Annotated in this window: 61 protein-coding genes, 1 tRNA gene and 1 pseudogene (2 of these 63 only partly in view); 15 read left to right on the top strand and 48 right to left on the bottom strand. The window is 61.6% G+C overall.

What is annotated here, in order from left to right; translation table 11 throughout:
• From tsf to NKH83_RS20810, 5 genes are all read right to left on the bottom strand, one after another.
• Nucleotides 1–872, bottom strand: partial view of a translation elongation factor Ts gene (tsf, locus tag NKH83_RS20830; protein WP_352807079.1) — the 5' portion only. 52 nt of this gene lie to the left of the window's left edge; 872 of the gene's 924 nt are visible here — the first part of the coding sequence; it begins with the start codon at nt 870–872; the stop codon falls past the left edge of the window.
• A gap of 119 nt (nt 873–991) precedes the next feature.
• Complete coding sequence (gene rpsB, locus NKH83_RS20825) at nt 992–1,789, bottom strand: 30S ribosomal protein S2 (protein WP_254817316.1); 798 nt, start codon at nt 1,787–1,789, stop codon at nt 992–994.
• A gap of 204 nt (nt 1,790–1,993) precedes the next feature.
• On the bottom strand, nt 1,994–2,272 hold the full coding sequence (locus tag NKH83_RS20820; RefSeq protein ID WP_352807076.1) for a DUF4031 domain-containing protein: 279 nt from the start codon (nt 2,270–2,272) through the stop codon (nt 1,994–1,996).
• 43 nt (nt 2,273–2,315) lie between these two features.
• On the bottom strand, nt 2,316–3,614 hold the full coding sequence (locus NKH83_RS20815) for a lysophospholipid acyltransferase family protein (protein ID WP_352807073.1): 1,299 nt from the start codon (nt 3,612–3,614) through the stop codon (nt 2,316–2,318).
• Between the two features lie 134 nt (nt 3,615–3,748).
• Nucleotides 3,749–4,576, bottom strand: a complete 828-nt coding sequence (locus NKH83_RS20810; RefSeq protein ID WP_352807070.1) for a cell envelope integrity EipB family protein — start codon at nt 4,574–4,576, stop codon at nt 3,749–3,751.
• Between the two features lie 138 nt (nt 4,577–4,714).
• Between NKH83_RS20810 and NKH83_RS20805 the strand changes: the two genes are divergently transcribed.
• The 4 genes from NKH83_RS20805 to NKH83_RS20790 all read left to right on the top strand — a co-directional run bounded on the left by NKH83_RS20805 (nt 4,715) and on the right by NKH83_RS20790 (nt 7,728).
• On the top strand, nt 4,715–5,179 hold the full coding sequence (locus tag NKH83_RS20805; protein ID WP_254817319.1) for a RidA family protein: 465 nt from the start codon (nt 4,715–4,717) through the stop codon (nt 5,177–5,179).
• A gap of 14 nt (nt 5,180–5,193) precedes the next feature.
• Complete coding sequence (locus NKH83_RS20800; RefSeq protein ID WP_352807068.1) at nt 5,194–5,922, top strand: glycerophosphodiester phosphodiesterase; 729 nt, start codon at nt 5,194–5,196, stop codon at nt 5,920–5,922.
• A 40-nt stretch (nt 5,923–5,962) separates the two neighbouring features.
• Nucleotides 5,963–7,177, top strand: coding sequence for a GNAT family N-acetyltransferase (locus NKH83_RS20795; RefSeq protein WP_352807065.1), 1,215 nt, complete (start codon nt 5,963–5,965; stop codon nt 7,175–7,177).
• Nucleotides 7,178–7,296: 119 nt separating this feature from the next.
• Complete coding sequence (locus tag NKH83_RS20790) at nt 7,297–7,728, top strand: HIT family protein (protein ID WP_352645637.1); 432 nt, start codon at nt 7,297–7,299, stop codon at nt 7,726–7,728.
• Between the two features lie 86 nt (nt 7,729–7,814).
• Here NKH83_RS20790 and clpA read toward each other — a convergent pair whose 3' ends face one another.
• The 3 genes from clpA to NKH83_RS20775 all read right to left on the bottom strand — a co-directional run bounded on the left by clpA (nt 7,815) and on the right by NKH83_RS20775 (nt 11,220).
• Complete coding sequence (gene clpA, locus NKH83_RS20785) at nt 7,815–10,283, bottom strand: ATP-dependent Clp protease ATP-binding subunit ClpA (protein WP_023674922.1); 2,469 nt, start codon at nt 10,281–10,283, stop codon at nt 7,815–7,817.
• 6 nt (nt 10,284–10,289) lie between these two features.
• On the bottom strand, nt 10,290–10,616 hold the full coding sequence (gene clpS / locus NKH83_RS20780) for an ATP-dependent Clp protease adapter ClpS (RefSeq protein WP_023717744.1): 327 nt from the start codon (nt 10,614–10,616) through the stop codon (nt 10,290–10,292).
• Nucleotides 10,617–10,890: 274 nt separating this feature from the next.
• Nucleotides 10,891–11,220, bottom strand: coding sequence for a phasin family protein (locus tag NKH83_RS20775; protein WP_352645635.1), 330 nt, complete (start codon nt 11,218–11,220; stop codon nt 10,891–10,893).
• Nucleotides 11,221–11,520: 300 nt separating this feature from the next.
• Between NKH83_RS20775 and NKH83_RS20770 the strand changes: the two genes are divergently transcribed.
• A complete protein-coding gene (locus tag NKH83_RS20770) occupies nt 11,521–12,909 on the top strand; it encodes an SPOR domain-containing protein (RefSeq protein ID WP_352645634.1) in 1,389 nt (462 codons plus the stop codon).
• Nucleotides 12,910–12,957: 48 nt separating this feature from the next.
• Here NKH83_RS20770 and NKH83_RS20765 read toward each other — a convergent pair whose 3' ends face one another.
• From NKH83_RS20765 to NKH83_RS20750, 4 genes are all read right to left on the bottom strand, one after another.
• Nucleotides 12,958–13,656, bottom strand: a complete 699-nt coding sequence (locus NKH83_RS20765) for a DnaJ domain-containing protein (protein ID WP_254817325.1) — start codon at nt 13,654–13,656, stop codon at nt 12,958–12,960.
• Complete coding sequence (locus NKH83_RS20760) at nt 13,656–14,387, bottom strand: vWA domain-containing protein (protein ID WP_352508477.1); 732 nt, start codon at nt 14,385–14,387, stop codon at nt 13,656–13,658. The genes NKH83_RS20765 and NKH83_RS20760 overlap by 1 nt, the downstream gene beginning before the upstream one ends.
• Nucleotides 14,388–14,509: 122 nt before the next feature.
• A complete protein-coding gene (locus tag NKH83_RS20755; protein WP_254817327.1) occupies nt 14,510–14,947 on the bottom strand; it encodes a DUF1489 family protein in 438 nt (145 codons plus the stop codon).
• An 85-nt stretch (nt 14,948–15,032) separates the two neighbouring features.
• A complete protein-coding gene (locus NKH83_RS20750; RefSeq protein ID WP_254817328.1) occupies nt 15,033–16,436 on the bottom strand; it encodes an L-serine ammonia-lyase in 1,404 nt (467 codons plus the stop codon).
• A 170-nt stretch (nt 16,437–16,606) separates the two neighbouring features.
• On the opposite strand from NKH83_RS20750, the gene NKH83_RS20745 reads away from it, so the two are divergent.
• Nucleotides 16,607–17,350 (top strand): DUF599 domain-containing protein, encoded by a 744-nt coding sequence (locus NKH83_RS20745; protein ID WP_352807059.1) that lies wholly within the window; start codon nt 16,607–16,609, stop codon nt 17,348–17,350.
• Here the strand turns inward: NKH83_RS20745 and NKH83_RS20740 are convergent.
• The 6 genes from NKH83_RS20740 to NKH83_RS20715 form a co-directional block, all read right to left on the bottom strand.
• Complete coding sequence (locus NKH83_RS20740) at nt 17,299–18,093, bottom strand: YdcF family protein (RefSeq protein ID WP_352807056.1); 795 nt, start codon at nt 18,091–18,093, stop codon at nt 17,299–17,301. The genes NKH83_RS20745 and NKH83_RS20740 overlap by 52 nt on opposite strands.
• Before the next feature lie 28 nt (nt 18,094–18,121).
• Complete coding sequence (locus tag NKH83_RS20735; protein WP_352807053.1) at nt 18,122–19,687, bottom strand: amidase; 1,566 nt, start codon at nt 19,685–19,687, stop codon at nt 18,122–18,124.
• The gene (locus tag NKH83_RS20730; protein WP_352807051.1) at nt 19,687–20,145 is read right to left on the bottom strand and encodes a GNAT family N-acetyltransferase; all 459 of its coding nucleotides are present in this window, start codon (nt 20,143–20,145) and stop codon (nt 19,687–19,689) included. Before NKH83_RS20730 ends, NKH83_RS20735 begins: the two co-directional genes overlap by 1 nt.
• Nucleotides 20,146–20,152: 7 nt before the next feature.
• Nucleotides 20,153–20,440: an Asp-tRNA(Asn)/Glu-tRNA(Gln) amidotransferase subunit GatC gene (gene gatC / locus NKH83_RS20725; protein WP_352807109.1), complete on the bottom strand. Its 288-nt coding sequence runs from the start codon at nt 20,438–20,440 to the stop codon at nt 20,153–20,155.
• Nucleotides 20,441–20,516: 76 nt separating this feature from the next.
• Nucleotides 20,517–20,933 carry a hypothetical protein gene (locus tag NKH83_RS20720; RefSeq protein WP_352807049.1) on the bottom strand — a complete coding sequence of 139 codons (417 nt, stop codon included), beginning with the start codon at nt 20,931–20,933 and terminating at the stop codon, nt 20,517–20,519.
• Nucleotides 20,934–20,956: 23 nt separating this feature from the next.
• The gene (locus NKH83_RS20715; protein WP_352807046.1) at nt 20,957–21,664 is read right to left on the bottom strand and encodes a metal-dependent hydrolase; all 708 of its coding nucleotides are present in this window, start codon (nt 21,662–21,664) and stop codon (nt 20,957–20,959) included.
• 116 nt (nt 21,665–21,780) lie between these two features.
• Here NKH83_RS20715 and ruvX point away from each other — a divergent pair, with 116 nt between their 5' ends.
• Nucleotides 21,781–22,266 (top strand): Holliday junction resolvase RuvX, encoded by a 486-nt coding sequence (ruvX, locus tag NKH83_RS20710; RefSeq protein ID WP_352478941.1) that lies wholly within the window; start codon nt 21,781–21,783, stop codon nt 22,264–22,266.
• Here ruvX and NKH83_RS20705 read toward each other — a convergent pair.
• The 3 genes from NKH83_RS20705 to NKH83_RS20695 form a co-directional block, all read right to left on the bottom strand.
• Nucleotides 22,233–22,544, bottom strand: a complete 312-nt coding sequence (locus tag NKH83_RS20705) for a DUF6105 family protein (RefSeq protein WP_352478942.1) — start codon at nt 22,542–22,544, stop codon at nt 22,233–22,235. The two genes, ruvX and NKH83_RS20705, sit on opposite strands and share 34 nt — an antisense overlap.
• Nucleotides 22,544–23,098 carry a hypothetical protein gene (locus NKH83_RS20700; protein ID WP_352807042.1) on the bottom strand — a complete coding sequence of 185 codons (555 nt, stop codon included), beginning with the start codon at nt 23,096–23,098 and terminating at the stop codon, nt 22,544–22,546. The genes NKH83_RS20705 and NKH83_RS20700 overlap by 1 nt, the downstream gene beginning before the upstream one ends.
• Nucleotides 23,099–23,257: 159 nt before the next feature.
• The gene (locus NKH83_RS20695) at nt 23,258–24,886 is read right to left on the bottom strand and encodes a DNA alkylation response protein (protein WP_352807039.1); all 1,629 of its coding nucleotides are present in this window, start codon (nt 24,884–24,886) and stop codon (nt 23,258–23,260) included.
• 155 nt (nt 24,887–25,041) lie between these two features.
• On the opposite strand from NKH83_RS20695, the gene NKH83_RS20690 reads away from it, so the two are divergent.
• Genes NKH83_RS20690 through NKH83_RS20670 form a run of 5 tightly spaced genes read left to right on the top strand, consistent with a single transcriptional unit; the run spans nt 25,042 to nt 29,413 of the window.
• Nucleotides 25,042–26,007 (top strand): aspartate carbamoyltransferase catalytic subunit, encoded by a 966-nt coding sequence (locus NKH83_RS20690; protein ID WP_352807036.1) that lies wholly within the window; start codon nt 25,042–25,044, stop codon nt 26,005–26,007.
• On the top strand, nt 26,004–27,290 hold the full coding sequence (locus tag NKH83_RS20685; protein WP_352807033.1) for a dihydroorotase: 1,287 nt from the start codon (nt 26,004–26,006) through the stop codon (nt 27,288–27,290). Before NKH83_RS20690 ends, NKH83_RS20685 begins: the two co-directional genes overlap by 4 nt.
• 57 nt (nt 27,291–27,347) lie before the next feature.
• Nucleotides 27,348–27,935, top strand: coding sequence for a glycerol-3-phosphate 1-O-acyltransferase PlsY (gene plsY, locus NKH83_RS20680; RefSeq protein WP_254817341.1), 588 nt, complete (start codon nt 27,348–27,350; stop codon nt 27,933–27,935).
• Complete coding sequence (gene dprA / locus NKH83_RS20675) at nt 27,932–29,056, top strand: DNA-processing protein DprA (RefSeq protein WP_352807029.1); 1,125 nt, start codon at nt 27,932–27,934, stop codon at nt 29,054–29,056. Before plsY ends, dprA begins: the two co-directional genes overlap by 4 nt.
• 45 nt (nt 29,057–29,101) lie before the next feature.
• A complete protein-coding gene (locus NKH83_RS20670; RefSeq protein ID WP_352807026.1) occupies nt 29,102–29,413 on the top strand; it encodes a hypothetical protein in 312 nt (103 codons plus the stop codon).
• 535 nt (nt 29,414–29,948) lie between these two features.
• Here the strand turns inward: NKH83_RS20670 and NKH83_RS20665 are convergent.
• From NKH83_RS20665 to NKH83_RS20650, 4 genes are all read right to left on the bottom strand, one after another.
• Nucleotides 29,949–30,194 (bottom strand): hypothetical protein, encoded by a 246-nt coding sequence (locus NKH83_RS20665; protein WP_352508454.1) that lies wholly within the window; start codon nt 30,192–30,194, stop codon nt 29,949–29,951.
• A gap of 118 nt (nt 30,195–30,312) precedes the next feature.
• Complete coding sequence (locus tag NKH83_RS20660) at nt 30,313–30,624, bottom strand: hypothetical protein (RefSeq protein WP_352508453.1); 312 nt, start codon at nt 30,622–30,624, stop codon at nt 30,313–30,315.
• Nucleotides 30,625–30,786: 162 nt separating this feature from the next.
• Nucleotides 30,787–31,221: a hypothetical protein gene (locus NKH83_RS20655; RefSeq protein ID WP_352807021.1), complete on the bottom strand. Its 435-nt coding sequence runs from the start codon at nt 31,219–31,221 to the stop codon at nt 30,787–30,789.
• Between the two features lie 138 nt (nt 31,222–31,359).
• A tRNA-Lys gene (locus NKH83_RS20650) sits at nt 31,360–31,435 on the bottom strand.
• 308 nt (nt 31,436–31,743) lie between these two features.
• Between NKH83_RS20650 and NKH83_RS20645 the strand changes: the two genes are divergently transcribed.
• Entirely contained in the window at nt 31,744–32,223 is a 480-nt protein-coding gene (locus NKH83_RS20645) for a BA14K family protein (protein ID WP_352807018.1), read from the top strand.
• 75 nt (nt 32,224–32,298) lie between these two features.
• Here the strand turns inward: NKH83_RS20645 and glpK are convergent, their stop codons facing one another.
• From glpK to NKH83_RS20570, 15 genes are all read right to left on the bottom strand, one after another.
• On the bottom strand, nt 32,299–33,792 hold the full coding sequence (gene glpK / locus NKH83_RS20640) for a glycerol kinase GlpK (RefSeq protein ID WP_352807015.1): 1,494 nt from the start codon (nt 33,790–33,792) through the stop codon (nt 32,299–32,301).
• A 145-nt stretch (nt 33,793–33,937) separates the two neighbouring features.
• A complete protein-coding gene (locus NKH83_RS20635) occupies nt 33,938–35,665 on the bottom strand; it encodes an ABC transporter substrate-binding protein (protein ID WP_254817346.1) in 1,728 nt (575 codons plus the stop codon).
• 78 nt (nt 35,666–35,743) lie between these two features.
• The gene (locus tag NKH83_RS20630; RefSeq protein WP_031193610.1) at nt 35,744–36,010 is read right to left on the bottom strand and encodes a DUF2160 domain-containing protein; all 267 of its coding nucleotides are present in this window, start codon (nt 36,008–36,010) and stop codon (nt 35,744–35,746) included.
• Nucleotides 36,011–36,183: 173 nt separating this feature from the next.
• Entirely contained in the window at nt 36,184–37,098 is a 915-nt protein-coding gene (locus NKH83_RS20625) for a carbohydrate ABC transporter permease (protein WP_352478954.1), read from the bottom strand.
• Nucleotide 37,099: 1 nt separating this feature from the next.
• A complete protein-coding gene (locus NKH83_RS20620; protein ID WP_023674893.1) occupies nt 37,100–37,966 on the bottom strand; it encodes a carbohydrate ABC transporter permease in 867 nt (288 codons plus the stop codon).
• Nucleotide 37,967: 1 nt separating this feature from the next.
• Nucleotides 37,968–39,035 (bottom strand): ABC transporter ATP-binding protein, encoded by a 1,068-nt coding sequence (locus NKH83_RS20615; protein WP_254817349.1) that lies wholly within the window; start codon nt 39,033–39,035, stop codon nt 37,968–37,970.
• Nucleotides 39,036–39,044: 9 nt separating this feature from the next.
• On the bottom strand, nt 39,045–40,124 hold the full coding sequence (locus NKH83_RS20610; protein WP_254817350.1) for an ABC transporter ATP-binding protein: 1,080 nt from the start codon (nt 40,122–40,124) through the stop codon (nt 39,045–39,047).
• Nucleotides 40,125–40,163: 39 nt separating this feature from the next.
• Entirely contained in the window at nt 40,164–41,690 is a 1,527-nt protein-coding gene (gene glpD, locus NKH83_RS20605) for a glycerol-3-phosphate dehydrogenase (protein ID WP_352807009.1), read from the bottom strand.
• 125 nt (nt 41,691–41,815) lie between these two features.
• Nucleotides 41,816–42,583: a DeoR/GlpR family DNA-binding transcription regulator gene (locus tag NKH83_RS20600; protein ID WP_352478957.1), complete on the bottom strand. Its 768-nt coding sequence runs from the start codon at nt 42,581–42,583 to the stop codon at nt 41,816–41,818.
• 109 nt (nt 42,584–42,692) lie between these two features.
• On the bottom strand, nt 42,693–44,105 hold the full coding sequence (locus NKH83_RS20595) for a pyridoxal phosphate-dependent decarboxylase family protein (RefSeq protein ID WP_352478958.1): 1,413 nt from the start codon (nt 44,103–44,105) through the stop codon (nt 42,693–42,695).
• 58 nt (nt 44,106–44,163) lie between these two features.
• Complete coding sequence (locus NKH83_RS20590) at nt 44,164–44,895, bottom strand: proteasome-type protease (protein WP_254817354.1); 732 nt, start codon at nt 44,893–44,895, stop codon at nt 44,164–44,166.
• 31 nt (nt 44,896–44,926) lie between these two features.
• The gene (locus NKH83_RS20585) at nt 44,927–45,721 is read right to left on the bottom strand and encodes a transglutaminase family protein (protein ID WP_352478959.1); all 795 of its coding nucleotides are present in this window, start codon (nt 45,719–45,721) and stop codon (nt 44,927–44,929) included.
• A 61-nt stretch (nt 45,722–45,782) separates the two neighbouring features.
• Entirely contained in the window at nt 45,783–46,724 is a 942-nt protein-coding gene (locus NKH83_RS20580) for an alpha-E domain-containing protein (RefSeq protein WP_352807003.1), read from the bottom strand.
• Nucleotides 46,725–46,901: 177 nt separating this feature from the next.
• Nucleotides 46,902–48,314, bottom strand: a complete 1,413-nt coding sequence (locus tag NKH83_RS20575) for a circularly permuted type 2 ATP-grasp protein (RefSeq protein ID WP_352478961.1) — start codon at nt 48,312–48,314, stop codon at nt 46,902–46,904.
• Nucleotides 48,315–48,486: 172 nt separating this feature from the next.
• Nucleotides 48,487–48,723, bottom strand: a complete 237-nt coding sequence (locus NKH83_RS20570) for an Lrp/AsnC ligand binding domain-containing protein (RefSeq protein WP_023674883.1) — start codon at nt 48,721–48,723, stop codon at nt 48,487–48,489.
• A gap of 236 nt (nt 48,724–48,959) precedes the next feature.
• Between NKH83_RS20570 and NKH83_RS20565 the strand changes: the two are divergent.
• A pseudogene (locus NKH83_RS20565) lies at nt 48,960–49,380 on the top strand (DUF4864 domain-containing protein).
• Between the two features lie 8 nt (nt 49,381–49,388).
• Here NKH83_RS20565 and tgt read toward each other — a convergent pair.
• The 7 genes from tgt to coaD form a co-directional block, all read right to left on the bottom strand.
• Nucleotides 49,389–50,519 carry a tRNA guanosine(34) transglycosylase Tgt gene (gene tgt, locus NKH83_RS20560; RefSeq protein WP_352478962.1) on the bottom strand — a complete coding sequence of 377 codons (1,131 nt, stop codon included), beginning with the start codon at nt 50,517–50,519 and terminating at the stop codon, nt 49,389–49,391.
• Nucleotides 50,520–50,527: 8 nt separating this feature from the next.
• Nucleotides 50,528–50,797, bottom strand: a complete 270-nt coding sequence (locus tag NKH83_RS20555; protein ID WP_352478963.1) for a hypothetical protein — start codon at nt 50,795–50,797, stop codon at nt 50,528–50,530.
• Nucleotides 50,787–51,872, bottom strand: a complete 1,086-nt coding sequence (gene queA, locus NKH83_RS20550; RefSeq protein WP_352478964.1) for a tRNA preQ1(34) S-adenosylmethionine ribosyltransferase-isomerase QueA — start codon at nt 51,870–51,872, stop codon at nt 50,787–50,789. The genes NKH83_RS20555 and queA overlap by 11 nt, the downstream gene beginning before the upstream one ends.
• A gap of 12 nt (nt 51,873–51,884) precedes the next feature.
• Nucleotides 51,885–52,283, bottom strand: a complete 399-nt coding sequence (locus NKH83_RS20545) for a hypothetical protein (protein WP_352478965.1) — start codon at nt 52,281–52,283, stop codon at nt 51,885–51,887.
• Nucleotides 52,280–52,792: a peptidylprolyl isomerase gene (locus tag NKH83_RS20540; protein WP_254817363.1), complete on the bottom strand. Its 513-nt coding sequence runs from the start codon at nt 52,790–52,792 to the stop codon at nt 52,280–52,282. Before NKH83_RS20540 ends, NKH83_RS20545 begins: the two co-directional genes overlap by 4 nt.
• Nucleotides 52,793–52,820: 28 nt before the next feature.
• A complete protein-coding gene (locus tag NKH83_RS20535) occupies nt 52,821–53,411 on the bottom strand; it encodes a peptidylprolyl isomerase (RefSeq protein WP_352478966.1) in 591 nt (196 codons plus the stop codon).
• 75 nt (nt 53,412–53,486) lie between these two features.
• Nucleotides 53,487–53,987, bottom strand: coding sequence for a pantetheine-phosphate adenylyltransferase (gene coaD / locus NKH83_RS20530; protein ID WP_352478967.1), 501 nt, complete (start codon nt 53,985–53,987; stop codon nt 53,487–53,489).
• Between the two features lie 196 nt (nt 53,988–54,183).
• Between coaD and NKH83_RS20525 the strand changes: the two genes are divergently transcribed.
• A complete protein-coding gene (locus NKH83_RS20525) occupies nt 54,184–54,336 on the top strand; it encodes a hypothetical protein (protein WP_352478968.1) in 153 nt (50 codons plus the stop codon).
• Between the two features lie 54 nt (nt 54,337–54,390).
• Here NKH83_RS20525 and gyrA read toward each other — a convergent pair whose 3' ends face one another.
• On the bottom strand, nt 54,391–55,172 hold the end of the coding sequence (gyrA, locus tag NKH83_RS20520) for a DNA gyrase subunit A (RefSeq protein WP_352806995.1). 2,026 nt of this gene lie beyond the right edge of the window; 782 of the gene's 2,808 nt are visible here — the last part of the coding sequence; its start codon lies beyond the right edge, outside the window; its stop codon occupies nt 54,391–54,393.

Here is a 55,172-nt window from a genome sequence, read left to right as displayed (position 1 = left end):
TCGATGCCCTCACCGAGCGCGAAGCGCAGATAGGCAGCGATTTTGGCTGGCGCGCCGATCTCGCTTTCGGCATCCTTAAGCGCCTTCTCGACGGTGATGTCGGGATTGAGCACGAAAGCCTGCTTGAGCAGCACGACCTCTTCGTAGAACTTGCGCAAACGGCCCTCGACCATCTTCTCGATAATCGCTTCCGGCTTGCCGGACTGGCGTGCCTGGTCGGCGAAGATCGCCTTCTCGCGCTCCACCGCGGCCGGATCGAGCTCTTCGGAGGTCAAGGCCATCGGATTGGTGGCAGCGACATGCATGGCAACCTGACGGGCGAAGGCGTTCGCGGCATGCGCGTTGCCTGTCGTCTCGATGGCCACCAGCACGCCGAGCTTGCCAAGGCCGTCGGCGACCGCATTGTGAACGTAGGTTGCGACAGCGCCGTGCTCGACGGTGAGCTTGGCCGAGCGGCGGAAGCCCAGATTCTCGCCGATGGTGCCGACGGCGTCCTTGATGGTCTCGGCGACCGACTTGCCCGAGCCCGGATAGGGACCAGCGGCAACGGCCTCGGTCTTGCCGCCATAGGCAAGCGCGACCTTCGCGACATTGGCGACGATCTCCTGGAACGCAGCATTGCGGGCAACGAAGTCCGTCTCGGAATTGACCTCGACGATCGCTGCCTCGCGGACGCCCGAATCGACGCCGATCAGGCCTTCGGCAGCGGTACGGCCGGCCTTCTTGTCGGCCTTGGAGATACCCTTCTTGCGCAGCCAGTCGATGGCTTCTTCCATGTTGCCGTTGGTCTCGTTCAACGCCGCCTTGCAGTCCATCATGCCCGCGCCGGTCAAGTCGCGGAGTTCTTTGACCTGTGCAGCCGAAATGCTCATTGTCGCCTCTTTGTCTAAATGCACTGACGCACCATCGATTTTCGATGATGCGCCTGGTGCCGGTAGCGCTTACCGCGCCAACATATTGGAAAGATGAAGGCCGTAGCCGGCCTTCGCTACTATGCTTCCGGGGTCTGGGCTGCCGGGCTCTCGGCGGCCGGGGTCTGCTCAAGCGCCGGCTCGACCGGAGCCTCGACCGATGCGCCGATATCGACACCGAGCGCGCCCTGCTGACGGGCGATGCCGTCGATAGCTGCCTTGGCGATCAGATCGCAATACAGCTGGATCGCGCGGGCCGCGTCGTCATTGCCGGGGATCGGGAAGTCGATCTTGTCCGGGTCGCAGTTGGAATCGATGATGGCAACGACCGGGATGCCGAGACGCTTGGCCTCGAGAATGGCGATCGCTTCCTTGTTGGTGTCGATCACGAACATCAAATCGGGCGTCGAACCCATATCCTTGATGCCGCCCAGCGCCTTGTCGAGCTTTTCACGCTCGCGATCGAGGTTGAGGCGCTCCTTCTTGGTTAGGCCCTGAGCCTCGCCGGCCAACATCTCGTCGAGCTTGCGCAGGCGCTGGATGGAATTCGAGATCGTCTTCCAGTTGGTCAGCATGCCGCCGAGCCAGCGCGAATTGACATAGTACTGGGCCGAGCGCTGCGCGGCATCGGCGACAATGTCGGAGGCCTGGCGCTTGGTGCCGACGAACAGCACGCGGCCGCCCTTGGCAACAGTGTCGGAAACCTGCTTCAGCGCCTGGTGCAGCAGAGGCACCGTCTGCGAGAGGTCGATGATGTGGATGTTGTTGCGGGCGCCGTAGATATAGGGCGCCATTTTCGGGTTCCAGCGGTGGGTCTGGTGGCCGAAGTGAATGCCAGCTTCCAATAGCTGGCGCATGCTGAAATCAGGCAGAGCCATTCTTATTTCCTTTCCGGTTAGCCTCCACGGACACAGGCATTTTTGGACTTTGTCCTCAAACGCCACCGGAGGTTTCAGCCGGATTTCTCCCGGGCAGACACCAAAGTCCGTGTGTGGAATGAGCGCGCATATAGAGGGGAAGCACGACAAACGCAAGCGCTGTGGCGTCTTGCGGCTCAGCGTGCGGCGATCAGCGCACCGGTGTCATTGTCGCATCTTCCCCTTCGGCACCCGCACACGCCGGAAAACAGCGACGATCTCCTCGCGGCTGCATTCGATGGCGCCTAACCGCACCGCGCGGTCACGCTCCAGCCCGGTTATGTCATAATGCGGCGCCGATGTCTTGGGCGGCCCTTGATAGGACGAGCGCTTGACGCCGAGCTGCGCGGCGAAGCGATGCAGCTCGTCAGTATCGTCTGCCAGCAGATGACACCAGCGGTGGCCGACCCATTTCCAGATCGCCGCATCGACATAGACCGCCATGAGGTTTGCCGCACTCCTTCATCTTGCGCCGACCAGCACGCCGCTAACGATGATAGAAGGGATTGGCATAGAAAATGAAGGCGCCGCCGGCCTCGAGTTGCGTCATCGTCCTGGTGACGGTCTCTTGCATCCGGTCGTGCAGTTCGGCGAGTGCCTCCTCGACGGAGCCTTGATAGGCGTGCAAGCCTAGCGGCTCCGGTACCCGAACATAGGCGCGGCGTGGGCCTGCCGGCTGCGGCACGAAACGGTTGATCGTATCGCGCAGCGTACCATTGCAATAGTCGTTGCGGATCCGCTTCAAATGTTCGGCGATCTCCTCCTGCGTGATGCGCGGATTGGTTGAGGCCCACGGCCCGACACGCTGCAGGCGCTGGATCGTATCTGCCAGCGTTCGGACCTGCGCCTGGTTTTCGGTGCCATCCGTGTTTTCCCGCAGCCGGCGCCGCGACCGGCGCAAAAGCTCGGCAGTGTCGAGCGTGTCGGCGTCGACCGAGACAAGTTCAGCAAGGCGACGGCCGAGTTCCGCGAGCAGGTCCTTTTGACGTGCGTCATACGAAACCCGCTCATCTGACCGCAGGCCATACGCAGCCTCATCGCGCGACAGCAACGTCGCATAGATATGATGGATGCGCTCCGGCAGCGTATTGCCGGCACGGCGTTCGATCTTCAGGCTTTGCTCGACATAGGCGCATTCCTTTGCCAGCGCTGCCTCGACATTCCCCGTGAAAACGAGCTTCCAGATCACGGGCGCGATCCAAACCTTGAAATCCGGATCCATCAGGCGGCCGCGCTTCAGCGCCTCGAACCCCATCTCGACCGCCCCCGGCAGCAGCGGAGCAATGATGTTGGCATGCCAGCCGACACCGCCTTCGGGATGCAGGAGCACGCCGTGCCCCTTCAGCGCCCAGGCCACCGAATGTTCCTTGGCGGCCGCGCTGTTGCGCGGGATTTGCGCGATCAGATTGTTGGCCAACCAGAATTTCTGCATCAGCCGGCCAAGCCCGTTGACGACGCCGTGCGTGGCCCAGGATGCCGTCAGCGGGCTTACCCGCGAGACGACCTCCTTGTCGATCATCCAGTCGGTAAAGAATTCGGGATGGTTGGGCGTGATGAACGTCGCCTTGCCCGCACCGCAACAAGCCTTCAGCCTTTGCCGGTCATCCTCTGGAAAATAGATGTGGCGGACATTGGCGACGCCGCGCAAACCGGCCAGACAGTTGAACGGCAACAGGTCGCGAAAGCCTGGAATGCCGTGCAGCATGACAATTCGGTTGACGAACGTCATGGCCTTGATCAGCGTCGCATTGGGCCGCGGCGCCACAAAAACGTCGATCCTGCTCAACCTGCTCCCCCACGGCGCTTACCGTCGTTAGACGATGATGGGCAATTGCGGCATGCTCAAGTCGATACGACACGCCCGCAAGATCAAGCGCTACTATCCCGGATAGCGGCCGGCGGCTTGTCGTTGGTTCCAGCCTATTTCGACGGGCAGGTCTTTGGCTGATCGAACAGCGACAGATTGACCAGTTTGCCGGTCATCGAGAACTCGCCATAGTCCATGACGAGATCGCGCGTGATGCCGTTCTTGTGCAGCTTGAAGCTGATCCGGTATTCCGGCACCTCCTCGCCGCCTTTGTCGGCATCATCGAAATAGGCGATGTCGACCGGCCAGTATTTGTCGGTGGCGAGCTTGGCCAGCGCCGGCGCTTCCGGATCGGCGTTGTCGGCATCGGCTTGCTTGCCGACGACGACGGTGGTGGTCACCACCTTGTTGGCATCCTCAGAGCCGTCGAACAGGTTGGTTTCGTAGAAGCGCTCACCCTTTTCCGCCTTGCCGATCATTTCGACCATTTGCTGGGTCGGGAACTGGGTCGGCGCGAGTTCCAGGCTGTTCTTCTCGGGCTTGTCGATATCGACCTTGAGACCGTTGGCCTCCTTCGTTGCGGTACCCTTGACCTCCTTGTCGAGGTTCTGGTCGACAAAGGATTTGTTCACGAAGGAGAAGGTCTTGCCCTCGGCGTCCTCGAAGGTGGTCATCTGCTGGTCGGTCAGCCTGGTGTTGTCGCTGGTTACGATCTGGGTCACCAAACGGAACTTTACCGTATAGCCCTCGCAAGGCGAGCCGTTGAACTCGTAGACCATGCGGCCGGTGATGCCGGTGATGCCGGAGCGGTCGGAGGCTTTGTCGAGTGAAATGTCGTAAACCGCGCGATGCGCCTGCAGCGCCGGCACCGCAAAAGCGGGAGCCGCCCAGGAAGCCGCTGTCAAGAGAACGGCGTTGAATACGAGGCGCGTTGCGCGCATGGGGTGCTCCGATCATCGCGGCTAATGGCAGGCCGCATGGAAAGATGGTCCAGCTTAAAAAAAGTCGTGGCGGAAGCGAGGCAAAAATAGCAATTTCGGCCCGGCCTGCGCGGCACCTTCAAGCAATAGGGAAATAGCATGAGCGAAACAATCGAAAAGCGGCTAAGCGATCTCGGCGTGTCGCTGCCGGCCGCCGCCGCGCCCGCCGCCAATTACGTGCCCTATTGCAGGACCGGCAATCTGCTGTTCACCGCCGGGCAGTTGCCGCTCAAGGACGGCAAGCTCCAGGCGAGCGGACTGCTTGGCAGCGATGTCGACACCGCGACCGGCAAGGAAGCCGCAAAATACTGTGCGATCAACATATTGGCGCAAGCCCAGGCAGCACTTGGCGATCTCGAGAAAATCCGTCGCTTGGTGAAGATCACCGTCTTCGTCGCCTCGGCACCGGACTTTGTCGAACAGCATCTGGTTGCCAACGGCGCCTCGGATTTTCTCGCCGCGGTGCTCGGCGATCGCGGCACGCACGCTCGCTCCGCCGTCGGCACCGCCTCCCTGCCGCTTAATGCCGCAGTGGAAATCGAAGCGATCTTCGAAGTCGAATGACCGGGACTGCAACCATGACCGATCTTTCCTGGCTGACCGCCCGGCCCGTTGCCCATCGCGGCCTCCACGACATGAACAAGACGCGCTGGGAGAACACCCTTTCCGCCTTCGCCGCGGCGGCCGAGCGCGGCTACGCGATCGAATGCGACGTGCACCTGTCTTCCGACGGCGTCCCCGTCATCATCCACGATGGCGATCTGCGGCGGCTGACCGGCGAAAACGGCTTCGTCTGGCAGCGTACGGCTGCCGAGATCACCGCGCTGAAGGTCGGCGGCACCGCTGACCATCTGCCGACGCTGCAGCAGGCGCTTGATCTGGTCGACGGCCGTGTGCCGATGGTTGTCGAGCTGAAAGGAGCTGCCGGGCACGACGAAGGCCTGGTCAAAAGCGTCGGCAAGATGCTCAAGCAATACAACGGCAAGGCTGCGATCATGTCGTTCGACCATTGGCTGATCCGTGAGTTCCCGAAATATGCTCCCGGCATACCCGGCGGGTTGACCGCCTACGGCAACGACAACCACCTGATCGAGGCGCATTTCGCCATGCTGGCGCATGACATCGCCTTCACCTCCTACGCCGCCGGCGACCTGCCGAACCGGTTCGTCTCCTTCGTGCGAGAAAAACTCGGCATGCCGGTGATCACCTGGACCGTGCACGACCAGCCTGCCGTCGACCTGACCTTCAAATATGCCGACCAGATGACGTTCGAAGGATTCGAGCCAGATCTGGTGCGGCTTGCTTGAGCGGGCTTGTATGGGTCAGCAGCGAGCTTAAGTAAGCCTCATGGATCAAGGGGACGACTGCGAAAGACAAACGGCGAACGCGGAGCTGTCGATCCGCATCGCCGCGGGCATCGGGGCCTTTACCAGCGCTGAATGGGACAGCCTCGGCGGCACTACACAAGACGATGCAGAAAACGGCTACAACCCACTAGTTTCATTTGCTTTTTTGAGCGCGCTGGAAGATTCCGGCTGCGCTGTTCGGCGCACCGGCTGGCAAGGCCATCACCTGAGGCTGGAAACCGCCCGAGGCAAGCTGCTCGGGGCGGTCCCCTGCTATCTGAAGTCGCACAGCCAGGGCGAATATGTATTCGACCATGGCTGGTCGGACGCATTCGAACGCGCCGGCGGGCGCTACTACCCGAAGCTGCAATGCGCGGTGCCGTTCACGCCCGTCACCGGCCCTCGCCTGCTGGTCGGCAAGGGCGAGGACAGTCCCACCGTCAAGGCCGGTCTTGCGGCCGGCCTGAAGGCGGTGACGGATAAGCTCGGCGTGTCTTCCGCCCATGTCACCTTCGCGCCGGAGGACGATGTCCAGATATTGGCGGCGGCCGGTTTCCTGCATCGCACCGACCAGCAGTTTCACTTCTTCAACGAAGGTTTTTCGAGCTATGACGATTTTCTCGCGACGTTAGCGTCGCGCAAGCGCAAGGCAATGAAGAAAGAGCGGCGCGAGGCGCTCGCCGACGGCATCTCGATCGACTGGCTGACCGGCAAGGATCTGACCGAAAAGGCCTGGGACGACTTTTTCGCGTTCTACATGGATACCGGCAGCAGGAAGTGGGGCCGGCCTTACCTCAACCGCGATTTCTTCTCCCTAATCGGCGAGCGCATGGCCGACGACATCCTGCTGGTCATGGCCAAACGCAACGGACGCTACATAGCGGGCGCCATCAACTTCATCGGCTCAGACGCGCTCTACGGCCGCAACTGGGGCTGCATCGAGGACCACCCATTCCTGCATTTCGAAGTCTGCTACCATCAGGCAATCGATTTCGCCATCTCGCGCAAGCTGAAGGTGGTTGAAGCTGGTGCTCAGGGCGAGCACAAGCTGGCGCGCGGCTACCGGCCCGTGACGATGCATTCGGCGCACTATATCGCCCATCCAGGTCTGCGCAATGCAGTGGCCGACTACCTCCAGCGCGAGCGGCGCGAAGTCGAGCGGATGAGCGAATATCTGGAAGAGCACACCCCGTTCCGCAAGGACATGGCGGAGTAGGGTAGCGAGCCCAATCGCTCAGCCGTGCGAGCCCGCATGGCCGATGTCGATCGATCATCTTGCCCGCCCGGAACAGCTTCGCTACACGAGACAGCGAGCCAAGAACCGGAGCGCGCGCCATGGCCGAAGCAACCTACGACAGCAGCAACATCTTCGCCAAAATCCTGCGCGGAGAAATCCCTTCGCACCGCGTCTACGAGGATGAAGCGGTCATTGTCTTCATGGATGTGATGCCGCAAGGACAGGGTCACACGCTGGTGGTGCCGAAAGCGCCGTCGCGCAACCTGCTTGACGCGGATCCGGCGATGCTTGGCCCGCTCTTCGCTCACGTCCAGAAAGTTGCGCGGGCCGTAAAGAAGGCCTTCGATGCAGATGGCGTCACGGTTATGCAGTTCAACGAACCAGCTTCGGGGCAGACTGTCTTTCACCTTCACGTCCATGTCATTCCGCGCTTCGAGGGGATTCCCCTGAAACCGCACAGCGGACAGATGGAAAAGCCTGAAGTCCTGGCCCAGAACGCCGGCAAGATACGGATGGCGCTGGCAAGCTGAACCGGCGCAAACCGCTCCGGCGGGCCTTAACCGGAGGGTGTCACAAAAAAAGCCCCGTTTCCGGGGCTTTTTTACTGGCTGGTTCGTCAGTTCTTACGCGGCAGTTGCGGCACGAGACTGCGCTTGCCGCCGTCCTTACCTTTCGGTTCCGGCTTCTGCGCCACCGCCTTTTTCGCGGCGGGCTTCTTTGCCACCGCCTTCTTGGCCTTCGGCACGTCGTCCGGCTCTTCCTTCTTCGGCTTCACCGGCGCCTCGTCGGCGAGCGATTCGAGCTTCAGGCCGGTCTCGCCGGTTTCCTTCTTCTCGACGGTGACACGCACCGTGCCGCCCTTCTTGAGCTTGCCGAACAGCACCTCGTCGGCCAGCGGCTTCTTGATGTGCTCCTGGATGACACGGCCAAGCGGCCGGGCGCCCATGCGCTCGTCATAGCCCTTGTCGGCCAGCCATGCGATTGCATCCTGCGACAAATCGAAGGTCACGCCACGCTCGGAAAGCTGCGCTTCCAGCTGCATGACGAACTTTTGCACCACCTGATGGATGACCGGCACCGGCAGCGAGCCGAACGGAATGATCGCATCGAGACGATTGCGGAACTCCGGCGTGAACAGCCGGTTGATCGCCTCGACATCGTCGCCTTCGCGCTTGGTCGAACCGAAACCGATCGCCGCGCGCTGCGCATCGGATGCGCCCGCATTGGTGGTCATGATCAGGATGACATTGCGGAAGTCGATCTGCTTGCCGTTATGGTCGGTCAGCTTGCCGTGGTCCATGACCTGCAACAGGATGTTGAACAGGTCCGGATGCGCCTTCTCGACTTCGTCCAGCAACAGCACGCAATGCGGATGCTGGTCGACGCCGTCGGTCAGAAGGCCGCCCTGGTCGAAGCCGACATAGCCGGGAGGCGCGCCGATCAACCGCGAAACGGTGTGGCGTTCCATATATTCCGACATGTCGAAGCGGATCAGCTCCACGCCGAGCGAGGCGGCGAGCTGCTTGGCCACTTCCGTCTTGCCGACACCGGTCGGGCCCGAGAACAGGTACGAGCCGATCGGCTTTTCCGGTTCCCGCAGGCCGGCCCGCGCCAGCTTGATGGCCGAGGTCAGCGCTGTGATCGCGGTGTCCTGGCCGTAAACGACGCGCTTCAACTCGATGTCGAGTCCTTGCAGCACCTTCTCGTCGTCGGCGGAAACCGTCTTCGGCGGGATGCGCGCCATGGTGGCGATCGTCGCTTCGATCTCCTTGATGCCGATGGTCTTCTTGCGCTTGGCTTCCGGCACCAGCATTTGCGAGGCACCGGTCTCGTCGATCACGTCGATCGCCTTGTCCGGCAGCTTGCGGTCGTTGATGTAACGCGCCGAGAGTTCGACCGAAGCCTTGATCGCCTCGCTCGTGTAGCGGACCTTGTGGAACTCCTCGAAATAAGGCTTGAGGCCCTTCATGATCTCGATGGCGTCCTCGACCGTCGGCTCGTTGACGTCGATCTTCTGGAAGCGCCGCACCAGCGCGCGGTCCTTCTCGAAGAACTGGCGGAATTCCTTGTAGGTGGTCGAGCCGATGCAGCGGATGGCGCCGGACGACAGTGCGGGTTTTAACAGGTTCGATGCATCCATGGCGCCGCCGGAGGTGGCCCCTGCCCCGATCACGGTGTGGATTTCATCGATGAACAGCACGGCGCCGGGATAATCCTCGAGCTCCTTGACGACCTGCTTCAGCCGCTCCTCGAAATCGCCGCGATAGCGGGTGCCGGCCAGCAGCGTGCCCATGTCGAGCGCGAAGATGGTGGCATTGTGCAGCACTTCGGGAACGTCGCCCTCGACGATGCGCTTGGCGAGGCCTTCGGCGATGGCCGTCTTGCCGACGCCGGGATCACCGACATAGAGCGGGTTGTTCTTGGAGCGGCGGCACAGCACCTGGATGGTCCGGTTGATCTCGCTCTCGCGACCGATCAATGGATCGATCTTGCCGGCCTTGGCCTTGTTGTTCAGGTTGACGCAATAGGCAGTCAGCGCGTCCTGCTGCTGCTTCTTCTTGCCGCCTTCCTCCTGCGGCTCGGCTCCGCTCTGGCTGCCCTGCTCGTCGTCGGCGCCGCGCGGGGTACGCGTCTCGGAAGCGCCGGGGCGCTTGGCGATGCCATGCGAGATGTAGTTGACCGCGTCGTAGCGGGTCATCTGCTGTTCCTGCAGGAAGTAAGCGGCGTGGCTTTCACGCTCAGCGAAGATGGCGACGAGCACGTTGGCGCCGGACACTTCCTCGCGGCCTGACGACTGCACATGGATCACCGCGCGCTGGATGACGCGCTGGAAACCGGCAGTCGGCTTGGAATCTTCATCGTAGCCGGTGACGAGATTGTCGAGCTCGGTGTCGATATAGGTGAGAACCGTATGCTTCAACTCGTCGAGATCGACGTTGCAGGCACGCATGACGGCCGCCGCCTCGGTGTCGTCGATCAGGGCGAGCAGCAAATGTTCAAGGGTTGCATATTCATGGTGTCGCTCATTGGCGAGCGTCAGCGCTTGGTGAAGCGCCTTTTCCAGGCCTTGGGAGAAAGCCGGCATGTTACCTCACTTCTTCTCCATCACGCATTGCAGCGGATGCTGATTCTGTCGGGCGAAATCCATGACCTGAGACACTTTGGTCTCGGCCACCTCGAATGTATAGACCCCGCACTCGCCCACCCCATGATTGTGAACATGAAGCATTATGCGTGTGGCGGCTTCGCGGTCCTTCTGGAAAAAGCGCTCCAGCACGTGGACCACGAATTCCATGGGTGTGTAGTCGTCGTTAAGAATGAGGACCCGATACAGACTGGGCTTCTTGGTCTTGGTTTTTGTGCGCGTGATGACGGCCGTGCCGCGACCGGCCTCATTGCCGTTGCTGCCGTTCTGCATTCGCACCACGTAGCTCGTGGCAGTCAAACCTGTAGTCACGTAATCCTGCCTTTTTCGAATCCTCATGCATGCTCGACATGTAGGTGTTCGATGGACGATTTTAAGCCCTTCTGTTTAGCTGACAATATGGCTAGGTGGCCAAACTTGACCGATTTTTCAAATCGTGAAGACCGTAGGCCCCCGATTTCGAGCTGGCATTAAAAAACCCGGCCGCGCGTTCGCGACCGGGTTTGTCTTTGCAAGCCCAGGGGCCGGCTCGGAATGTTCGTCGAATTTACTTCGCCTTGGCGACGATCGATTCGAACGGCTTGTAAGCTTCCTTGGCGAGTTCGGCATAGAGATCGCCAAGCTTGGTGGCCTCGGTGACGAAGCTCTCATAGGACTGCTTGGCATAGTCGGACTGGATCTCGAGCGCCTTGTCCAGCGACTTGGCGGAAAGGAGCTTCTCGACAGCGGCGCTACCGGCTTCGAAGCTTTTCTTGGTGTACTCGCCCGCCTCGGCGGCGATAGCCTGCGCACCCTTGGACAGCGAGGCGAAGCTCTTCAATCCGGTGTCCGCAAATTCCTTGCCGTATTTGCTGAAATCTTCATAGGTCTGGGTCATTTCACGCTTTCCCTTGAACGGTTGCCTTGGACGATCGACGCGCCTTGTCCGGGCCGCGTTGTGCAATGCGGGTAAATATATTGTGCAGTGCACAAAAAGTCAAGATTCCCGCGGCAATGCGCATCGTGAGCTGCCGGCAATCGCTAAGATTCGAATAAAGAGAAGCTCAATCCCGCAGAAAATGGTGAACGCGGCGGTTACCATAAACGGATTGGTAACGCTGCCCGCGTTAGCGTGGCCGAAGGTGAGGCAGGACCCCTTTGCCGCCTCCAAGGCAACGGAAATTCAAAGGAACTATCAGTGCGTAAGGCGTTGTCGGGCTTCGTTTCCAAATCCGCGTCCCCCCTCAAAACGATCATGATCCTCGCCATGGCGCTGAGCTTCGTCGTCGCGGACGCGGCTTCATCCATGGCGGCCAAGTCGGCGGCCATCGTCATCGATGCCAAGACCGGCAAGGTGCTTTATTCGTCGGATGCCGATGGCCGGCGCTATCCAGCCTCGCTTACCAAGATGATGACGCTTTATCTGACGTTCGAGGCATTGGCGAAGGGCAGGATCAGCAAGAATTCCCCGGTCGTGTTCTCGGCCAATGCCGCTGCCGAGCCGCCGACGAAGCTAGGCGTCAAGCGCGGCAGCTCGGTCACGGTCGAGACCGCGATCCTGTCGATGGTGACCAAATCGGCAAACGATTCCGCAACGGCGCTTGGCGAGATGCTCGGCGGCAATGAAGCCAATTTCGCCCGCATGATGACCGCCAAGGCGCGGGCGCTGGGCATGAGGGGAACCGTTTTCCGCAACGCCAACGGCTTGCCTGATCCCGGCCAGTTCACAACCGCGCGCGACATGGCGATGCTCGGCATCGCCCTGAGAGAGCATTTTCCGCAATATTACGGCTATTTCTCGCAGCGCTCCTTTCTTTATGGGCGGCAGCGCATCAACGGCCACAACCGTCTGCTCGGACGCATCAAGGGCGTCGACGGCATCAAGACCGGTTACACCCGCGCCTCCGGTTACAATCTGGTTTCCTCGGTCTCGGATGGCGATCGGCGGATCGTAGCGGTGGTCATGGGCGGCAGATCCGGCGGCAGCCGCGACAGCCAGATGGCCGGGTTGATCAATGCCTACATGCCGAAGGCCTCGTCGAGCGGCGGCGGCGTGCTGATTGCCAAGGCTGGCGGTGGCAATCCGATTTCAGCCTTGGCCAAGGTATTTCTACCGAACCATGACGCGCCGACACCGGACAGTAAGCCGAACGACGATGCCGTTGCCTCCCTTGTCGAGGAAAATGCGCCCGTCGTTGAAGAAACCACTCCGGTCGTTCAGGCCAAGAGGGTCAAGACGACGGCCGCGGCGACGGTGGACGACGTGGCGACAGCCCGGGTCGCCGCAGCCTATGCCGAACCGGCGGCAGAGGTCGATCCGGTCAGCACGGCCTCGGTGCCATCCGGCTGGGCAATACAGGTCGCCTCGTCGCCAAAACAGGCCGAAGCGAAGGCTTTCCTCGACAAGGCGACGAAGCAGGCACCCTCCGTTCTGGCCGATGCCTCCGGTTTCACCGTCGCCTTCGACAAGGACGGCGTCACCTACTACCGCGCCCGGTTCGGTGGTTTCGGTTCGAAGACCGCTGCCTGGAAGGCCTGCAACGCTTTGAAAAAGAAGAAGATCGAGTGCTACGCCGTCCAGCAGTAAGCGGCGCGCGAAACGATATCTTTCCCGAAAGTTCTGCGTCGAAGGAGACTAGTTGTGATTGGAGAGCAAGACGTCCTTGGCTTCATTGATCCGCGCCGCCAGGAAAGACGTGCCACCGATATCGGGGTGCAGGCGCTGCATCAGGCGGCGGTGCGCCTTGCGGACATCCGCCGCGGCAGCCCCCGCTTCAAGACCAAGGATCTTGTAGGCCTCCTCCTTAGTCATGGCGCCAGAACCTGGCGCAACACCCAGCCCTTCGCCGTCATTCGCATCAGCGTCTTTGCGCCAGATGGGAAATCTGCCGTCAAGATACGTCTCTAGCAATTGGCGGCTCTCCGGATCGCCGGAGAGTTCGCGATAGAGTTGCTGCAATTCGGCACGCCCCATCGAGCCAAGCATCTTGCCTTCATGGCGCCCGGCCAGCACGAGGCCTTCGAGGCCGCCGGTATCGTGATCGAGTTCCATTTCAAGCGCCGCGGTACGAACTGTCGAACGCTTGCCTTGTGCCAGTTTTGCCGCCGGCCGATTCATGCGCATGGAGCCGTACCAGGCGAGCGCAACCGACAGGATCAAGCCGCCGATGCCCTCGCGCCCGACCAGCAGCACGGCGACGCCGACCAGCCCGAGCAGTACAGGTCCAAGCGTTCTCATGCCGCCTGCAAGCTTCGCCGCATCGGCGCGCAGGAAGATGGTGAGCATGCCGAGAAGCACTAGAAGCAACGCTACAAAAGCGATAATTGCGCTCATCAGTTTCCGCCGCCCCGCATATGCTCGATCATCAGCCGGTCTTCCGGTCTGCCCCGGGCCTCCAGTGCTTTCAGCCCGCCGGTCGCAAACACGGCGACGGACGAAAGCAGGCCGGCCAAGGTTGCGGCAGCCCGCCGATCGAAGCGGAACCAGGCCCCTTTCGACAGCCGCGCAATCTCCTTGAACGCCTTTTCCGCGGCGGCATCATCGCCCTCCTGAAAGACGAAGACAGGAACGCCGTGCAGACCGAGGCTGCCGGCCTTTTCGGCCAGATCATCTATGTTTTCTTCCATCGCGTCGCCGATATAGACCAGCGCGTTGACCTTGGCCGCCGCCGTCTGTTTCAGGGCATGGGCGAGCACCTTGCCGATCTGGGTATGGCCGCTGCGGCAGTCGATGCGCGTCATCAGCTGCTTCAGAGCTTCGGTATCGGTGACGAATGCGGAGGAGCGGCACTCGCCAAGGCCGCGAAAATAGACAAGTTGAACCTTGAGCGCCCCGGCCTTGCCGACGGCGTCGAACATCTCGGCCTGCAGCGCACAGGCGAGATCCCAGGTCGGCTGGCGGCTCATCGTCGCGTCGAGGGACAGGATCAGCCTGCCTGACCCGGTGGCGGATGCAGCGAGCGTCCTTGCCTGACGGAGAAACGCGTCGATCTCGCCGGTGCTCGATTGAGACTCGACCGGTGCAGGATTGGCCCTTGCAGGCACGGGCTGCTTCTTGTCGCTCATGACATTCAAGATGTGGCGTTGTTCCCCGGCTTGCAAGCCCAGATGAGGCGACCTGGAGGACCGATGATGGCAACTGCGTACAAGCACTTCGGCTGGTGGTCTTGGCGTTGCGGTTCTCGGCGTCAGAGCAGGCCGAGATCGGCAAGCTCTCGCCTGAGCTTCGGCGGCATCTCGATCAGCCCGGCTTTGCCCTTGCCGAGATCGGCCGGCGCGTCCGCCTGCTTCAGGTAGCGCCATCCCTGGAATGCACGGCGCGGTTGCCAGACAGTGCGCACGACCTCGGGATCGAGGATCAGATGGCAACGGCCGATGCCCTCGTCATCGGTGAAGGGGCGGATTTCGGTGATCAGCTGGCGGCATTGGACATTGCCCTTGATCACCCAGTAGAGCGAGCCGCCGTCGGTAATCTCGACGCCGCGTGTCGGCACCATGCGGGTGGTGTGGTAGTGCTCGGCCGGTTCGCCGGCGCGGCGCCGCTCGTCGAGACGGAAAGCAATCCACTCTTCCAGATCCTCGACGCTGTCACAGCCGACGCAAAGCTTTATGAGATTGAGAGACATCGTTTAAGGTTTAGTCCAGCACGCGAACGCGTCAACGGCCTGATCGACTTCTCCACAGTGGTGGTCCAGGCCACCAGATTGGCGGTCAGCACTCCACGACATTGACTGCCAATCCGCCGAGGCTGGTTTCCTTGTACTTTTCGTTCATGTCGAGGCCGGTCTGGCGCATCGTCTCGATCGCGGCATCGAGCGGCACGAAATGAACGCCGTCGCCCTTGATGGCCAGCGAAGCGGCGGTCACCGCCTTGACGGCACCAAGCGCGTTGCGCTCGATACACGGCACCTGCACCAGCCCGCCGACCGGATCGCAGGTCATGCCGAGATGATGTTCCAACGCGATCTCGGCAGCGTTCTCGACCTGCTCGGGCGTGCCGCCCATGACGGCGCACAATCCCGCCGCAGCCATTGCCGAAGCCGAACCGACCTCGCCTTGGCAGCCGACTTCCGCCCCCGAGATCGAAGCATTGGTTTTGATGATGCCGCCGACGGCCGCCGCCGTCAGCAGGAAATCGCGTATGCTGGGCTGGTCGGCTTCTGGATGGAAATGCAACCAGTAGCGCAGCACTGCGGGCAGAGTGCCGGCCGCCCCATTGGTTGGCGCGGTGACGACACGGCCGCCGGCGGCGTTCTCCTCATTGACCGCCATCGCATAGATCGACAGCCAGTCGTTGGCGAGCAGCGGGTTGGGCCGGTTCTGCTGCCATTGCTCCTGCAGCTTGTCGTGCAGCATCCGGGCACGGCGGCGCACCTTGAGTCCGCCCGGCATGATGCCGTCTTGCGACAGGCCGCGCTCGATGCAGCCCTTCATGGCGCTCCAGATGCCGTCGAGGCCGGCGTCGAGCTCCTCGCGCGACATCTGCGTCTCCTCATTGACGCGCTTCATCTCGGCAATGGAAAGCCCGCTTTTCGCTGCCATGGACAGCATTTCGACGGCGTTCTTGAACGGATACGGAACCTTCTTGCCTTCGGTTGTCGCCGAGCCCCTTGCTTTCATCCGCTGCAGTTCCTCCTCGGACATTACGAAGCCGCCGCCGATCGAATAATAGACGCGCCTCAGCAGCAACCGGTCGCCGGCATCATAGGCAGAGAAGGCCATGCCATTGGCGTGACCCGGCAGCGGCGTCTTGCGATCCAGCACCAGATCCATTGCCGGGTCGAAACGATAGGACGGATGGCCGGGCGGCGAGATCCGCTTCTCGGCGGCGATGCGAGCGACGATGCCGTCCGCCTGGTCGGGATCCACCGTCTGCGGCGTCTGGCCGGCGAGGCCGAGCACCACGGCACGATCGGAGCCATGGCCGATGCCGGTATAGGCGAGCGAGCCATGCAGGCTGGCCGCGATCCGGTCGACCTTGGCGCCGGCCGGGCGCGGCCAGTCGTCTCCCGCAATCTCGTCGAGAAACCGCCGCGCAGCCGTCATCGGCCCCATCGTGTGCGAACTCGATGGGCCGATGCCGATCTTGAACAGGTCGAAAACCGAAAGGAACACGTGGGCGTTTTCTCCTGGGACCTTGTTGAGGTCTACATATAGGAATTCCCATGATGTTTTCCGCTGTTTTGAAGATCGCGGCGCTGCGCCTGCCGACCTTGTTTGCTCCGGCAGCGACATTCCAGCTTCGGCCATCGAAGCGTCCCCTCCGCCTGTGGTAAAAGCAACGCATGAGCGATTCCTTTCATCTATCGATGGCCGACCTTGCGGCGCTGGGGTTCTTCCTTGCCGCGTGGGTGCTGCATACGCTCGCCGCGGACGGAATGCTGGTCAGCCGCGTGTCGCTGACGAGGGCGATGAACGCGCAGCGTGAGGCCTGGATGCGGACCATGGCCGAGCGCGAGATCCGCATCGTCGACACCGCCATCATGAGCGGGCTGCAGCAGGGAACCGCCTTCTTTGCCTCCAGTTCGCTGATTGCGATCGGTGGCTGTTTTGCCTTGCTCGGCGCCTCCGACCAGGTTCTGACCGTGCTGAGTGACCTGCCGTTTGGCGCTACGTCCTCACGCGCGGCGTTCCAGACGAAGGTGTTCGGCCTGGTGCTGATCCTGGCCTTTTCCTTCTTCAAGTTCGGCTGGGCTTACCGGCTGTTCAACTATTGCTCGATCCTGATCGGCGCCGTGCCGATTCCGCATGGCGAGGCGTCGCGCAATCCGGTCACCGAAACGGCAGTCTGGCGTGCGGCGCGCATGAACATGCTGGCTGGGAAGCATTTCAATTCGGGCCTGCGCGGCGTGTTCTTCTCGATTGGCTATCTTGGCTGGTTCGTCGATCCCGCCGTTTTCGTGCTATCGACGCTGCTGCTGCTGGCGGTGCTGGTGCGCCGCCAATTTTTCTCGGCGGCGCGGCAGGCGGTGCTCGGTCAGCCGCCCGGCGCGGGAAAAGGCCGATCAATGCGGCCCGACAGCCAGTAGGCGGTGAGCCCTATCCATTCGCGGATCGCAACAGTGGTGACCTCCAGCCAGTCGCCGGGATAGGGGAACGTGGCGATGCCTTCCCTACCGGAGGTGCGATAGTCGACTGGCCACGGAATGGTCGAAAAGCCGGCTTTGTCGAACAGCGCCTTGGCGCGTGGCATGTGGAAGGCCGAGGTCACCAGCAACCAGGTCTCGCCTTGTTTCGGCATCACCAGTTCCCTGGTAAAGACAGCATTCTCGTAGGTGTTGCGGGATTTGTTCTCGAGGATCAGCCGATCGGCCGCCACGCCGAAAGCGGCAAAAAGACGCGGCGCGGTATCTGCATCGCCTTCGCCGCCGCGGAAGGTTTCGATGCTGCCGCCGGAGATAACGACTTTCGCTGTCGGAAACCGCCGCGCCAGCACGGCCGCCTCGACCATCCGGTCGCCACTGGAGTTCATTTCATAGCCGCCACGCACCAGATTGACGGCGCCATCCAGACTGCCGCCAAGCACTATGATACCGTTGACCTTTTCCGGCAGCGGCGGCCTGGGGAAGCGCTCCTCCAGCGGATTTAGCATCATGGGGCCGAGTGGGCTCCATGTCGCAACAACAAGGATGAGGAAGGCAAGAGTGCTGCCGACGGCCGCCAATCGCCGCCGGCCGAACATCGCCGCGACCAGCCCCGCCAGCAGCAGGAAGATGGCGAGATTCAACGGCTGAACGAAGAACCAGAGAATCTTGGAGACATAGAAGAACATCCCTCACCCCCTCAGATGAGAAACGATCCTACCACCATTTTTCCGGCTGAAATGTGCCGGCCGCCTGTTCGAGGACATGGGCAGTCTGGAACAGCGTTTCCTCGTCGAAGGGCCGGCCGATCAGCTGCAGGCCGAGCGGCAGCCCCTTGGCGTCGAGCCCAGCCGGAACCGCTATGCCGGGCAGGCCGGCCATGTTCACTGTCACCGTAAAAATGTCGTTGAGATACATCTTGACCGGGTCGGCGGCCATGTCCTCGTCGGCGATGCCGAAGGCGGCGGAAGGCGTTGCCGGCGTCAGGATGACGTCGACGCCTGCGGCGAACACATTTTCGAAGTCGCGCTTGATCAGGGTTCGAACCTTCTGCGCCTGTAGATAGTAGGCATCGTAGTAGCCGGCGGAAAGCACATAGGTGCCGATCATGATGCGGCGCTTGACCTCGCGCCCGAAGCCGGCGGCGCGGGTCTTTTCATACATGTCGACAATGTCCTTGCCGGGCACGCGCAACCCATAGCGGACCCCGTCGTAACGGGCGAGGTTGGACGAGGCTTCGGCAGGCGCCACGATGTAATAGGCCGGCAGCGCGTATTTGGTGTGCGGCAGCGAGATATCGACGATCTCGGCGCCGGCATCCCGCAGCCAGGCAATGCCTTTCTGCCACAGCGCCTCGATCTCCGCGGGCATGCCGTCGACTCTATATTCCTTGGGGATGCCGACCTTCATGCCCTTGATCGGGCGGCCGATCGCCGCCTCGTAGTCCGGCACCGGCAGGTCGACGGACGTCGTGTCCTTCGGGTCGACCGAAGCCATCGACTTCAACAGGATCGCGGCATCGCGGACGTCGCGCGCAATCGGCCCGGCCTGGTCGAGCGACGAGGCAAAAGCTACGATCCCCCAGCGCGAGCAGCGGCCATAGGTCGGCTTGATGCCAACTGTGCCGGTGAAGGCGGCGGGCTGGCGGATCGAGCCGCCGGTGTCGGTGGCGGTGGCGCCTGCGCACAGGAAGGCCGAGACGGCTGATGCCGAGCCACCGGACGAACCGCCCGGCACCAGTTGGGCATTGTCCAACGTGCGCGCGGTCCTGGTGCCGCCCGCCGAAACGAAGCCGCCCTCGCCCTGATGTGTCGTCGGCATCACCACCGTGTCGAGGCGCGAACGCCGCCACGGGTTGATGACCGGCCCGTAATACGAGGTCTCGTTGGACGAGCCCATGGCGAACTCGTCCATGTTGAGCTTGCCGAGCATGACGGCGCCATCCGCCCACAGATTGGCCGTGACCGTCGATTCGTAGCGCGGCATGAAGCCGTCCAGCACATGGCTGCAGGCCTGGGTGTGGACGCCTTCGGTGCCGAACAAATCCTTGATGCCGAGCGGGATACCCTCGAGCGACCCGCTCTCGCCCTTGGCCAATTTCGCGTCGGAGGCCTTGGCCATGTCGCGCGCCTTGTCGTCGGTGACCGCGACATAGGCATTGAGCGCCGGATTGGCTCGCTCGATCGCCGATAGATAGGCCTCGGTGATTTCGGTGGCAGTGATCTCCCTGGAGCGCAGTTTGGCGCGGGCCTGCGAAATCGTCAGCTGGGTCAGGTCGCTCATCAGGCAAGGCTCTTTTCGTAAAACACCGACCACTCGGAATCGGGATAATCCAGTACCGGGCCGCAGCGCGAAAAACCGGCGCGTTCGTAGACGGTCCAGGCGGCGGGATGACGGTCCCCCGTCTCCAGCACCAGACGCTTAAGCCCTTCTTGGCGCGCCAGCGCCTCGATACGCCCGACAATCTTCGCGCCGATCTTGCGGCCGCGATGCGAAGGTCGCGTATACATCCGCTTGACCTCGCCGACCACAGCATCGTGGCGCTTCAGTGCGCCGCAAGCGATGGCAAGGCCGTTATCGCGGGCGACGAAAACGGTCGTGTCGCGGTCCGCCATCTGCTCGACGGTCAAATGATAGCAATGCTCCGGCGGCGTCAGCTCCAGCAATGTGGCGTTCAGCTCCTCGACCAGCCCACGCACATCGTCCTGCAGCGGCGTTTCAGCGGCGATGTCGATTGCCATCGGCCTGCTACTCCACGACCTTCGGCACAAGGAAGAAATTCTCTTCGGTCGCTGGCGCGTTGGCGACGATGTCAGCTGCCTTGCCGCCGTCGGTGATGACGTCCTGGCGCTTTTTCATTGCCATCGGCGTGACCGAGGTCATCGGCTCGATGCCGGAAACATCGACCTCATTCAACTGCTCGACAAAGCCCAAAATGGCGTTCAATTCGCCGGTCATACGCTCTGCATCCTCCTCGCTCACCGCAATACGGGCAAGGTGCGCGACGCGCTTCACGGTTTTTATATCAACGGACATGTTTGTGCCTCGGGGAAAACCAGCGCTATAGCGGCGCAGCGCGTGCCGCGCAACATGCATCGTGCCGACAACTGCCCTATGGCATCGTGACGCCGTCGCAGAGGAAATAACTGCCGCCGTTACCGCTCTGCTCGCCTTCGTCGGCGGCAGGCCGTACCGATACCAGGTCGATCTGCTTCGGGCTCATCTGTGTCAGTGAGAGAACATCGGGAAAGACGTAGCCCGGCTCCTGGCATATAGCGGTCACCGCCCAGCTTGGTGAGCGTGTCGCTTTGGTGATCTGCAGGAATTCACAATTACATTCGATGCTTTCCAGGCCATTTGCCGACAGCACGATATTGCCGCCCTCGATCACCGTCTGCAGCGTATCCTTTTTGGCCTGCGCGCAGAGATCCTCCGATTGCAGATAGACCCCGTTGATGAAATCCTCGGCGGCAAGCGCCGGCGACGCGGCAACCAGCATGGAAATGCAAAGAGAGTTTCTCAGATCCATGTCGTCATTCCGGTTCGCTGACGCTACAGCGTAATCGTCTCGCCGATCTTCGGCAACGCCACTTTCACACCCGATCCGTCCAGCCCGGCCACAAACTTGTCGGCGGTCTGATCTATCATCGGAAATGTGCCGAAATGAGCGGGAACGACCGTCTCGAACTTGAAGAAACGCTGGCAGGCAAGGGCTGCCACCGCCCCGCCCATGGTGAAGCGGTCGCCGATCGGCACGATGCCGATCTTCGGTTCATGCAACTCGTTGATCAGCGCCATGTCGGAAAAGATGTCGGTGTCGCCCATATGGTACAGCGTCTTGTCTTCGGGAAAGTGCAGGACCAGCCCGCCCGGATTGCCGAGATAGGTGTTCTGGCCGCCTTCGCCCGGAAACGACGATGAATGCAGAGCCTGAACGAAGGTGGTGGTGAAGCCGCCGCAATCGACCGTACCGCCGATATTGCCGGGATTGATCTGCTTGTTACCGACGCCCTTGCCGACCAGGTACATGCAAATCTCGAAATTGGCGACCACCATCGCGCCGCTCTTCTCGAGCACTTCGATGGCGCCGCTGATGTGGTCGCTGTGGCCATGGGTGAGCAACACGTGCGTGACCCCTTCGGCCGGCCCTTCCCACCCACCCGTCCACGACGGATTGCCGACCAGATAGGGGTCGATGAGGATTTTCGCGCCCTCGATGTCGATTCGGAATGCCGAATGTCCGTACCAGGTCAGTTTCATCAATGCTTTCCTCGATTTTTGCTTCGGTAGAGGATAGAACGCCGACGGCGAAATTAAAGTACCACGCACGCTTTGCGCGTATAAGACGTGCGGCGTCGCGGTCAAAGGAAAAGCCGTTGGGCATCATCACCATCGAGGAGTTGCCGGCCCGGCTCGGCGGCGGCAAGACCTTGGCCGGTCTTGACCTCGGCGACAAGACGATCGGCGTGGCGGTTTCCGATCGCGGCTTGTCCTTCGCCCACCCGCGCTCTGTCATCATGCGCAGGAAATTCTCGCTCGATGCCGCAGTGCTGCTCGCTCTGCTGCAGAAGGAAAATGCCGGCGCCGTGGTGATCGGCCTCCCCATCAATATGGACGGCTCGGAAGGCGCGCGCGCCCAGAAATCCCGCGCTTTCGTCCGCAATATGGCTGGATTGACCGATCTGCCCTTCGTCTTTTGGGACGAAAGGCTGTCGACGGTGGCGGCCGAGCGGACGCTGATCGAGATGGATTTTTCCCGCAAGAAGCGCGCCGGCAAGATCGATTCTGCGGCGGCCGCTTTTATCCTCCAAGGCGTTCTCGACCGGCTTCAGGTGCTCGGCGTCGATGCCTGGTCGAAATAGCGGTTGCGCATCGCCGTGATCCAGCCACCAATCGCCTTGCGGCGGCGAAATGCCCAGAACCCCGTCAGCAGCAGCCCATCGAACACGCAAGCTTTCGCCACCATGCCCGGAATGAGTGCCGGATCGACGCCGAGCATCTGTCCATAGAGCTGGAAGACGAGATCGTGCAATTGACGGCTCAGCATGACGTAGCCGAAATTGATGTCGTTGAGCGACAGAAAGAACCAGCCCCAAAACAAGAGGAGCGGAGCCGCCCAAAGCGCGAACAAGGTGCGCATCAGCGGTCGTCCCTCGAATCCAGCCGGCCGGAAATGCGGGCAAGCGAGGAATTATGCGCCGCTGCCTTGGCCATGACATGCGCGGCCGCTCGGATGTCGCCGGTCCCTGGAACTGCCGCGGCAACGGCCGACCGCCTCTCGGCGAGCATCGCGACATAGGACGCCAGAAGTGCCGCCAATTGCACCGCGACAACCATGAACAGCCCATTGATGCCTTGCGCGGCGCCGCCGATGACTATCAGCGACAGCACGCCCAAGGCGGAGATGAAGGCGATCCGCACGACACTGTCGGCAGGATCCGGGTTGGTCGCGTGGCTGGTCAGTGCTTCAACAAAGGCCCAGCAGAACAACACCGCGACGACAAGCAGTGCCATGGCGAGGGGTGCCACGACGACGGCGTTTTCGAGATCGGCAAATCGAGTGTTCTGGACGGGAACGCCCAGTACGCCAAGGGCCGTCGCCACGCCTCGATTCCCGTCGATGCAGATGAACGCCAGCAGGGCGAAAACGGCCGCCCAATGCAATGCCAGAAAAGAGCTCAGAATATGCCGCATGACGCTCCCGCTTCGCAGGGCAAAGCCGCTCAAGCTGATCAGTCCTTGCCTTAACCATAACATTGGGCTTTGCCACCGGCCGCCGCAACGGAAACCATTCGTTAAGGTTAACGGCCATCCACAGGGGCGCGAGAGCGGCAGCGAATTTGGCGACGGCACCTAGTTGATCGGCGGGTAGAGCGTATCGATGATCATGCGGGCATCATGGCGCGAATCGATCATGCCGTAGGTATTGCGCCACTGGCCGGCGAGGCGCGTTTCGACGAAGGCGTCGGCGATCCGCCCTGCCCCCAGCCTGCGAAGCTCTGCCGCCGCCGCCGACAATGCCAATTGCTCGGTCAACAGCCGCGCCGAGCCCTCGTCGGTTGCTGCGACCTGCATTGCCGCCTTGAGCACGCCGACGGTGCCGCGTCCGCCGGCGCCTAGATCGCGGTCGATGCCGGCCAGCACGTCGTCGAACAGGCCTGGCGCGCGGCCGAGCACGCGCAAGACGTCGAGCGCCATGACGTTGCCTGAACCTTCCCAGATCGCGTTGACCGGAGCTTCGCGATAGTAGCGGGCGAGCGGCCCCTCCTCGACATAGCCATTGCCGCCGAGGCACTCCATCGCTTCATAGAGCAGCGGCGGCGCAATCTTGCAGACCCAGTATTTGACGACAGGCGTCATGGCGCGGGCGAAGGCCGCCTCGCCGCGGTCGCCGGCCGCCTCGTCGAAGGAGCGCGCCAGCCGGAACGACAGCGCGGTAGCGGCGGCAACGTCGAGCGCCATATCGGCCAGCACACGCTGCATCAGCGGCTGCTCGATCAGATTGGTTCCAAACACCTTGCGGTGGCGCGTGTGGTGGACAGCCTCGGCCAGTCCGGCCCGCATGATCGCCGACGAGGCGACAGCGCAGTCGAGCCGCGTCAGGGTCACCATATCCATGATCGTCTTCACGCCGGCGCCGGGCTCGCCGACCATCTCGCCGATGGCACTGACGAATTCCACCTCCGACGAGGCATTGGAGCGGTTGCCGAGCTTGTCCTTCAGCCGTTGAAAACGGAAGCCGTTACCAGATCCGTCGCCGAGCAAGCGGGGCACGAGAAAGCACGACAGTCCCTCCGGCACCTGTCCGAGCACCAGGAAGGCATCCGACATCGGCGCCGACATGAACCATTTGTGGCCGGTCAGGCGATAAAACCCGCTGCCGGCGCGCTCCGCCTTGGTGACGTTGGAGCGGACATCGGTGCCGCCTTGCTTCTCGGTCATGCCCATGCCGAGTGTCAGCCCTGCTTTTTCGACCGGCGGCTTTTGGCTTTGATCGTACTTGCGCGTCGTCACCCGCGGCGCCCATTCGCGAAACAGCTTCGGGCCGGCCATCAGCGCTGCCAGCGAAGCGCTGGTCATGGTGATCGGGCAGAGATGCCCGGTCTCGAGCTCAGCCGTGAGATAAAAGCGCGCGGCGCGCACCTGGTGGCGACGGCCGATCTCGGCGTCGCCATTCTCCCAAACCGACGAATGCAGCCCGTTGGCAACAGAGCGGCGCATGAGCGCGTGATAGGCGGGATGGAACTCGACCTGGTCGATGCGCCGGCCCTGGCGATCATGGGTCCTGAGCTTCGGCGTCTCGACATTGGCAAGACGAGCCAGTTCCTGCGCCTCATGGGTGAGAACGAAACGGCCAAGCCCGTCGAGGTCCTTACGCACCGGATCGGAAAAGCGCTCGGCAAGCTGGATCAGCAACGGATCGCCCCGCCAGGCGTTACCGCCGGCCAGCGGCGGAGGCTGGTTGGTCACGTCGTCAGTCACGCTTCGTCCTTATCACCTGAAGGCTGCGAATCCAAAGCCAAGGCGGTTTATAGCCTATGGCCAGCGGCGCGCGACGAAAATACCGGGGAGAACCGATCCAATCCCAAGCCGATGCTTGCAGCCGCGGAGCCTCCCCCCTATAGCAGCGACTTGAGATGACCGACGCATCGTCCCTGCCGCTTTATCCCCACCGCCATCTTCTGGGCATCCGCGATCTTTCCCCCGCCGACATAGAGCTTCTGCTCGACCGGGCGGACCAGGCCGTTGCCATCTCGCGGCAATCGGACAAGAAGACATCGACGCTGCGCGGCCGCACCCAGATCAATCTGTTCTACGAAGCCTCGACCCGTACGCAATCGTCGTTCGAGCTGGCCGGCAAACGGCTCGGCGCCGGCGTCATGAACATGTCCGTAGCGAGCTCGTCGGTGAAAAAGGGCGAGACGCTGATCGATACTGCGATGACGCTGAATGCCATGCGTCCCGACATATTGATCATCCGCCATCAATCGGCCGGCGCGGCAGCACTTCTTGCCCAAAAAGTCGGCTGCTCGGTGGTCAATGCCGGCGACGGCGCCCATGAGCATCCTACCCAGGCGCTGCTCGACGCACTGACCATCCGCCGCGCCAAGGGTCCGCTGTCGAAGCTGATCGTGGCGATCTGCGGCGACATCCTGCATTCGCGCGTGGCCCGCTCCAATATCATCCTGCTCAACGCGCTTGGTGCCCAGGTCAGGGTCGTCGCCCCTTCGACGCTTTTGCCCGCCGGCATCGAGAAGATGGGCGTCATCGTCACCCGTTCCATGGCCGAGGGTCTGAAGGACGCCGACGTGGTAATGATGCTGCGCCTGCAGCGCGAACGCATGGAAGGCGCCTTCGTACCGTCGGTGCGCGAATATTTCCGCTATTTCGGCCTGGACGCCGAGAAGCTGAAGGCGGCCAAGGACGGTGCGCTGGTTATGCATCCCGGCCCGATGAACCGCGGCGTCGAGATCGCCTCGGAGATCGCCGACGGCCCGCAAAGCGTCATCCAGGAACAGGTTGAGATGGGCGTCGCCGTGCGCATGGCGGTGATGGAAGCGCTGCTCGACCCGCGTCGAAACCACGAGGGTCGGGGCCGATGAGCATAACGGTCTTCAGCCGCGCCCGCATCGTCGACCCATCGCGCGGCATCGACGAGATCGGCACCGTCATCGTCGAAGGGCGCAAAATTGTTGCCGCTGGCAAGGCGGCCTTGAACCAGGGCGCGCCCGAAGCCGCCACGATCATCGAGTGCGCCGGCAAGGCGATCATCCCCGGCCTGATCGATGCGCGTGTCTTCATCGGCGAACCGGGCGGCGAACACCGGGAGACCATCGCCTCGGCCAGCGTGGCGGCAGCGGCCGGCGGCGTAACCTCGATTGTGATGATGCCCGATACCGACCCGGTGATCGACAATGTGGCGCTGGTCGAATTCGTGCTGCGCACCGCCAAGGATACAGCCATCGTCAACATCTTTCCGGCAGCGGCGATCACCAAGGGGCTGGAAGGCCGCGAGATGACCGAATTCGGCCTGCTGCGCGAGGCCGGCGCGGTCGCCTTCACCGACGGCAGGCATTCTATTGCCAGCGCGCTGGTGATGCGCCGGGCGCTGACCTATGCGCGCGATTTCGGTGGCGTGATCGCCCACGAAACCCAGGATGCCGATCTCGCCTCGTCAGGCGTGATGAATGAAGGCATATATGCAAGCTGGCTCGGCCTTGCCGGTATTCCGCGCGAGGCCGAATCCATCCCCCTGGAGCGCGATCTGGCGCTGGCGCGGCTGACCGGCGGCGCCTATCACGCGGCCAAGATCTCGACGGCGATGGCGGCGGCTGCTGTGACGCGAGCCAAGGCCGACGGCGCCAATGTCACATCAGGCGTGTCGATCCACAATCTGTCGCTCAACGAGAACGATGTCGGCGAGTACCGCACCTTCTTCCGACTGACGCCGCCGCTGCGCGCCGAGGAAGACCGGCTGGCGATGATCGAAGCGATCAAGGACGGCACCATCGACCTCATCGTCTCCTCGCACGACCCGCAGGACGTCGACACCAAGCGCCTGCCCTTTGCCGATGCTGCGGCCGGCGCCATCGGGCTGGAAACGCTGTTAGGCGCAGCGCTGCGGCTCTATCACAATGGCGACGTGATGCTGCTGCGGCTGATCGAGACACTGTCGACCGCGCCGGCAAGATTGTTCAGCCTGCCCGGCGGCACGCTGAAACCGGGGGCATTGGCCGACCTTGCGCTCGTCGATCTGGACGAGCCATGGGTCGTTAGCGAGAGCGGCATCCGCTCACGCTCGAAAAACACCTGTTTCGAAGGCGCGCGACTGCAAGGCAAGGTCTTGCAAACGATGGTGGCGGGCCGCACAGTGTTTTCGGCCTAGGACGAAGCGGGTGTCACGTCTTCAACTTCGCTCAGCCAAGGAAAGTTCGGGGGAACAATGGTTTACAGTCCCGTCTTGGCATTGGTGTTCGGCTATCTTCTCGGCTCGATCCCGTTTGGCCTGCTGATCACCCGTGCCGCCGGCCTCGGCGACGTGCGCAACATCGGCTCCGGCAACATCGGCGCCACCAATGTGCTGCGCACCGGCAACAAGGGCTTGGCCGCGGCCACGCTGCTGCTCGATGCGCTGAAGGGCACCGCGGCGGTGTTGATCGCGGGCCGCTTTGCGCCCGAGCTCGGACTTTGGGCCGGATTCGGCGCGTTTTCAGGTCATCTTTTTCCGGTCTGGCTCGGCTTCAAGGGGGGCAAGGGTGTCGCCACTTACCTCGGCGTGCTGATCGGCCTTGCCTGGCAAGTGGCGCTGATCTTCGCCGTCGTCTGGCTGGCAGTGGCCTTCCTGTTCCGCTTCTCCTCGCTTGCGGCACTGACGGCAGCGGTCGTCGTGCCCGTTGCCCTGTATTTCCTGAGCACCCAGCAGATTGCCGGGCTTTTCGCGGCGATGAGCCTCATCGTCATCGTAAAGCACCGCGCCAACATTGCGCGGCTGCTTGCCGGCACCGAGGGTAAGATCGGGGCCAAGGAGTGAGCGAGCCCGACGCCGGGCCGCGCCTCAGCGACCGGCAGCGGCTGAGCTGGCTTCGTCTGATCCGCACGCCGAATGTCGGCCCGGCTTCCTTTCGCGACCTGATCAACCGGTTCGGTTCGGCCGAAGCAGCATTATCGATGCTGCCCGAGCTGATGATTTCGGGTGGCGCCAAAAAAATCGTCCGCATCCCGTCCATTGCCGAGGTCGAGGCGGAGCTGGAGACGGCCCGGCGGGCCGGGGCCCGCTTCGTCGGCATCGGCGAGGCGGATTATCCGCCGCTGATGAAAAGCATGGATCATCCGCCGCCGCTGCTCGCGGTCAGGGGCAACAGCGCGGTGTTCCGCTTGCCAGCGGTCGCTATCGTCGGCGCTCGCAACGCATCGCTGGCAGGCATCAAGATGGCGCGGATGCTGGCGGCGGATCTCGGCCGCGACGGCTATGGCATTGTTTCCGGCCTGGCGCGCGGCATCGATACGGCCGCGCACCAGGGCAGCCTTTCGACCGGCACGATCGGCGTGCTCGCCGGCGGCCTCGATTTGCCCTACCCGCCCGAAAATGCCGACCTGTGCGACGAGATCGCCGAGCATGGCGGCGCCATCATTTCCGAAATGCCGTTTGGCTGGCAGCCGCGCGCACAGGACTTTCCGCGCCGCAACCGTCTCGTCGCCGGTGCTGCATTGGGATTGGTGGTGGTCGAGGCCGCACAGCGCTCCGGCTCGCTGATCAGCGCCCGCCTCGCCGGCGAGATGGGGCGGCTGGTTTTCGCCGTTCCCGGTTCACCGCTCGATCCGCGCGCCGCCGGCGCCAATGGCCTGCTCAAGGACGGCGCCATCCTTGTGACCGAGGCCGCCGATATCACCGGTGCGATAGCGCCGCTGGTCGGCGGCTGGTCGCCAAGGACATCGCCGCTTGAAGAGCCGCCCGACTTTTCGGCAACACCGCCGCCGCGCGAAGACGATCGCGACCGCGTCGTCGAAGCGCTCGGCCCGACGCCGGTATCAGTGGACGAGATCATCCGCCACACCGGCCTGCATCCCGCCCAAGTGTTCATGGTGCTGCTGGAGCTCGACCTCGCCGCTCGGCTCGAACGCCATGCCGGAGGCAACGTCTCACTGATTTGACCCAGAACTTGCGCATGTCCCGGCAAGCAATTCCGACGTGATCCGATGGCCGATCCGAGCAACAAACCAAAGCAGATGCTGTTCACTCGTATGACGGCCCTTGTCTGGTCAGCTCTGAGTGTCATGCTGGCGCTGCAATGGTCGATGGATCTCGGCATGTCGGGTTTTCCCGACGGCTACATAACGCCCTTCGCAAGAGCGACCAGCACGCTTCTGGGCATTCTGACGGCAGCCTGCATGGCCCAGGGTCTCTACTTTTTCCTGGCCGGCGCGTTCGGCAGGAAGGTAAGCGCCGTCGGTCTTTCCTGCAAATCCTTGCCGCGGCGGTTCTTACCGTGGCGCCAGTGCTTATCGTGAAGGATTGTCCGGGTTCTCAGGTGTGCAGCAGAGCCTATGAGGCGCTCACCGGCACGATGATGGACGATGGCGCGGGCGGCTAACGCCACTGCATGCGTTCGGCACGAGGCTGTCACCCATGTCGTAGGTACAAACTGTTACCCATGTCTCCGGGCCGTACACAAAATCACCTATGATGACGACGTGAAGGGCTTTGGCATCCGCGTCAGCAAGGCCGGTGCCCGTGCCTTCATCCTGAACTACCGGACTCGCTCGTCGATACACGATCGGCTCTTTCCCTGACTGGAAGTGCGGCGCGGCCCGTGAGGAAGCGAAGCACCTCTAGAAGGACGCAAGGTCAGCGAGTATTCAACCCTCGCCGACGAATTTCTTCTCGGTATGTCTCTAGGACCCTATCAGCCCAAGAATTAGGGGGATCCAAAAGAACCGGGAATTTCTTCGCAAGGCCGCCGTATGTCGAAACTAATTCCGTGTCTGTCATAAGGGGGATTTTTTCCAGCACGTCGGCAAATTGGTCATCGAGTTCGGTCATTGTCTACCGCCGTTCCAGTTCACTAACTCTGGCCTCCAGCGAAGCGATTTGCTGCGCCAGTTCCCGGAGCAATTTCTGCTGATTGTTGTGGTTCTCGACCTCCCGGTCGTTGATAAAGTTGACGCAGGCCACCAAGCGCTCGCTTACGGCATTGATGTGATCGGCGAGATCGAAGCCGTACATCGTCGCGCCTCGTTTACACGTGCCTTCATCCATGAGGCCGCTTCCGGCTGGCAAAGCGGTCATCATCAGGATTATTCCCGAAAGTAGAAGCGTTAGCCGGCACATCTCAAATCTCCCCGCATTGAGCGCGCGAGCTTTGTCCCTTGTTGAGGAAAACGCAAGCTCGCCGGCCAGTGCAGTGACCTTAATCCACCATGTCACGCAACGGCTTTTTGCGCTTGGGCGGCCTGTACTTCTCGACCGGCTTGACCTTCCCGAGATCGACCGTCACCAGCGGTCCCAGGTCGATTGTCACCTTGCCGCCTTCCTCGTCTATGCGCGTGACCTCGCCCATCAGCTCGATCTGCTGACCCCGCTTGACCTTGGATTTGCTGTCCACGATCGAATGCGGGAAGTTGTAGGAGGGGATTGAGACGCTGATACGGTCGTCGGTGACCCGCCTGCGTACCGTGGCCGTGATCGCAACCACGTCACCGATGCCAATGCCCCGCGCCATGTACGGGAGTCTGGGGCGGCCGGTGCCTTAATCAAGATTTTGCTAATATAGACTCAGACTGCAAGCTTCGTCCGTTTCCTCCTCTCTACTGCCCCGATTTGGCGAATTTGGCCCGCTGCCTCACGGTGGCGGGCTTCTGACTTAGCCTGTTTGCTCACCCGTTTACACAACGGGCTCTGAACTGACTTCCGACACTTTGAGGGCCAAGTCTGTCATTGCCCTTCCCCAGCGGATAGCGTCTTGCATTTCCTCGATCGAGGTGACTTCAACGGCCAAGCCGTCACCTTCCCTTTCGTAGCGCAGAAACACAATCCAGTTCGGTCTGCTGTTAAGGTGACCTGCACAATTCGAATGAGCGATTCGATTTCGCACCTTTGACCGCAATTCATACTGCCGCTTGTGTTTCTTCATGCTACGCGCCGCAGCCTCGCCGCCTGGCTGTGATCTTAGCTTTCGATAAATCTCATTAAACCGCTTTGGTGTAGAGAGCTGCTGAACAAAGTCGGCACCGTCCACCGGGTGCATATTGAGTATCTTCGCGACCATCAGGCCCATTGCGCCGTCTAACTTGGCCCAGACCAGGATGACATCCAACATGACCTCGCGGTGTCGAGCGGTCAGTTGATTTAGCGCTATGTCATTCAAGGCATCTGTTCGGACATAGTGCGGACACCAACTTCCGCGGACACAAAAACCCGCCCTCACCTCTCGCAACCTGTTGAAAAACTGTGGATTTGGTGAGCGCGATGGGATTCGAACCCATGACCTACTGATTAAAAGTCAGTTGCTCTACCGGCTGAGCTACGCGCTCCCGCGGGCTCAGAAAGGCCGCCCTCGAAATTGCGCGGAACATAGGGAGAGTGCCTCTGCCGGTCAACCGGAAAAAGACGGCTCCCAAACCGGACTTTCCTGTCGCGTCATCATGCCGTGCGGTGCGCTTCGGCGTTGACGGAATTGCCTCCGTCTCGCGCAAGTCCGAAGCTCGCGCTTTGCGGGACAAGCGCAAGCAGCGAATCGAGAGAACCTTTGCAGATCAGCAACTTGGGATTCTTAGCGGAACAATTTGCGCAGCCTGCCCGTTTTTCCGCGACAAGGGACACGCGTTTCAAGGAGAAGATCATGAATAGGATCATGTCGGGCCTGCTGGCGACCACCCTTTCGATCTCATTCGCTGCCGCGGAGATCGTGCCAGTCAACGCTCAGCCCAGCTATGCGCCCCCTGCCCAAGGGCTCACCTCGAATGTCCAGACCGTTCAGTACGAGCCGTGGCGGAGGCACCGGAATTTCAATCGCGATTTCTCGCGTCGCGATTTCTCCCGGCGCAGTTTTGCGCGTGACGACGGCATGTATTGGCGTGGCCATCGCGGCTATCGCGAATATCGTCGCGGCTATCGCCGCCATGGCGACTACTGGTTCCCGCTGGCCGCTTTCGCCACCGGTGCGCTGATTACCGGCGCTATCATCAACAACCAGAATCGAGTCTATCGCGGCGATGCCCATGTGCATTGGTGCTATGACCATTACCGGAGCTATCGTGCCTCTGACAACACCTACCAGCCCAATTACGGTCCGCGCCGGCAGTGCCGGTCGCCTTACTGAGTCGTGATTAGAGACTGTAAGCCCGCGCCCGCAACGGCGCGGGTTTCATGGGTGCGAAGCCGGTGCCCTCCCTGCTTATTGCACGCTTAGCGTCCTGCGCACAGCGTGGCGCCAACCTGCCAGCTTGGCGGCACGTGTCGAAGCATCCATCTCCGGCTTGAACCGGCGCTCGAGCGCCCAACTCCTGGCGAATTCCCGCGCCTTCGGCCAGGCACCCGCCTTCGAGCCGGCCAGCCATGCCGCACCAAGCGCGGTCGTCTCGAGAATTGTCGGCCGGTCGACCGGCGCATCGAGAATGTCGGCCAGCCGCTGCATGGTCCAGTCCGACGCCACCATGCCGCCATCGACCCTGAGCACAGTCTTGGCCGAAGCGCCCTTCCAGTCCTTGCGCATAGCGTCGAGCAGATCGCGCGTTTGGAACGCAACGGATTCCAGCGCCGCGCGGGCAAATTCCGCCGGCCCCGAATTGCGGGTCAGCCCGAAGATGGCGCCCCGCGCCTCGGCATCCCAGTGCGGTGCGCCGAGCCCGACGAAAGCCGGCACCAGATAGACGTTCTGCGTCGGATCGGCCTCCGCCGCCAATTTGCCGCTCTGCTCGGCCTTGCCGATCACCTTGATGCCGTCCCGCAGCCACTGCACGGCGGCGCCGGCGATAAAGATCGAGCCCTCCAGTGCATAGGTGGTCTTGCCGCTCAGCCTGTAGGCGATGGTGGTCAAAAGCCGGTTCTTCGAACGCACCAGATCGCTGCCGGTGTTGAGCAGCGCGAAGCAACCGGTGCCGTAGGTCGATTTCATCATGCCTGGCTCGAAACAGGCCTGGCCGATCGCCGCCGCATGCTGGTCGCCGGCCACACCGAGGATTCTGATCTCTGTGCCGAACAGACTTTTGTCGGTGATTCCAAAATCATCGGCACAGTCTTTCACCTGCGGCATCATTCTTGCAGGTATACCAAGAATGGCCAGCAACTCGTCATCCCAGGCGTTTTGTTCGATGTTGTAGACCAGCGTGCGCGAGGCATTGGTGGCGTCAGTGGCGTGGACCTTGCCGCCAGTCAGGCGCCAAATCAGGAAGCTGTCGATGGTGCCGGCCAGCAGTTCGCCCTTCTCGGCGCGTTTTCTGGCGCCCTTCACCTTGTCCAGCATCCAGGCGATCTTGGTGCCGGAGAAATAGGGATCGAGCAGCAGGCCGGTCTTTTTCGTGAATTTCTTCTCCAGCCCCAGCTTCTTCAGTTTCTGGCATAGCGGCGCGGTGCGGCGGTCCTGCCAGACAATCGCGTTGTGAATCGGCTCGCCGGTCTCCTTGTCCCAGATGACGACGGTTTCGCGCTGGTTGGTGATGCCGATCGCGGCGACGTCCGCTGCGTTGCGGCCGGCTGTCTTCAGCGCGGCCCTCACCGTTTCCACGACGCTTGACCAGATTTCCTCGGGATCATGCTCGACCCAGCCGGAGGCCGGATAATACTGGGTGAATTCCTTTTGCCCGCTGCCGACGACCTTCATCTTGTCGTCGAACAGGATCGCCCGGCTCGATGTCGTTCCCTGGTCGATTGCAAGGATGTATCCGGTCATTCTCTCTCCCGTCGAAGCGAATTCAAGGTGCTGCGATGTCTCGGCGCCAGATAGCGCGGAGCCGTTCACGCAAACAGGGGAGACGGCAACATGCCGCCTCCCCTGAGTATGGCGATGCGGGCGCGAACGCCCGCATCAAACAGCCCTATTGCTGCCAGCTCTTCACCAGCTCGTCATAGTTGATGGTGACCGGTTTTTCCTTCTCGTTCTCGATCTTGAGCTGAGGAGCGAGATTGCCCTTCTTGACCGCGTCGGCGTTCCAATAGGCGAGGTCATGCTCTTCGGCCATCTTCGGGCCGATATCGCCCTGGACGCCCGACTTCTCGATGCGGCTCATCACTTTTTCCTGCTCGGCGCAGAGCGAGTCCATCGCTTCCTGCGCGCTCTTGGCGCCCGATGAAGCGTCGCCGATAGCCTGCCACCAAAGTTGTGCCAGCTTCGGATAATCCGGCACGTTGGTGCCGGTCGGCGACCATTGGACGCGTGCCGGCGAGCGGTAGAACTCGATCAAGCCGCCGAGCTTCGGCGCACGCTCGGTGAAGCTCTTGTCGTGGATCGTGCTCTCGCGGATGAAGGTCAGGCCGACATGGCTCTTCTTCACGTCGACCGTCTTCGAGGTGACGAACTGCGCGTAGAGCCAGGCGGCCTTGGCGCGGTCGGTCGGCGTCGACTTCATCAGCGTCCAGGAACCGACGTCCTGATAGCCAAGCTTCATGCCGTCCTTCCAGTAGACGCCATGCGGCGACGGCGCCATGCGCCACTTCGGCGTGCCGTCGTCGTTCAGCACCGCCTTGGCGCTGGCGTCGACCATGCTGGCGGTGAACGCGGTATACCAGAAGATCTGCTGGGCAACCGCGCCCTGCGCCGGCACCGGCCCTGACTCAGAGAAGGTCATGCCCTGGGCTTCCGCCGGTGCATAGGCCTTCAGCCAATCGAGGTACTTCTGGATGGCATAGACAGAAGCCGGACCATTGGTGTCGCCGCCGCGCGCCGTGCAGGAACCGACCGGTCGCGAATTCTCGTCGACCTTGATGCCCCATTCGTCGACGGGCAGACCGTTCGGAATGCCCTTGTCGCCATTGCCAGCCATCGACAGCCATGCGTCGGTGAACCGCCAGCCGAGCGACGGGTCCTTCTTGCCATAGTCCATATGGCCGTAGACCTTCTTGCCGTCGATCTCGCGGCCGGTGAAGAACTCGGCGATGTCCTCATAGGCCGACCAATTGACCGGCACGCCGAGGTCGTAGCCGTATTTAGCCTTGAAGTCCGCCTTGTTCTTCTCGTCATTGAACCAGTCGTAACGGAACCAGTAGAGGTTCGCGAACTGCTGGTCGGGAAGCTGGTAGAGCTTCTTGTCGGGCGCGGTGGTGAACGAGGTGCCGATGAAATCCTTCAGGTCGAGATTCGGGTTGGTGACATCCTTGCCGTCGCCTGCCATCCAGTCGGTCAGGTTGCGCACCTGCTGGTAGCGCCAGTGCGTGCCGATCAGATCGGAATCGTTGACCCAGCCGTCATAGAGGTTCTGGCCGGTCTGCATCTGGGTCTGGATCTTCTCGACGACGTCGCCTTCCTGGATGACGTCATGCGTGACCTTGATGCCGGTGATGGCCGTAAAGGCCGGCGCAAGCACCTGCGATTCATACTGATGCGTGGCGATGGTTTCGGAGACCACCTTGATATCCATGCCGGCGAAAGGTTTCGCGGCATCGATGAACCATTGCATTTCGGCTTCCTGGCCGGCGCGGTCGAGCGTCGAGAGGTCGCCGATTTCCTTGTCCAGGAAGGCCTTGGCCTCGTCCATTCCGGCATAGGCATTGCTTGCCCCTAGCAACAGGACAAGCGCAGTTGTTGATGTCAAGAATTGCCGTCGCATGTATTTCCTCCACTGTTAAAGTTCAAAGCGCGATCTGGATCGGCGGCCGGCACGCCGCCGTTCCAACAGTTTCCCCCTCTATACGTAGCGGAACACACCGACGGCGTAGACCACGGAGAGAGCGAGAGCCCACCACAGATTGGGTCCGACTAGACCCAGCCAAGCGAGATGGATAAAGGCGCTGCCCAGCAGCGACAGGAACAGGCGGTCGCCGCGCGTCGTTTCGAAGCGCAGCACGCCGACGCGCGGATTGCCGCCCGGCGAGACGTATTCCCACACCGCCATGCCGCAAAGCAGCAGAAAGATGGTTCCAAAGAAGGCCGCGGTCGGCCACGTCCAGGCCATCCACGAAAAATCGAGGTTGGACGAGAGGTTAAATCCCCACAGGCGGATATTGGCCGGATCGCTGAAGCCTACCGTTATTGCCACGAAATCGATTTGAAGTGCCACCCAGGCCACGACGACCAGGGCAAGAAACAGCACGGCCCACCACCATGGGCTTCTGTCGACCTGCTCCATCATACCCTCCCCAGGGCAAAGCCCTTGGCGATGTAGTTGCGCACAAACCAGATGACGAGCGCGCCGGGAATCAGCGTCAGCACGCCGGCGGCGGCAAGCAACCCCCAATCCATACCGGCGGCCGAAACGGTGCGGGTCATGGTCGCGGCGATCGGCTTGGCGTCCGTGGTCGTCAGCGTGCGGGCGATCAAGAGCTCCACCCACGAGAACATGAAGCAGAAGAAGCACGCCACGCCGATGCCGCTCGCAATCAGCGGCATGAAGATCTTGATGAAGAAGCGCGGGAACGAATAGCCGTCGATATAGGCGGTCTCGTCGATCTCCTTGGGCACGCCCGACATGAAGCCTTCGAGGATCCACACCGCCAGCGGCACGTTGAACAGGCAATGCGCCAGAGCCACGGCGATATGGGTGTCGATAAGGCCGAAGGCCGAATAAAGCTGGAAGAATGGCAGCGCGAACACCGCCGGCGGCGCCATGCGGTTGGTCAGCAGCCAGAAGAACAGATGCTTGTCGCCGAGGAAGCGATAGCGCGAAAAAGCATAGGCAGCAGGCAGTGCCGCAGCCACCGAAATCACCATGTTCATAACCACATAGGTGATCGAGTTGATGTAGCCCGAATACCAGGACGCGTCGGTGAAGATGGTGCGGTAATTCGCCAATGTCGGCGCGTGCGGGTAGAGAGTCAGAGACGAGACGATCTCGCCATTGGTCTTGAAGCTCATATTGATGAGCCAGTAGATCGGCAAAAGCAGAACGACGATGTAGAGCGTCGGCACGATCCACCACCAGCGCGACTCCTCGCCGCGACGGCGCATCAGCCGTGCGATCTCGTCCTGTCGCAGCGTGCTGGCGAGCCCTTCCGAAGCTGTCGTCTCGCTCACCCTATCGGCTCTCTCTTCGGTGCGGCTCATCTCAACGCTCCGCGTCGTAATTGGTCATCACGGTGTAGAACACCCACGACAACAGCAGGACGATAAGGAAGTAGACCAGCGACATCGCCGCCGCCGGGCCGAGGTCGAACTGGCCGAGCGCGGTCTTGACGAGATCAATCGAAAGAAAGGTCGTCGAGTTGCCGGGGCCGCCACCAGTGACCACGAACGGCTCCGTGTAGATCATGAAGCTATCCATGAAGCGCAGCAGCACGGCGATCAGCAGCACGCGGTTCATCTTCGGCAGCTGGATGTAGCGGAACACCGCCCAGCGCGAGGCACCGTCGATCTTGGCTGCCTGATAAAAGGCATCCGGGATCGAGACCAGGCCGGCATAGCAGAGCAGGACGACGAGGCTTGTCCAATGCCAGACGTCCATGATGATGACCGTGACCCAGGCGTCATATGGGTCTTGCACATAATTATAGTCGATGCCGAGCGCGTTGACGTAATAGCCGAGCAGGCCAATGTCGTTGCGCCCGAACACCTGCCAGATGGTGCCGACGACGTTCCACGGGATCAGCAGCGGCAACGCCATCAAAACAAGGCACACAGGCACGCCCCAACCCTTCTTCGGCATATTGAGCGCAATGAAGATGCCGAGCGGCACTTCGATCGCCAGGATGATAAAGGAGAAGACAAGGTTGCGGATCATCGCCTGCCAGAAGCGGCTCGAGGAAAGCAGTTCCTCGAACCATTCCGTGCCGGCCCAGAAGAAGACGTTATTGCCGAAAGTGTCCTGCACCGAATAATTGACGACCGTCATCAGTGGTATGACCGCCGAGAACGCCACCAGCAGCAGCACCGGCAGCACCAGGAACCAGGCTCTATTGTTCCAGGTCTTTTCCACTTCAGGCCCCCATCTCGACGCGCCAGGAATCGGCATAGATGTTGATACCGGCTGGGTCGAACCGCACCTTCGGATCAGCCGGAACCGTCTCGTCCTCGCCGATGACGGCGGCGATCTCGCGCCCTTCGAGATTCGCACGGACCACCTTGTGGCGGCCGACGTCCTCGACCTTGCTGATCCGGACGGCCATGCCCTGGCTGCCCAGGCGCACATATTCGGGACGGATGCCGAGCTCGATGGCACCGCCACCGGCCTTAGGCACGCCCGGCAGTTCGATCTGCTGCGAGCCCAGCCGCGCAGTCTTGCCGTCGATCGCCACCGGCATGACGTTCATGCCGGGCGAGCCGATGAAATAGCCAACAAAGGTGTGGCGCGGGCGCTCGAACAGCTCTGCCGGTGTGCCGATCTGTACGATTTCGCCGTCATACATGACGACCACCCTGTCGGCGAAGGTCAACGCCTCGGTCTGGTCGTGCGTGACATAGACCATGGTGTAGCCGAAGCGGCGGTGAAGCTGCTTCAACTGGGAGCGCAGCATCCATTTCATATGCGGGTCGATGACGGTCAAAGGCTCGTCGAACAGGATGGCATTTACGTCGGAGCGCACCAGCCCGCGTCCCAGCGAAATTTTCTGCTTCTGGTCAGCTGTCAGTCCGCGGGCCTTTCGTTTGGCCATATCGGCCAGCCCGGTCATCTCCAGCGTTTCGCGCACCTTACGGTCGACGTCGGCCTCCGGCACGCCGCGATTGCGCAGCGGGAATGCCAGATTGTCGTAGACCGTCATCGTGTCGTAGATCACCGGGAACTGGAAGACTTGGGCGATGTTGCGCTCTTGGGTCGACAGATTGGTCACGTTCCTGCCGTTGAACAGCAACTGGCCGTGTGAGGGATGCAGCAATCCCGAAATGATGTTGAGCAGCGTAGTCTTGCCGCAGCCGGACGGGCCGAGCAGCGCATAAGCGCCGCCATCCTCGAAGGTGTGGTGCACTTCCTTCAACGCGAAATCGGCATCCGTGCGCGGGTTCTGCAGATAGGAGTGGCGGATATGATTGACATCGATGCGCGCCATCGCTTCCTCCTAAGCCGCCAGCTTCGGCGCGGCCACGGCGCGGCCGTGCTCGTCGAAGACCATGATGTGGCGCGGGTCGATAAACACCTCGACCTCCTCGTCCGGCTCGAAGTCGCGAATGCCGTGGGTCAGCATGACCCAGCGCGCATCGGCAAAATCGAGATGGATGAAGCTTTCCGATCCGGTGATCTCAGTGATCGTCACCTTTGCGCGCACCGGCACTGCGGCGGCGTTGGGCCGATCGAGGGAAAGATGATGCGGCTGGAAGCCGATCGTATAGATCGCATCGGCAATGCCGAAGAGTTCGGCCGGCACCGGCAATTTCACACCGCCCTCGAGCAGGAAATCCAGGCCCTTCTTGGCAAGCACAATGGTGTTGAGCGGCGGATCGGCGAAGGTTCTCGCCGTCACCAGATCGACCGGTTTGCGGAACACTTCGATGGTCGGCCCGAACTGGGTGATGCTGCCCTCGGAAAGCGTTGCCGTGTTGCCGCCGAGCAGCAAGGCCTCGTGCGGCTCGGTCGTGGCATAAACAAAGATTGTGCCGGCGGCCGCGAAGACCTTCGGCAGTTCCGCGCGTAATTCTTCACGCAGCTTGTAGTCGAGATTGGCGAGCGGCTCGTCGAGCAGCACGAGGCTGGCATTCTTGACGATGGCGCGGGCCAGCGCGGTGCGCTGCTGCTGGCCGCCCGACAGACTGAGAGGCGTCCGGTCGAGATAGGGCGTGAGTTTAAGAAGGGCGGCCGCATTGCGCACCTCCCTGTCGATCGTTGCCTGATCCGTGCCGGCTACCCGCAGCGGTGAGGCGATGTTCTCGTAGACCGTCATCGCCGGATAATTGATGAATTGCTGGTAGACCATGGCGACGTTGCGCTTTTGCACCGGCATGCCGGTGACATCCTTGCCATCGAACCAGACCGAGCCCGAGGTCGGCACGTCGAGGCCCGCCATCAGCCGCATCAGGCTGGTCTTGCCGGAGAGCGTCGGCCCGAGCAGGACGTTGAGCGAGCCGTGCTGAAGCGTCAGCGAGACATCGCGGATATGTTCTGCCGCACCCACCGTCTTCGTCACGTTTCTCAGTTCAAGCATGATGCCTCCTCCCAGGCTTTCTGCATCAGTCGGCCGTCCCTATTCGGCAGCCGCTACGTGCTGCCGGCTTATTCCGCGCATGAACTCGTCGAGCACTGCCGCCTGCTCACGGCTGAGACGCAGGCCGCGCTTGGTCCGGCGCCACAATACATCCTCGGCAGTCATCGCCCATTCGTTTTCGGCGAGGTAGCGCACCTCGGCTTCGTAGAGATCGGCGCCGAAGTTGCGGCCAAGATCGACGTTCGATTTGGCGAGGCCCAGCAGCTTCCTTGCGCGGGTGCCGTAGAGCCGGGTCAACCGGCGGGCTAGCCGCGCGTCGAGGAACGGGTACGCCGTTTTCAGTTTCGCCACTTCGGCATCGAAGCCGGTGACGGGAAAGTCACCGCCGGGCAGCGGCGCGTTTGCCGTCCATGGCTTGCCGCGCTTGCCGAGAAAACCCTCGATCTTCTCGAGCATCGATTCCGACAATCGGCGGTAGGTGGTGATCTTGCCGCCAAAGGCATTGACGATCGGGGCGGCACCCTCGCCTCCATCGGCCTTCAGCACATAGTCGCGGGTGGCTTCCTGCGCCTTTGAGGCGCCATCGTCGTAGAGCGGGCGCACCGCGGAATAGGTCCAGACGATATCCGACGGCTCGACCGGCTGCGCGAAATATTCGCTTGCCGCAGCGCAGAGATAGTCGATCTCGGCATCACTGATCCTGACGTCGTGCGGATCGCCGGGATAGTCCCGGTCGGTGGTGCCGATGAGCGTGAACTCGTCTTCATAGGGGATGGCGAAAATGATGCGCCCGTCCTTGTTCTGAAAGAAATAGGCGCGTGGGTCGTCGAATTTCTTGCCAACGACGATGTGGCTGCCTTGCACGAGGCGGACATTGTGCACGTCGTTCAAGCCGACGGTGGCCGACAGCACCTGATCGACCCACGGGCCGGCGGCATTGACCAGCAGCCGCGCCTTGACCTCCTCGGTATCGCCGGTCCGCACGTTTTCAAGCCTGACCGTCCACAGATTGCCTTCGCGGCGTGCGCTGACGACCTTTGTTCGGGTTCGAATGGTTGCGCCGCGCTCGGCAGCGTCGCGGGCGTTCAACACAACCAGCCGGGCATCGTTGACCCAACCGTCCGAATATTCGAACGCCTTTCGAAACAGCGGCTTCAGCGGCTTGCCGGCCGGATCCTTGGCCATGTCCAGCGTTTTCGTCGGCGGCAGCAATTTGCGCCCGCCGATATGATCGTAGAGGAAAAGCCCGAGCCGGATCAGCCAGGCCGGACGCAGCCCCTTGGCGTATGGCAGCACGAAGCGCATCGGCCAGATGATATGCGGCGCGTTCCTCCACAGGACCTCGCGTTCCATTAGCGCTTCGCGTACCAGGCGGAATTCGTAGAATTCGAGATAGCGCAAGCCGCCATGGATCAGTTTGGTCGAACCGGAAGAGGTTCCGCTGGCCAGATCGTTCATCTCGGCAAGAAATACCGAAAACCCACGCCCAACGGCATCGCGGGCGATGCCGCAGCCATTGATGCCGCCACCGATGACGAAAATGTCATGGATCGGTGATGCGCCCAAAGAGTCCTCCCTCGATTTCGCATTGCGGCATTTTTGGTTTCTTGCGAAACCGTACGGGAATTATTTCGAAATGATAACGAATGTCAAACGAAATATGATTGGCAACAGATGCCGCAACGGCATCTCTAAGAGAGCGACGTTTCGATCAGCTGAACTTCTGCCTCCTGGCAGATCCTACGCACCGATGGGATGTCGCAACGATCGGTGATAAAGGTGTTGACCTGCGACAGATGGCCGATGCGGACGGGCGCGGTGCGCTCGAATTTGGTCTGGTCCGACACGAGGATCACATGCCGCGCGTTGGCGATGATCGCCTGCGCGACCTTCACCTCGCGAAAATCAAAGTCGAGCAGTGCGCCGTCATGATCGATGGCCGAGGCGCCGATCACCGCAAAATCGACCTTGAACTGCCGGATGAAATCGACTGCTGCCTCGCCGACCACACCGCCGTCGGAACCGCGTACGACACCGCCGGCGATCACCACCTCGATCGAAGGATATACGCGCATCCTGTTGGCAACATTGATGTTATTGGTGATGACCATCAAGCCGCTGTGATCGAGCAGCGACTTGCTGACAGCTTCCGTCGTTGTTCCGATATTGATGAAAAGAGACGCGTTGTCGGGGATCAGCCGGGCTGCTGCGCGGCCGATCGCCTCCTTCTCCTCGGCGGCGATCTTGCGCCGAGCCTCATACTCCATGTTCTCGATGCCGGACGGGAACAATGCCCCGCCATGAATGCGAGACAAAAGCCGCTGGTCGCAGAGATCGTTGAGATCCTTGCGGATCGTCTGCGGCGTCACGTTGAAATGCGTCGCCAACTCCTCGACCAGTACGCGGCCATGGTCCTTGGCCATCTGGATGATTTCGGAATGACGCGGCGACAGATACATCTAGCAACCTCTCGTTTTCGTTTTACTTGTCTATAACGGAAAACGAAAGCCATGAACAGGAAGATCAGGTGGCTGCAAGAAAGCCCCGGCGCAACCTCGATGATGCCGGTCAACCCAGGCCACGCGCAATTTCAGTAATGACCTCGAAAGCAGTATCGACATCCGCCGCTGTCGTTTCGAACTGCCCGACCTGAAAGCGGATCGCCACCTTCCCGTCCACCCGGGTTTGCGTCAGGTAGATGCGGCCGTCATCGTTGATCGCGCTGACCAACCGCAAATTGTGCTCGTCAGAGTCGGTGCCCGCAGCCGCGAGACGCCGGAACGAGAACAGCGACAGCATCGGCTCCGTGACGATCTCGAAATCCGGTTCCTTTGCCAGCCTTGCGGCGAGGCTCTCGCTCCAGGCGACATGGTTGCGGACCATGGTCCGCAGATTTTCCAAGCCATGTGCACGCAGCAGGAACCAAAGTTTCAGCGCGCGGAACCTCCGGCCAAGCGGCACCGACCATTCGGAGTAGTTGATGACTCCGTCGCGGCCATGCGTTTTCAGGAATTCGGGCTTGATCGCCAGCGTGCGCACGAGGTCTTCCGGCTGACGGATGAACTGCATCGAGCAATCGAACTGTGCGCCCAGCCATTTATGCGGGTTGAAGACAATGGAATCCGCATGTTCGGCGCCTGCCCAGAAATGCCGGAACTCGGGGCAGATCATGGCGGAGCCAGCCCATGCGGCATCGACATGCAGGTAGAGCCCGTGCCGCTTAGCCACCGCGGCAACAGCCGCCACATCGTCGGTGCCGCCGGTACTTGTGCCGCCGACACTGGCGATGATGCCCGCCGGCAGCATGCCGTTTTCGCGGTCGGTGACGATCGCGGCTTCCAGAGCCGCCGTCTGCATGGCGCGGAAGCGCCCGGCGACCGGAATGCGCACGAGGTTCGCCTCGCCGATGCCCGACACCCAGATCGCCCGGTCGATAGAAGTATGGACTTGGCCGGAAGAATAGACCCGCACGACCGGCTGGCCTTGCAAGCCGTTCTTGTTGCCTTGCCAGTCGAGCGCGCGCTCGCGCATGGTCAGCACGGCGGCAAGCGTCGCTGACGAAGCCGAATCCTGCATGACGCCGGAAAATCCCTCCGGCAGACCAAGCGCCTGTCGCATCCAGTCGACGACACGCGTCTCGAGTTCGGTTGCCGCCGGCGAGGTCTGCCAAAGCATGCATTGCGCGGCCATGGCGGAAACCAGATACTCGGCCACGACCGAGGCCGGTGCCGCATTGGCCGGGAAATAGGCGAAGAAACGCGGATGCTGCCAGTGCGTCATGCCCGGCAGAATCTTTTGCTCGAAATCGGCGAAGATTGCCTGCATCGTTTCGCCGTTTTCCGGCGGCGCGACATCGATGCTTTTGAAGATTTCGCCCGGCTCGACAAACGGCCGCACCGGTCTTTCGCGAAGGCTGTCTCTGTAGTCGGCGCCCCATTCGGCCGCTCGCAGCGACCATTCGCGGAATTCGTTGCTATTCATCTTCGCCTCCGTAGCGCCTCGTCGAGCCGCCATCAAAGAGCACGAAAAACGAAGGTTTTCATTCGGGAAAATCAGGCAAGCTGGCAAAGGCAGTCTTCAGCGCGTTCGACCAGCTATCCGAGATCGTGCGATAGTATTGATCATCCTGGGTTATTCGCTTTTTGAGGCCGACCTTGAAGGTGTCCTTTTCATAGAACAGCAGGTCGAGCGGCAGGCCGACCGACAGGTTCGACTTCAGCGTCGAGTCGAACGACACAAGCAGCAACTTCACCGTCTCGGCGAAACTCATCGTCCTTTCATAAGCGCGGATGATGATCGGCTTGCCGTATTTGGTCTCACCGATCTGGAAGAACGGCGTATCGTCGGTGGATTCGATGAAATTGCCTTCCGGATAGATCATGAACAGGCGCGGCGCGCTGCCCTTGATCTGACCGCCGAGGATGAAGGAGGCGTTGAAATAGGAATCCGCCTTTTCGCCCGCCGGCGACGAACTGGCGATGACCTCCTTGACAGTGTCTCCGACCAGCCGCACCGTCTGGTACATGGAAGGCGTTTCGAGCAGCGTGGCACGGCGCTCCGCCACTGCCTTGGTGCGTTCGTCGAGCAGGCTGACCACGGCCTGGGTCGTCGCCAGATTGCCGGCCGACATCAAAACGATGACGCGCTCGCCCGGCTCTTCCCAGACATGCATCTTCCTGAAGGTCGAGATCGAATCCATGCCGGCGTTGGTGCGCGTGTCCGACATGAACACGAGCCCGCGATCGATCTTCAGGCCGACGCAATAGGTCATCGAATCTCTTTGGCAACAATCTTGGCGGAGATTACTGCTCCACGGTGACGGTGACGGCAAGCTGTTCTTCCGCCTGTCCCAGCCGAATTCCCGATACCGGTGTGGCGTCGCGATAATCGCGGCCAGTCGCCACCTTTACATAACGCTCGTCGGGAGAAATGCCGTTGGCGACGTCGAAGGCGACCCAGCCGAGGCCCGAGACATGCGCCTCGGCCCAGGCGTGGCTTGCCGCCTGCTCGATCGCTGCATCCATCATCAGATAGCCACTGACATAGCGCGCCGGAAAATCCATCGCGCGCGCCGCCGCAACGAAGATGTGGCTGTGGTCCTGGCAAACGCCGGTCTTGAGCGCCAGGGCCTCTTCGGCCGGCGTCGTCGCGTTGGTGGTGCCCGACGTATAAGCGACGCGCTCGCCGATCATCGCCATCAACCGGTGCAGCCTTTCGATGTCGGTGCCCTTGCCGACCGAGGCAGCAAGCTCGCGAATGCCGCTGCCGATCGTCGTCAGCGGCGTTTCGTGGCCGAACAGCCAGAGCGGCACGAAACCCTGGTGCGGCCCGCAGACGCCGGCGGTGTCGCGCGTCACCACTTCGCCGGCTGCTTCTACGGTGATGACGTCGCGCTCGCCCTCGACGCTCAACAGCCGGGTATCATTGCCGAAATGGTCGGTGAAGCGCACTTCCTCGCGTGCGCCTTCGATCTTCAGCGCCCAGGACAGTACCGTCTGGGTGCGCCCGTTCACCGGGAGCAGCCGCAAACGCTGCAACAAATAATGCACCGGCGCATCGTAGCGGTATTCGGTCCGGTGGGTGATCTTCAGCCGCATCGCACTCGTCCCTGGAGCATGAGCTTTTCCGAAAACCGGTCTCCGCTTTTTGGGGTCATGCTCAATAGAACCTGTAATCCTGCGCGATCTCGTCGCCGAGTCTGGTGTTGTCGCGGATGAAATTGGCCAGGAATTCATGCAGGCCGGCGTCGAAAATATCCTTGATCGAGCCGGCCGCCAGCATGGCCTGGGTCTTGGCAGCCGTCGCATGGCAGGCGTGGCGCTCACCATAGTCGTCACCCAGGAATTTGAGATGCTCTGTCAGGAAGCGGTAGCAAAAGGTCAGCGAGCGCGGCATGCGGACGTTGAGGATCAGATAGTCGGCGATGTTGCTCGGCTTGTAGTCGGCGTCATAAACCCAGCGGTAGGAGCGGTGCGCCGACACCGAGCGCAGGATCGATTCCCACTGGTAGTTGTCGAGCGTCGAGCCGACCCAGGAAATCGACGGTAACAGCACGTAGTATTTCACATCCAGGATGCGCGCAGTGTTGTCGGCGCGTTCGACATAAGTGCCGAGCTGCGAAAAATCGAAAATCTCGTTGCGCAGCATCGTGCCGTAGAACGAGCCGCGGATCAGCGCCGTCTCGCGTTTGATTGCATCGAGCGCGTTGGGCAGGTCGCGCTCGTCGATCGGCTTGGCCAGCATCCGCTTCAGCGACATCCAGGCTTCGTTGATGCTTTCCCAGGTTTCACGCGTCAACGCGGTACGCACCATGCGGGCATTGTTACGGGCCGTTTCGATAGACGACATCGTGCTCGACGGGTTCGATGTGTCGCGCAGCAGATAGTCGGCGACATTGGCGGCGGAGTAGTCGGAATATTTCTGCGTGAAGCTGGCGTCCGAACCGGCGCTAAGCAGCACCGAATTCCACTCCTCCGAAGCGTTCTGAGTACGGGTTAGCGCCATGCGCAAGCCAGCATCCACCAGCCGCGCCATGTTTTCCGCCCGCTCGATATAGCGGTTCATCCAATAGAGCCCGTTGGCGGTGCGACCGAGAAGCATGTCAGGCGGCCCTGAGGCGAATGGTGGACGGTGGACGGTGAATGGTGACTATCCAGAACCTAAGCCACGATGCCGCGTGCTTCATTTCAGCGCATTTCACCAACATTACGACCCATATCCTTATCTATTCACTATTCACTACTTCCACTCTAATCATCCAACACCCAGGTATCCTTCCTAATCATCCAACACCCAGGTATCCTTCGTGCCCCCGCCTTGCGAGGAATTGACGACCAGCGAGCCTTCCTTGAGCGCTACTCGGGTCAGCCCGCCGGGCACGATCTGGATACGGTCGGAAACCAGCACATAGGGGCGCAGATCGACATGACGCGGCGCCAGCCCCTTGTCCGTCAGGATCGGACAGGTCGACAGCGCCAGCGTCGGCTGAGCAATGTAGTTCGATGGTTTTGCCGCGAGCTTTTTGGAAAAATCCTCGCATTCCTTCTTGGTCGCCGCCGGACCGACCAGCATGCCGTAACCGCCGGACCCGTGGACCTCCTTGATGACCAGTTCATCAATGTGCTCGAGCACGTATTTCAGGCTGTCCGGCTCCGAGCAGCGCCAGGTCGGGATGTTGCCGAGCATCGCCTTGCGGCCGGTGTAGAATTCGACGATCTCGGGCATGTACGAATAGATTGCCTTGTCGTCAGCGATGCCGGTTCCCGGCGCATTGGCGATCGTGATGTTGCCGGCGCGGTAGACGTCCATAATGCCCGGCACGCCAAGTGCCGAGTCGGGGCGGAAGGTCAGCGGATCGAGGAACGAGTCGTCGACACGCCGGTATAGCACGTCGATCTGCTTGTACCCCTCGGTCGTGCGCATCGCGACATGGCCATCGACGACGCGCAGATCCTGCCCTTCGACGAGCTGCACGCCCATCTGGTCGGCAAGGAAGGCATGTTCGAAATAGGCTGAGTTGAAGCTGCCCGGCGTCAGCACGGCAATCGTCGGCGTGCCCTTGGTGCTTTGCGGCCGTACCGCCGCCAGCGACTGGCGCAGGAGCTGCGGGTAATTCTCCACCGGCCGCACCTTGATCTGCTGGAACAACTCGGGAAACAGCTGCATCATCGTCTCGCGGTTCTCCAGCATGTAGGAGACGCCGGACGGCGTGCGCGCATTGTCCTCCAGTACGTAGAACTCGTTCTCGCTAATGCGTACGATGTCGACGCCGATGATGTGGGTATAGACGCCGGCCGGCGGCCGCACCCCGATCATCTCGGGCAGGAACGCCTCGTTCCTGGCGATCAACTCCTTTGGCACCCGGCCGGCGCGCAAGATCTCCTGGCGATGGTAGATGTCGTCGAGAAAGGCGTTCAGCGCCTGGACGCGCTGCTCGATGCCTTGCGTCAGCCGTCGCCATTCATTGCCCGAAATGATGCGCGGAACGATATCGAAGGGTATCAGGCGCTCCGATGCTTCCTGCTCGCCGTAGACGGCGAACGTGATGCCTGTCTTGCGAAAGACGCGTTCGGCGTCCTGCATCTTCTCGGTAAGTCTGGCCGGGTCCTGTTCCTTCAGCCAGCGATCGTAAGCCGAATACGGTTTTCTCAGCCCGGAAACTTCCGGAAGCATTTCGTCGAACGCTGCCAATCGCATACTCCCCTGTGACGCCATTTCACTGGCCTCGCTGGAGAAAATCAAGCGCAATCGGCGATTTGGCGGGCGCCGGCGATCAGTATATCGCGGTTGCCTAAAATTAAGGCAGCACCAATAGGGCCTTGATCAGGCTTTGCCTGGTGTCCGGGCAAATGTCGGATGGAGATCAAAACGCGCGAAAGGTGACGACCGTAAACGTATCCTTGATTCCCGGGAGAATCTGCACTTTCTCGTTGACGAAGTGGCCGATGTCTTCCTCGTCGTCGACATAGAATTTGGCGAGCAGGTCGTAGTTGCCGGCTGTCGAGTAGATTTCCGAAGCAATCTCGGCATCGGCCAGGGCGCTGGCAACGTCGTAGGCCTTGCCCAGATCGCACTTTATCTGCACGAAAAATGCCTTCATTGCCTGGTCCTGTCCAACATCGCACGCTCTAATCGAGCGGCCCTTGTGGCAGACTGCCGCCCGGCTTTCAAGCATCGGCAATCGCTTAGGCTGTCTCGCCTCGACAATGCTTTTTCGGCTCGGACACGGACTGCCACGCCGAATGTTTACGCTCGGCTGAAACCCTGAAGCATGGCAAAGCGTATGGTATCATGTACCTTCAGGCAGCGATTTCTCGGGGACAACGGAGACAGGCCATGCGCCGCGCGTTTTTCGCATTCGCAGTCGTTCCATTCATTTTCGCATCCCAGGCCTTTGCTGGCGACGCCGAAGTCAAAGCGGCACAGACGGTCATCGATGGTCAGTTGAGGGGCCTTCATCGCCAATGACGGAATGACGGCCTACAGCTTTGCCGCACCGAATGTGAAGCGCATCTTTCCGACCGTCGATACCTTCATGAACATGGTGACCAACGGCTATCCGCCGGTGCGCCAGCCGCAGACCTACTCCTTCGGCAAGGTTCGCGAGACGAGCCCGACCTCGATCATCCAGCAGGTGCTGATCGTCGGCCCGGATGGCAAGGACTACGAGGCGGTCTACACGCTCGAACTACAGCCTGACGGCAGCTTTCGGATCACCGGCTGCAGCCTGCGCGCGTCCACGTCGCTCAGCACTTGAGCCTTCGATCACCTCACTGGGAGATCGCCCCGCCTCCAGCCTTCGGAAATCTCAGCTGAGCGTGCTTCCAACCTGCCAGCTTCGATCGCTTCACGAATGTCGCGCATCAGCTGCTGGTAATAGGACAGATTGTTCCAGGTCAGGAGCATCGCCCCAAGCGCCTCTTGCGAGCGCACCAGATGGTGCAGATAGGCGCGCGAATAGTCGCGTGCGGCCGGGCAGTCGCTTTCCTCATCGAGCGGACGCGGATCGTCGGCATGGCGGGCGTTGCGCAGATTGACCTTGCCGCGCCGTGTATATGCAAGGCCGTGGCGCCCTGCCCGCGTCGGCATCACGCAGTCGAACATGTCGATGCCGCGCGCTACCGACTTCAAGATATCGTCCGGCGTGCCGACACCCATCAGGTAGCGCGGCCGCTCAACCGGCAGCTCCGGGCAAGTGATGTCGAGCATCTCCAGCATCACCGCTTGCGGCTCGCCGACAGCCAGCCCGCCGATCGCGTAGCCCTTCAGCTCCATTGCCTTCAGCGCCTGCGCCGAGCGCAGCCGCAGATCCGGCACGTCGCCGCCTTGCACAATGCCGAACATCGCCTTGCCGGGCTGCTCGCCGAATGCCGTCTTGCAACGCTCGGCCCAGCGCAACGACAACTCCATGGCACGCTCGATCTCGTTCTGCTTGGCCGGCAGAGCCGTGCATTCGTCGAGCTGCATCTGGATGTCGGAATCGAGCAGCCCCTGGATCTCAATCGAACGCTCCGGCGACATCTCGAAGGCGCCGCCGTCGATATGCGAACGGAAGGTCACGCCGTTCTCGGTCAGTTTCCTCAGCTTCGATAGCGACATCACCTGGAAGCCGCCGCTGTCGGTCAGGATCGGATGCGGCCAGCGGGCGAACTCATGCAGGCCGCCGAGCCGCGCCACGCGCTCGGCGCCAGGTCTCAGCATCAGGTGGTAGGTATTACCAAGGATGATGTCCGAGCCGACGCCGCGCACCTGATCCATATACATGGCCTTCACCGTGCCGCCGGTACCGACCGGCATGAAGGCAGGCGTGCGGATTTCCCCGCGCGGCATGGTGATTGCACCACGCCGCGCCCTGCCGTCGGTCGCCAGCACCTTGAAGGTGAATGCGTCAGTCATTGAATTCCCTAGCCATCGAACTCCTTGTCGAATACCAGCGCGTCCGGAGCTTGCTTATCGAGCGATTGACGGTAGCGGATGCAGCCGCGCATGAATTTCGGCCACGGCGGCACGGCAATCGCCGGCTCGGTCTTTTCGGGCAAAAGCGACCACAGGTCGGGATGATGCCAGCACAGATCATGGCCGGTGGCGTCGCGGTGTTGGCGGATGCCGGCGCGTAATTTCCTGACCTCGCCGATCAATGCTTCGCGGTCGAAGGTTTCCAGGTCATCGTCCATTACTATCCTCCCTGAACAGAAGACTTGCGTCTCCATAGGAATAAAACCTGTAGCGATTCTCGATGGCATGCGCATAGGCCGCCCGCATCGTCTGCAAACCGCAGAAGGCCGAGACCAGCATGAACAGCGTCGAACGCGGCAGATGGAAATTGGTCATCAGCATGTCGGCGGTCTTGAAGCGATAGCCGGGGGTGATGAAGATGTCGGTCGGGCCTGACCATGCGGCCAGCCTGCCCTCCTCGCCAGCCGCGCTCTCCAGCAAGCGCAGCGATGTCGTGCCGACACCGATAATGCGCCCTCCTTTTGCTTTCGCCGCATTCAGCGCCTCGGCGGTTTCCGCGCTGACCGAACCGGTCTCGGCGTGCATCTTGTGGTCGGCGGTGTCGTCCGCCTTCACCGGCAGGAACGTACCGGCGCCGACATGCAGCGTGACGAAACGGCGCTCTATGCCCTTGGCATCGAGCGTCGCAAACAGCTCCGGCGTGAAATGCAGCCCTGCCGTCGGCGCGGCGACCGCGCCCTCCTCCCTGGCATAAATGGTCTGGTAATCGCTTCGGTCGCGTTCGTCGTCGTCACGCTTGGAGGCGATGTAGGGCGGCAGCGGGATGTGGCCGACAGCGTGCAGCGCTTCGTCGAGGAACGGCCCTGACAGGTCGAAGCTGAGCAGCACCTCGCCGCCTTCCCCCTTCTCGATCACGGTTGCATCGAGTTGGCCGAGAAAGCAGGAATTGGCATCATGACCGAAATGGATGCGGTCGCCGGCTGCAATGCGCTTGCCCGGACGCATGAAGGCGAGCCAGCGGTCGGGCGCCGTCCGCATATGCAGCGTGGCTTCGACCTGCGCTGCTGCTTCGCCGCGCCGCCTGATGCCCTTCAATTGTGCCGGAATGACCTTGGTGTCGTTGAAGACCAGCACATCACCGGCCTTGAGCAGGGCCGGCAGGTCGCGCACCGTCAGGTCTTCGAGCCCCTCACCCGGCCTGACCACCAGCATCCTGGCGCTGTCGCGCGGCTCGGCTGGGCGAAGCGCGATGCGTTCTTCCGGCAGATCGAAGTCGAAAAGGTCGACGCGCAAGAAAACCCCGCCTCAAGGTTCCGGGCAGGTCACCGCCCAGGCACCGACACCGTCAATGCTCAGCGTGCCGCCCATCGCGAAACTGGACTGCTCACTGGCCTTGACCAGCCGCAATTTGGCGACGATCGAGCTGAGGCCCTCATCAGTGAGATCGATCAGCATGCGCTCGTCGTCTTCGAATGCCTGTCCAACGATGACTTTCGTTGAGCCTGGCTGTCCGTCCGTGGTCCATGTCTTGCCGCCGGCATCCAGCCACACACGCGCCAGCGCAATGACGGCCGTGTGTCCCATCAAAACATCAATCGATGCCGCGCCGCCGTCGGCGCTGCAGACGATCGATTCCGTCGCCAGCGCCGGAGTGGCCGCCGCGACGAGCACAAATGCGATGGCCGCGACAGCCCGGCCGGTCATTTTACGTCGGCCGCAACCTTGAGCGATACGATCTTGTCGGGGTCCTGCACCGGTTCGCCGCGCTTGATCTTGTCGACATTGTCCATGCCTTCGATGACCTGGCCCCATACAGTGTACTGGCGGTTGAGGAAGGCGGCGTCGTCGAAGCAGATGAAGAACTGCGAATTGGCCGAGTTCGGGTTTTGCGAGCGCGCCATCGAACAGGTGCCGCGGCCATGGTTGGCGTTGGAGAACTCGGCCTTCAGATCGGGCTTGTCGGAACCGCCAGTGCCGGCGCGCGACGGCGCGAAAGACGGCTTGTTGGAATTGCCGAACTTCACGTCGCCGGTCTGCGCCATGAAGCCGTCGATGACGCGGTGGAAGACCACGCCGTCATAGGCGCCTTCGCGTGCTAGCTCCTTGATACGGCCGACATGGCCGGGCGCCAGATCTGGAAACAATTCGATGACGACCTTGCCCTTGGTCGTGTCCATGATAAGCGCGTTCTCGCGGTCCTTGATTTCGGCCATGTCAGAAATATCCTTTTGAAACTTGGGTTTACTTGCCGTCGGCGGCGATGCGCACCTTGATCATGCGATCGGGATCGGTCACCGTCCCGTTCTGCGCCTCGTCGCCTTTCTTGATGTGGTCCACCAGCTCCATGCCGCTGACGACATTGCCAACGATGGTGTACTGGCCATCGAGCGGCGGTGCCGGCGCGAACATGATGAAGAATTGCGAATTGGCGGAATTCGGATCATCGGAGCGGGCCATGCCGACCACGCCGCGCTGGTAGTGCTCGGTACTGGAGAATTCGGCCGGCAGGTCAGGAAGATCGGAGCCGCCGGTGCCGACAGCGTCGGCATTGAAGCCGCTCTTCATGTTGCCGAACTTGACGTCGCCGGTCTGCGCCATGAAGCCGTCGATGACGCGGTGAAAGGCGACGTTGTCGTAGGCGCCCTGGCGCACCAGCTTTTTGATCTGCGCGACGTGTTTCGGCGCAAGGTCGGGCCTCAGCGCGATGGTCACCTCGCCGTCTTTCAGCGTTACGATCATGGTGTTTTCCGGATCAGCGGCAAAGGCCGACACGGATGCGGTCACAAGACCGGCAAACACGGCAAGCAAGAAGGCAAGCTTTTTCAGCTGCATGGGATCTTTCTCCGAATATCTTCGTTCATGCATGTCGTTACCCAAAGCCGGGTTCCACTTTTGGGTGACATGCATTTATTTCGCGAATTTGGCGGCGAGCGCGCCGGCCACGGCCGCCGGCACGAAGGGGCGGATGTCGCCTCCCATCGAAGCTATCTGGCGCACAAGTGTGGCGGTAATGGTGCGCACCGAGGGGCTGGCGGGCAGGAACACCGTCTGCAGCTCCGGCGCCATGGTCTCGTTCATGCCGGCCATCTGCATCTCATAGTCAAGATCGGTGCCGTCGCGCAGGCCGCGGATCATGATCGAGGCGCCATGCTTCCTGGCCGCATCGATGACCAGTCCGTCGAAGGCGACCACTTTGATACGCGCACCGTCGCTGCCGAATTCCGCCTTCGCGGCCGTTTCGATCAGGCCAACCCGTTCCTCGAAGGAAAACAACGGCTTCTTGCCGGGATGGGTGCCGATCGCCGCAAAGATTGTATCCGCCACGGCCAGCGATGCCTTCAGAACGTCGAGATGGCCGTTGGTCAGCGGGTCGAAAGAGCCGGCATAAAGGGCGATGCGTTCGGTCATGGCAGGTGCTTCTAGCGAGCCTCTCCCCTAAAGGCAAATCCGATCGACAGGCCCGCCCCATGAACCTTTTGGCCGACGTGAACGACAGATGAATGTGCCGCTCACAACGGCTTCACGCAGTGTTCACTAAGTTGCAGCTGCAAAAGATGAAACCAAACACCCACCTGATCGTTGTTAGGCGCAGGAGAACACGCACATGCTGATCTACATGCTTGCCACCGCAATGACCGTCGCCATGCTGATCGCTACCGTATTCGGGTTACATCAGGAAGCACAGCGCGTCCGCGCCAAGGCCAATACCAAGCAGTTCGAAGGCTTCGGCATCCGTAGGCCTTATCGGCATTTCTAGAGTGTTTGTTGACAACACCGGACCGACCTATCGGGCTGGCGGCGTCGTGGCAACTCACTCGACGTTGTTGTTGTCAGGCTCCCCACCTTCGGTAGCAGCGCCGCTTTCAGCCTCGACACCCTCTTCGATCTCTTCGTCCGCCTGCGGCTCCGAAATCCGCTCCACCGAAACGACCTTCTCGCCCTCTGCGGTATTAAAGATCGTAACGCCTTTGGTGGCGCGGCTGGCGAAGCGAATGCCGTTGACCGGGACGCGGATGACGGTGCCGCCATCCGAAACCAGCATGATCTGATCATCATTGCCGACCGGGAAGGTCGCCACCAGACGGCCGATTTCGGCCGTTTTCGAAACGTCGGTGGCGCGGATACCCTTGCCGCCGCGACCGGTCAGGCGGAAATCGTACGACGACGAACGCTTGCCGTAGCCATATTCCGTCACCGTCAGCACGAACTGCTCGTGTGCCTTGAGGAATTCGTAGCGCTCGTCCGAAAGCTCCGCCTCTTCGCCGACCTCTTCGTTGGTAAGCTGGATTTCTTCCTCCTCACCGGCGGCGATGTCGGCGGCGAGCCGGCGTTCAGCCACCACCCGCTTGAGATAGGCGGCACGCTCCGCCGGAGGCGCATCGACGTGCTCGATCACCGCCATCGAGATCACCCGGTCGCCATCGGCCATGGCGATGCCGCGCACGCCGACCGAATTGCGGCTCTGGAAGACGCGTACGTCGCTGACCGGGAAGCGGATGCACTGGCCGGAACTTGCCGTCAAAAGCACGTCGTCATTATCGGTGCAGGTCTCGACGCCGAGGATCTCGTCGCCTTCCTCGTCCAGCTTCATGG

Origin of the sequence: Mesorhizobium sp. M0909, from assembly GCF_040319515.1 — a bacterium.
GTDB lineage: Bacteria > Pseudomonadota > Alphaproteobacteria > Rhizobiales > Rhizobiaceae > Mesorhizobium.
The sequence above is the reverse complement of the archived record's forward strand: the minus strand, read 5'-3'. Positions and strand labels throughout refer to the sequence as shown.

Coding starts and splice junctions, on each gene's coding strand:
- rpsB (WP_254817316.1), bottom strand. CDS start 1,789: ATGGCTCTGCCTGATTTCAGCATGCGCCAGCTATTGGAAGCTGGCATT.
- NKH83_RS20820 (WP_352807076.1), bottom strand. CDS start 2,272: ATGGCGGTCTATGTCGATGCGGCGATCTGGAAATGGGTCGGCCACCGC.
- NKH83_RS20810 (WP_352807070.1), bottom strand. CDS start 4,576: ATGCGCGCAACGCGCCTCGTATTCAACGCCGTTCTCTTGACAGCGGCT.
- NKH83_RS20805 (WP_254817319.1), top strand. CDS start 4,715: ATGAGCGAAACAATCGAAAAGCGGCTAAGCGATCTCGGCGTGTCGCTG.
- NKH83_RS20800 (WP_352807068.1), top strand. CDS start 5,194: ATGACCGATCTTTCCTGGCTGACCGCCCGGCCCGTTGCCCATCGCGGC.
- NKH83_RS20795 (WP_352807065.1), top strand. CDS start 5,963: ATGGATCAAGGGGACGACTGCGAAAGACAAACGGCGAACGCGGAGCTG.
- NKH83_RS20790 (WP_352645637.1), top strand. CDS start 7,297: ATGGCCGAAGCAACCTACGACAGCAGCAACATCTTCGCCAAAATCCTG.
- clpA (WP_023674922.1), bottom strand. CDS start 10,283: ATGCCGGCTTTCTCCCAAGGCCTGGAAAAGGCGCTTCACCAAGCGCTG.
- clpS (WP_023717744.1), bottom strand. CDS start 10,616: ATGCAGAACGGCAGCAACGGCAATGAGGCCGGTCGCGGCACGGCCGTC.
- NKH83_RS20775 (WP_352645635.1), bottom strand. CDS start 11,220: ATGACCCAGACCTATGAAGATTTCAGCAAATACGGCAAGGAATTTGCG.
- NKH83_RS20765 (WP_254817325.1), bottom strand. CDS start 13,656: ATGAGCGCAATTATCGCTTTTGTAGCGTTGCTTCTAGTGCTTCTCGGC.
- NKH83_RS20760 (WP_352508477.1), bottom strand. CDS start 14,387: ATGAGCGACAAGAAGCAGCCCGTGCCTGCAAGGGCCAATCCTGCACCG.
- NKH83_RS20755 (WP_254817327.1), bottom strand. CDS start 14,947: ATGTCTCTCAATCTCATAAAGCTTTGCGTCGGCTGTGACAGCGTCGAG.
- NKH83_RS20745 (WP_352807059.1), top strand. CDS start 16,607: ATGAGCGATTCCTTTCATCTATCGATGGCCGACCTTGCGGCGCTGGGG.
- NKH83_RS20740 (WP_352807056.1), bottom strand. CDS start 18,093: ATGTTCTTCTATGTCTCCAAGATTCTCTGGTTCTTCGTTCAGCCGTTG.
- NKH83_RS20735 (WP_352807053.1), bottom strand. CDS start 19,687: ATGAGCGACCTGACCCAGCTGACGATTTCGCAGGCCCGCGCCAAACTG.
- NKH83_RS20730 (WP_352807051.1), bottom strand. CDS start 20,145: ATGGCAATCGACATCGCCGCTGAAACGCCGCTGCAGGACGATGTGCGT.
- gatC (WP_352807109.1), bottom strand. CDS start 20,440: ATGTCCGTTGATATAAAAACCGTGAAGCGCGTCGCGCACCTTGCCCGT.
- NKH83_RS20720 (WP_352807049.1), bottom strand. CDS start 20,933: ATGGATCTGAGAAACTCTCTTTGCATTTCCATGCTGGTTGCCGCGTCG.
- NKH83_RS20715 (WP_352807046.1), bottom strand. CDS start 21,664: ATGAAACTGACCTGGTACGGACATTCGGCATTCCGAATCGACATCGAG.
- NKH83_RS20705 (WP_352478942.1), bottom strand. CDS start 22,544: ATGCGCACCTTGTTCGCGCTTTGGGCGGCTCCGCTCCTCTTGTTTTGG.
- NKH83_RS20700 (WP_352807042.1), bottom strand. CDS start 23,098: ATGCGGCATATTCTGAGCTCTTTTCTGGCATTGCATTGGGCGGCCGTT.
- NKH83_RS20690 (WP_352807036.1), top strand. CDS start 25,042: ATGACCGACGCATCGTCCCTGCCGCTTTATCCCCACCGCCATCTTCTG.
- NKH83_RS20685 (WP_352807033.1), top strand. CDS start 26,004: ATGAGCATAACGGTCTTCAGCCGCGCCCGCATCGTCGACCCATCGCGC.
- plsY (WP_254817341.1), top strand. CDS start 27,348: ATGGTTTACAGTCCCGTCTTGGCATTGGTGTTCGGCTATCTTCTCGGC.
- NKH83_RS20670 (WP_352807026.1), top strand. CDS start 29,102: ATGGCCGATCCGAGCAACAAACCAAAGCAGATGCTGTTCACTCGTATG.
- NKH83_RS20665 (WP_352508454.1), bottom strand. CDS start 30,194: ATGATGACCGCTTTGCCAGCCGGAAGCGGCCTCATGGATGAAGGCACG.
- NKH83_RS20660 (WP_352508453.1), bottom strand. CDS start 30,624: ATGGCGCGGGGCATTGGCATCGGTGACGTGGTTGCGATCACGGCCACG.
- NKH83_RS20655 (WP_352807021.1), bottom strand. CDS start 31,221: ATGTTGGATGTCATCCTGGTCTGGGCCAAGTTAGACGGCGCAATGGGC.
- NKH83_RS20645 (WP_352807018.1), top strand. CDS start 31,744: ATGAATAGGATCATGTCGGGCCTGCTGGCGACCACCCTTTCGATCTCA.
- glpK (WP_352807015.1), bottom strand. CDS start 33,792: ATGACCGGATACATCCTTGCAATCGACCAGGGAACGACATCGAGCCGG.
- NKH83_RS20635 (WP_254817346.1), bottom strand. CDS start 35,665: ATGCGACGGCAATTCTTGACATCAACAACTGCGCTTGTCCTGTTGCTA.
- NKH83_RS20630 (WP_031193610.1), bottom strand. CDS start 36,010: ATGGCCTGGACGTGGCCGACCGCGGCCTTCTTTGGAACCATCTTTCTG.
- NKH83_RS20625 (WP_352478954.1), bottom strand. CDS start 37,098: ATGAGCCGCACCGAAGAGAGAGCCGATAGGGTGAGCGAGACGACAGCT.
- NKH83_RS20615 (WP_254817349.1), bottom strand. CDS start 39,035: ATGGCGCGCATCGATGTCAATCATATCCGCCACTCCTATCTGCAGAAC.
- NKH83_RS20610 (WP_254817350.1), bottom strand. CDS start 40,124: ATGCTTGAACTGAGAAACGTGACGAAGACGGTGGGTGCGGCAGAACAT.
- NKH83_RS20600 (WP_352478957.1), bottom strand. CDS start 42,583: ATGTATCTGTCGCCGCGTCATTCCGAAATCATCCAGATGGCCAAGGAC.
- NKH83_RS20595 (WP_352478958.1), bottom strand. CDS start 44,105: ATGAATAGCAACGAATTCCGCGAATGGTCGCTGCGAGCGGCCGAATGG.
- NKH83_RS20590 (WP_254817354.1), bottom strand. CDS start 44,895: ATGACCTATTGCGTCGGCCTGAAGATCGATCGCGGGCTCGTGTTCATG.
- NKH83_RS20585 (WP_352478959.1), bottom strand. CDS start 45,721: ATGCGGCTGAAGATCACCCACCGGACCGAATACCGCTACGATGCGCCG.
- NKH83_RS20580 (WP_352807003.1), bottom strand. CDS start 46,724: ATGCTTCTCGGTCGCACCGCCAACGGGCTCTATTGGATGAACCGCTAT.
- NKH83_RS20570 (WP_023674883.1), bottom strand. CDS start 48,723: ATGAAGGCATTTTTCGTGCAGATAAAGTGCGATCTGGGCAAGGCCTAC.
- tgt (WP_352478962.1), bottom strand. CDS start 50,519: ATGACTGACGCATTCACCTTCAAGGTGCTGGCGACCGACGGCAGGGCG.
- NKH83_RS20555 (WP_352478963.1), bottom strand. CDS start 50,797: ATGGACGATGACCTGGAAACCTTCGACCGCGAAGCATTGATCGGCGAG.
- NKH83_RS20545 (WP_352478965.1), bottom strand. CDS start 52,283: ATGACCGGCCGGGCTGTCGCGGCCATCGCATTTGTGCTCGTCGCGGCG.
- NKH83_RS20540 (WP_254817363.1), bottom strand. CDS start 52,792: ATGGCCGAAATCAAGGACCGCGAGAACGCGCTTATCATGGACACGACC.
- NKH83_RS20535 (WP_352478966.1), bottom strand. CDS start 53,411: ATGCAGCTGAAAAAGCTTGCCTTCTTGCTTGCCGTGTTTGCCGGTCTT.
- coaD (WP_352478967.1), bottom strand. CDS start 53,987: ATGACCGAACGCATCGCCCTTTATGCCGGCTCTTTCGACCCGCTGACC.
- NKH83_RS20525 (WP_352478968.1), top strand. CDS start 54,184: ATGCTGATCTACATGCTTGCCACCGCAATGACCGTCGCCATGCTGATC.